Source organism: Nocardioides panzhihuensis, assembly GCF_013408335.1.
In the GTDB taxonomy this organism is placed as follows: domain Bacteria; phylum Actinomycetota; class Actinomycetes; order Propionibacteriales; family Nocardioidaceae; genus Nocardioides; species Nocardioides panzhihuensis.
Genome location: NZ_JACBZR010000001.1, coordinates 457,238 through 514,232, shown reverse-complemented (window position 1 = coordinate 514,232; position 56,995 = coordinate 457,238). Strand labels below are relative to the sequence as shown.

Below are 56,995 nucleotides of genomic sequence, written 5' to 3'. Positions count from 1 at the left end.
ACATCGATACCGTCCTGGTCTCGCACAGCCATCCCGATCACTGCGCCGACCTGTTGCCCCTGCTCCGGGCGCGGGCGCTCTCCGCGCCTGCCGCCGATCCACTTCCGGTCTACGCGCCCGCTGGGGCCCTCGACAACCTACTGGCGAGTGATGCCGTTGGGGCTGTGCAGCGTGCCGCGGAGCTGATGGACGTCGTCGACGGCTCGTCGATGCGGATCGGTGCCGTCGATGTGACCTTCGCCGAGCTCCCGCATCACGTGACGAATCTGGGCATGCGGCTCAGCGATGGCGCAACGACGGTCTCCTACACCGGCGACGGCGGCCCCGACGCAGCCGTCGCCGAGCTCGCCGCGGCTGCCGACCTGCACATCGCCGAGGCGACGTACCCGGACCCGATCACCGACGAGGACGCCGGACTGCTGACCGACGTCGCGAGCGCCATCGAGCAGGGAACCGCTGCCGGCGCGCGCCACATCCTGCTGACCCATCTGTGGCCGGGCCTTTCCTACGACCACCTCATTCATGACCGCCGCCGAGAGACCCTGCCAACCCTCAGTGTGGCAAGCCCTGGATTCACCTGGGAGCCGTTCGCGTGAGTGGTGCCGCCGATCCGTCGCCCCGGCCGGTCACCCGTCCTGCCGCAGGTCGCCCTCGGCCCGCGGCGGCAGGTGGGAGAGGGCGGTCTGGACCAGCGTGACCCGGGTCTTGACCACGACGGCGCGGCGGAGCCGGCCGATGTCTTCACCGAGCTTGCGCTCGACCGATTCCCGGATCTCCTGCTCGGTGAAGGTCGGGCGACCGCCGACCGGCACCTCGACGTCAGGTAGATCGGTGAGCACCGGGAAGATCTGGGTGCCGATCCCGTCCAGCAGCTTGAAGCGCTTGAAGCGGTCCATCTCGTCCCAGGTCTGGTCGATGTCCGCCCCGCGCTTGCGTCCGCGCCTGCTGGACGCCAGCACCGTCTTCGCCACCCCCGTCAGGGCCACGGTGAGCTCGTGCTCGGTAAGTCGCATGAGGCATAGCATGCCTCGAACCGCTCCGGACTTCGCTGCTGGGCAGATCACCGATCGATAACATCGACGACGCCCACGGCCGGAAGTCAGGCGGCGTCGAACGTCGCCGGGTCCGGGCCGGTACTTCCTTCTCGCTGAGACAGGGGTGCGGTTCAGGCAGGAACAGGAACGGACGTACGCCGCTCGCCCCCGGGCGCACGGACGGCGACCAGCAGCACGAGCAGACCGAGCGCGGTGACCCCGGCGCCCGCCCACAGCGGCGAGGTGTAGCCGAACCCGGCCGCAAGGGTCACGCCGCCGATCCAGGCGCCCAGTGCGTTGCCGAGGTTGAAGGCGCCGATGTTCGCGCCGGAGGCGAGGGTGGGGGCTCGGTCGGCGTACCCCATCACCCGCATCTGCAGGGCCGGCACGGTGCCGAAGCCGACCGCGCCCATCAGGACCAGGGCGACGACGGTCAGCACCTGGCTGGTGGCGACGAGGGCGAAGGCGGCGAGGATGACGGTCAGCGCGCTCAGGAGCACACCGAGGGTCTTGACCACGTTTCGGTCGGCGGCCCGGGCGCCCACGATGTTGCCGAAGAAGAGGCCGACACCGAAGAGGACGAGCAGCCACGGGACCGCGCCCGACGAGAAGCCGCTGACCTCGGTGAGGGTGAAGGCGATGTACGTGAACCCACCGAACATGCCGCCGAAGCCGAGCACGGTCAGGGCGATCGAGAACCAGACCTGTGGGTTGGCGAACGCGGCCAGCTCGGTGCGTACGGCCGGGGTGCCCGCCTCGCTGCGTCCGGTGTTGGCCGGGACCAGGAGAGCGATGCCGATGAAGGCGACGATGCCGATGACGGTGATCGCCCAGAAGGTCGAGCGCCACCCGGCGGCCTGGCCGAGCAGGGTGCCCAGCGGCACGCCGAGGACGTTGGCGAGAGTGAGACCGCCGAACATGAAGGCGATCGCGCTGGCCTTGCGGGCCGGGGCGACCAGCTGGGCGGCGACGACGGAGCCGATGCCGAAGAAGGCGCCGTGGCACAGCGCCGCGACGATCCGGCCGGCCATCATCGTGGCGTAGTCGGGCGAGAGCGCGGAGATCAGGTTACCGAGGATGAACAGCACCATCAGACCGAGCAGCGCGAGCTTGCGGGGCACCCGGGTGAGCAGGAGGGTCAGGCCGACGGCACCGACGGCGACGCTGAGGGCATAGCCGGAGATGAGGTAGCCGGCGGTGGTCTCGCTGACCCCGAAGTCGGTGGAGACCTCGGGCAGCAGGCCCATGATGACGAACTCGGTGAGGCCGATGCCGAACCCTCCGATCGCGAGGGCTAGCAGTGCGACGGGCATGGATGACTCCTGAACGTATGGCGGGTTGCGTCTGTCGATAGGAAGCGTGTGCATTAGTTGCACACGCTTCCTATCGATAGTTGCACACGCGCACTATCCGCGCAATTCGGGTATGCTGGAGTCGTCCACGAAGGAGGACCCATGGGAATCGCTGACGACGCCGTCGAGATCCGTGCACAGGGCTGGCGAACGCTGGCGGCGGTGCACGGGCTGATCGAGGCCGCGCTCGAGAAGGCGCTGCAGCGCGAGCACGGACTGTCGGTCGTCGAGTTCACCGTCCTCGACGCGCTCAGCCGCCAGGACGGCTGGCACATGCGCATGCAGCAGCTGGCCCGTGCGGCGGCCCTCTCCTCGTCGGCCACGACCCGCCTGGTCACCCGCCTGGAGAACCGCGATCTCCTCACCCGGATCCTGTGCGCCGACGACCGGCGCGGGATCTACACCGAGCTCACGCCAGCCGGGCGGGCGCTCCTGAAGAAGGCCCGACCGCTGCACGACGAGGTGCTGCGCACGGCACTCGACGAGGCCGCCGAGATCCCAGAGCTCGCGCCGCTCGTGCACGCGCTCGGGTCGCTGTCACCGGCTCCGGCCTGATCGCACACCGTCAGGCCAGCCAGCCGTTGCGCCGGGCGGCGAGAGCCGCCTCGGTCTTGTTGCGGGTGCCGGTCTTGCCGATGGCGGCGGAGAGATAGTTGCGCACCGTGCTCGGGGAGAGGAAGAGCAGGCCGGCGATGTCGGCGATGCTCGACCCGTCCTCGGAGGCTTCGAGCACGTCGCGCTCGCGGGAGGTCAGCGGGTTCGCGACGGCGCGGAGCGTCGCGGCGGCCAGGTCCGGGTCGAGGACCGTCTCGCCACGCAGCACCCGGCGGATCGCGTCGGCCAGCTCCTCGACCGGCCCGTCCTTGACCAGGAAGCCGACCGCGCCCGCAGCCATCGCCTCGCGCACGTAGCCGGGCCGGGAGAACGTCGTCAGGATCATCACCCGGCACTCCGGGATCCGCTCGGCCACCTCACGCGCGGCCTCGAGCCCACTGATGCCGGGCAGCTCGATGTCGAGCAGGGCCACGTCGGGGCGTACCTCGAGCGCCGTCGGCACGATCTCGGTGCCGGTGCCGACCTGGGCGACCACCTCGATGTCGTCCTCGAGCCCGAGCAGGACGGCGAGCGCGCCGCGCATCATTGCCTGGTCCTCGGCGAGCAGGATGCGGATCACGATGCCGGCACCCGTGCCTCGAGGCGGAAACCGTCCTCCCCAGGACGTACGTCGAGGCGACCGTCGACCAAGCGCAGCCGCTGTCTCAGACCCTCGAGCCCGCCGGACCTCTCCCCCGGGCCGGCCGTGCCCGTCAGGCCACCGACCCCGTCGTCGACCACCGCGAGACGGAACCCGCCAGCATCCTCGGTGAGCTCGAAGCGGCAGCTGGACGCCCCGGAGTGACGGAGTACGTTCGTGGCGCCCTCACGCACGACCCAGGCGAGCGCCTGACCGGTGATGTCGGGCATGTCGGGCGGGGCGGGGATCACCGATGTGCGGATCCCGGCGGCGTCGAGCGCACGACGCGCGCCGTCGAGCTCCTCGGTCAAGGAGAGCGTCTTCATCTGGTCGACGGCGGCCCGCACGTCTGCCAGGGCGGCACGCCCGACGTCCTCGATGTCGGCGGCGTGCACGGCGGCGGCCTCCGGGTCTCGAGCCGCCAGGCGGCGTACGGCCTCGGCCTTGACGACCATCACGCTCAGCGTGTGGCCGAGCAGGTCATGGAGATCTCGTGACATCCGGGCACGCTCCTCTGCCACGGCGGCCCGGGCCAGCTCCTCCCGGGTGCGGCGGAGCTGCTCGACGGCCTCGAGAAGACGTAGGAACGCGGTGGTCGTCATCCCGCTGAGGAGGGTGCCGCCGACGGTGAGCAGGTAGGTGTCACCGATGCCCTCGATGAGCGCGATCGACACCGCGACCCCGACGGTGGCGAGGCCGATGGCCAGGGCAAGGCGCCAGCCGCGCAGGACCGCCGGAGTGACGATGGCCAGCACGCCCCAGACGGTCTGCCAGCCCTCACCCTGCATCGCGGCCAACACGATCAGAGCGACGAGAGCGACCATGTGGACGACCATCGATCGCGTCGGCCGGGGCGCCGGACCGGTGAGGCCGGTCGCCAGAACGGTGGCCAGGACGGTGGCGACCGCCACCGCGGCGATGCCCACCACGAGGGCCACCTGACCGACAGCCGCCAACGTGTCCCCGGAGAGGTTGAGCAACGGGAAGAGCAGCAGCACCGGGAACCACACCAGCACGACGCCGTAGCGCGCCGCGCTTCGCGCGGTCACTCCCTCGCTCGGTGCGACCGGACGAGCAAGCTCGCCGGTCGACCTCGCTCCGGTCGTCTGGAGGTTGCACCTCAGGCCGGACACGCTCGCGAGCCTACCCGCGTCGCAGTCCGACGATGACCACAACGGCCACGACGACGTGCAGGCTCACGAGCCCCAGCCCGGCAGCCACCGTGAGCGCGCCGGTCGGCGTGATCAGGGAGATCACCGCGATCCCCACCGCGAGCATCGTCCACCGCCTGGTCGCCCGCTCGGAGCGGCGCTGCCACCACCACAACAGCGCCCCGCCGAGCATCGCGACCACCAGGCTGCTGACGATCACCGGCCCGATCCCGATCTGCTGCGTGCCGGTCCCCGACTTCGCCTCCAGGTCCACCCCACCGACCTGGGTGAACAGCAGCCAGACGGCTGTCGCCGCCGAGGCCGCGACCGCTGCCACCGTCACGATCCGCCCCCAGCTGACCTGGCTTCGCTGGGCCGTCTCGTTCGTCATGGTCGTCATGTCAGTTCTCCGTCTCCACCACCCACCATGGGTGATGTCTCCAGACTCTCGCCGCGAGGCCCTCCCGCGTCAGATCTGATTGTCCGGACCCGACGGTGACAATTGTCAGTTGTGGATGTGCCTAGTCTGGGAGCATGCGTATCGCCATCGTCGGCGGCCACGGCAAGGTCGCCCTTCACCTTCATCCGATCCTCGTCTCCGCGGACCACACCCCGGTCGCGCTCGTACGCACCGAGGACTACCGAGCCGAGCTCGAGGCGCTCGGGGCCGAGGTCGGCCTGCTCGACATCGAGAACCAGGACGCCGATGGGTTCGCTGCCGCGTTCGCCGGCTGCGACGCCGTGGTCTTCGCCGCTGGCGGCGGCCCCGACGGCAACATCGAGCGCAAGCGCACCGTCGACCTGGAAGGCTCGACCAAGTCGATCGCGGGCGCGAAGGCGGCCGGCATCCGGCGCTTCGTGCAGGTCTCGGCGATCAGCGTCGACGAACCGGTGCCGGCCGATGCCGGAGAGGTGTGGAAGGCCTACGTCGAGGCCAAGCGCGACGCCGACGTCGCCCTGCGCGACAGCGACCTCGACTGGACGATCCTGCGGCCCGGCGGCCTCACCGACGAGCCGGCGACCGGGAGGGTGAAGCTGGCCGAGAAGCTCGACCGCGGCACCATCCCGCGTGCCGACGTGGCCGCCGTCATCGCGGCCGTGATCGACGACGAGGCCACCGTCGGCAAGCAGTGGGAGCTGGTCTCCGGCGAAGGCGCGGTCGACGAGGCCATCGCCGCCGTGCTCTGACCCTGGTTCTGACTCAGCGCAGACCCAGCAAACCCTTGACGTACGCCGCCTGGCCGATGTGCTGGGCGGCGTCGTCGACGATGCTGACCAGCCTCACCGCCACGGTCACCGGCGGATCCCAGCTCTCGTCGACGACGCGGGCGAGGTCGTCCTCGCTCAGGCTGTCGACCAGCTCGATCGTGGCCGTGTGGACGGCCTGGTAGTAGCCGGTCAGCAGCGTCGGGTCCTCCAGCCGGAAGGCCGCGACCTCCTCGGCGCTCTGTCCGTATCCCATCGCGCCGGGCGCATAGGGCAGCCCGAACCGCTCCACCCAGCCCTCGCGCTGCCACACCTCGTCGGTGCCGGCGATCGGCGCGATCTGGGCGTCCTCCATCCGGGCGGTGTGCCACAGGGTCCAGGCGATCGAGTTCGCCCCGGCGTACGGACGCCACAGCAGGTCGTCGACTGGGAGCCCGTCGACGATCGCGGGCAGGGCCTCCGCGGTCCGGCCGAAGCCGTCCGCGAGCAGTCGCTGGAACCAGGGTGCGCTCATGCTCTCCGTTCTACACCGCCGCCCTAGACGACGTCCGGGAGATGCGTACGGGCCTCGCTCCACATCCGGGTCACGACGTCCGCCGCCGGCTCCGCGACGGCACGCGCGGCGGCCTGGCCGGCCCAGTGGTTGACGCGGTCCAGAGGCACCTCGGCGCCGGGGTCGAGCGTCCCCTTCCGCCATCTGGCGAGCAGGGCACGCTGGTGCGGATAGAGCGCGGGCGACGGTGCGTCCGGGGCCTCCCAGGAGCGTACGTAGGGAGTCGGGGCGGCGCGACCGAGGCGGCCGGAGTAGGCCCGGGTGGCGACCGTGTCCTCCGGCTCGAGCCCGTCCAGCGAGGCCGCCCAAGCGTCAGCGATCCCGGTCTCCGGCGAGCGCAGCAGCGCAGTCCCGACCTGCACGGCGCTCGCGCCGAGCGTAAGCGCCGCGGCGACGGCACGCCCGTCGGCGATCCCGCCGGTGGCGACGACGGGCACGTCCACCCCGTCGACGATGTGCGGCAGCAGCGCGAACAGTCCGACCGCCGTACACTCGGCCGTCTCCGCCTCGAAGACCCCTCGGTGCCCGCCGGCCTCGAGCCCCTGGGCCACGATGGCGTCGGCACCGGCCGCCTCGGCGGCACTCGCCTCGGCCAGGGTGGTGGCGCACGCGAACCAGGCGATCCCGGCCGCGCGCAGGCGCTCGACGTAGTCCGGCGAGAAGAGCCCCATGATCGAGGAGACGACGCGCGGACGGGCGGCGAGCATCGCCTCGCACTGCTCCTCGAAAGAGGGCGCGGGAGGCTGCTCGGGCGAGGGCGTACCGAACCCGCCCAGGAACTCCTCCGCGGCCGAGATCCCGGCCGGATCGTCGACCACAGGGTCGGGGATCCAGATGTTCAGCTGGAACGGCCCCGCCGACATCGACCGGAACTCTGCTGCCCACCGCGAGATCCGCTCCGGCACGTCGAGCACCACGCCCGCAGCGCCCATGCCACCCGCGTCGGCGACTGCAGCGGCCGCCCCGGGCGGGCAGGCGCCCGCCATCGGCGCCTGAAGGATGGGCATCGAGAGGCCGTACGCCTCGCAGAACTCCTGAGCACGTCGTCGAGCCGTCATGGCGTTCACGGTAGTCCCCGAAACCGCTGGCGTGCTGCGGACCCGGCACGGGAGGATCAGAGCATGCGCACACTCATCTACTCCGCGTTCGTGTCCCTCGACGGCGTCATCGACTCCCCCGGCGGCGGCTCCGGCTCCGAACAGCACCGCAGCGGCGGCTGGACCTTCCAGGACCTCGAGTTCCTGCCCGAGGCCTACGAGATCAAGGGCACCGAGATGGAGGAGGCCGGCGCGATGATGTTCGGCCGGCGCAGCTACGAGGCCTTCGGGCCGATCTGGCCCGACATCGAGGACTTCACGGTCATCAAGAAGATCCCGAAGTACGTCGTCTCGACATCGCTCGGCGACGACGGCCTGGTCGACGACTGGGGCCCGCAGGTCATCCTGAGGTCGCTGGACGAGGTCGAGCAGCTCAAGCAGGGCGAAGGCGGCCCGATCCTGATCGCGGGCAGCGCCGAGCTCGCCCGCAATCTCTCCGACGCCGGCCTGATCGACCGCTACCACCTGCTCGTCTTCCCGGTCGTCCTCGGCGCCGGCAAGCGGATGTGGAGCGAGACCGACAAGGACAAGCAGATGCTGAAGCTGCTCCAGTCGGAGACCTACGCGAACGGCATCACCAAGCTCGTCTACGACGTCATCCACTGATCTCCGTCAGGGGCAGCGCGCGTAGAGGCCCCGCGAGCCCGTCCCGTACGCGGCGGAGTCGGTGAACGCACACCCGTAGTCGGGTGCGGCGACGGCGGCCCGGTCGAGGACGTCGTCGCCGGCCGGGCGGTCGCCGTTCTCGACCCAGTCGACCAGGTCGCCCCAGGCGGCGGCAGCCTCCGCCGGGCTGAACTCGCAGTGCCCGGCAGAGCGGATCGCCCGCTGCACGACCAGACCGCTGCGGTGGTGGCGGGCCACCTCACGCGCGTAGATCTGCTCGAGAGAGAACGGCACGAACATGTCGCCGAGGTTGTGCAGGCTCACCACCGGCGCGGTCGGACGGCCGGAGATGACGGCCGGGGCGTTGAGCCGGTGGCTCTTGCGTCCGGCGCGGTCGATGGGGTCGATCCGCTCGATCTCGGTGTTGAGGTCGACCGGCGAGCTCGGCGTGTAGACGGTGTTCCGGTTGGTCGCGACCCGGCCGATGTTGAAGCCCAGCGTGCCGCCGTCGTCGACCGACGGCAGGCTGAAGAGGTAGTCCTTCCACTGCCGGAAGGCCGCCTCCGCGCCCGGCCGCGGGCCGCCGGTGCGCTCGATCGTCATCGCGCGCAGCTGCTCGCCCTCCGCCGTCAGCGTGCCGCCGAGCCCGAGCCGCTCCTTGATGATCGGGACGTCGACGCTCTGGTAGTCCTTGGTGTAGGGGTAGGCGTCGTGCCCGGCCAGCGCCTGCGCTCCCAGGTTGTAGTCGACGAAGAAGTCGAACAGCTCCACGTCACCCAGCTGCCCGCACATCGGTAGGGCGCCGTCGTAGAAGCCCGGGTACTGCTCCAGCGAGCGCCCGACCACGTGCCCACCCATCGACACCCCGGTCACATAGGTGCGGCTCGCCCGGCGCGACAGAAGGTCGGAAGAGGCGTACGCCGCCAGGTCCTGCGTCGAGCGCACCCCCGACCCCGCGTCGTAGCCGTTGGTCGAGTAGCTCGACGCCGCCCAGGCGTAGCCCTGCTCGAGGAACGTACGCCGCAGCCCGAACCCGGGGGTCTCGGGCGTCAAGGTGTAGCCGAGCCCGCGGTAGCCGTGGGCCCACATCACCAGCTCGCCGTTCCAGTTCTTCGGCACCTCCAAGACGTACGCCGCGTGCGCGTGCACCCCTTGGCGCACCGTCGTCGGCTGCCCGCCGACCGCGATCGGCGCCACCGGCGGGTTGCTGATCGTGTAGCCGGGCAGCGGCTGGTCACCGGGTGGTTTCCGGTCGGCGAGCGCCGGCCCGGTCGAGGCGACCAGAGCGGAGGCGGTCAGGAGCAGGGCGAGGAGAGCGGCTGACGCACGGGGCATGTCCCCGAGAGTAGGGCTCGTTGTGACTGGCGTCACAAGAACAGCGCACGATGTGTCTCGTGCGTTGCGCACAAGGTCAGCGGCCGACGGCCTTCCGGATCGCCCCGAACGCCGCCCTGCCGACGCCCTTGACGCCCGCAGCGATGAAGGTCGTCCAGTCGAAGTAGTCGCGCCAGAGCACGATCTGCCCGTCGCGCACCTCGAAGGTGCCGCACACCCAGAACTCCGCGGAGACCGATCCGCGACTGAGCACGTCGATGCGCTCGGTGAGCACCACCGGACCGTTGGCCGCGATGTTGATCATCCTGACCTCGAAGTCGGTCGTGTACTTCCCCATGATCCGAAGCTGGCGCCCAACCTCCGAGAGGCCACGCGCCGGCGGAAGCGGCACGTTCTGATAGGTGACGTCGTCAGCGCACAACATCAATGCCGCGTCGACGTTCCCGGTCTCGAGGGCGGCAAGGAACTGCTCGACGATCTGGATCTCGGTCATGCCGCCCACGCTATCCCTGATCAGGAGCCAGAGCGGGGCGCCATGCAACATGCTTAGGCCGCGCGCGGATAGTCGAGGAGTACGCCGCGCAGCATGAACTCTGCCCGGGACAAGGGTGGTGGGTCTGGTCGCCAGGTGTCGGGTGGCGGGCTGGTGTAGATGTGCCCGGTGGGTGTGACGGTGATGATGCTGCCGTCAGGCCCTGGTCTGGCTTGCCAGCCGAGGGCTTCTTTCGCCTGATTGCAGCGCTCGCACAAGCCCTGAAGATTTTCGGCGCTGGTCTTGCCGCCGTCTGCGTGACGCTGGGCGTGGTCGACGTTGCGGATCGGGGCGTCGCAGCCGTTGGTGCGGCAGATCCCGCCGTCGCGGGTGGTGATGAACTCGGTCAGGCCGTCGGGTGCTTTGCGGGAGCGGGACTCCATCGCGACCAGGTTCCCGGCCGGGTCGGTGAACAACCTGCGGACGAAGACCTCGGCGTCGGCGAGCGCTTCACGCGCCCAGGTCGCGGGGACGGGACCGTAGCCCTCGACCATGGCCGGCTGGTCGCTGTCGTTGGTGAGGGCGTCGGCGGTCATCACGATTTTGACCTCGACCCGAGGCTTGGCGCTGCCGTCGGTGGTGCGGCCGGTGACGCGGTCGACCAGGGTGTCGGCCATGACCTGACCCGTCGTCCGCTCATCACCGGCCGCCTGCGCGGCCTTGACTGCCTGGTCCAGTGCCGCGTAGACGGCGACGCCGTCCTTGACCGGCAGCAGCGCGCCGAGCCAGGTCATCGTGTCCGGAGCCGGCCGGACGCTGACTCGACGGTCCTTCTCTGCGTTCGCGGCTCGAGCGACGACGGATTCTTGGTCGAGGGTGATGGCAAGTTTCTTGGCGGCGTTCTCCAGTTGCCGCAGTCCCATCGTCACGGCTGCAGGCAGTTCGCCGTCTGGGTCGAGGGCGCAGAGCCGGTAGTCGACGACCCGCCGATTCTCCATCGAGAGGCAGGCGGTCTCGCGGGCGAGGATGGTGGCCTGCCACTGCGAGAACAGCCCGGCCTTCATCAGAGCGAAGGTGTGCGGCATCTCCGCAACGAGGATCTTCGCCAGTCCCAGTAGCTTGGCACCCTTGGCGGGTGAGACCCGCCGCGCCAAGGCGACTTGGGAGGCGACGCCTTCGCCAAGCTTGCGGAAAGGGACCCCGGCCTCGGCCTGCCGTGCCCGGGTGGCTTCCTCGAGGCGTACCGCTGCTTCTGCCTGAACGGCTTCGGCGATGCACTTCACTTCTTCGAGACGACTGATCCAGTCGACCAGCTCACCCTCGGACGCACCCGCAGGCGGCCCGGCAAGGAGCTGGTCGACGGTCTCGTTCATACGCCTCATTATATGTGAAAGATCCGTTCGTGGCTACCTGTTTTTGCTGGTCAGACCCGATTTACACAGTCAACGAACAAGCAACCTGAACCCCGCGCCACACCCTCGCCGCCGCCCCGATAATGGCGAAATCTTTCTCGATCAGGTGCCGAGTCAAGGACCGCGAAGCGGCCGGCGAAGCCGGCGCCCGAAGGGCGTCCTTGACGCGGCGCATGATCGAGAAACACTCGAGGAAGGGTCGGCGGCGAACCCTGAAACGAAGAAACAGTCGCCTAGCGAGGTTTCCCCGACGCGAACCGTGTTGGTCTCGACACGCCTCCGCCTAGCGGTTCCGGCGGCTCGACCAGCGGGGCTGGGTTCTCGACGGGCTCGACCAGCGGCAAACAGGCCCTCGACAAGCTCGACCGCCGGAGGCTCAGGAGACCTTCTCGATCAGCGCGTCAGCGTACTCCTGAACGGTGTTGCCCTCCTGGAACTGCTTGCCATCGAGCAGAACGGTCGGAGTCCCCTGGACCCCGCCTTCAGCAGCAGCCTTGGTGGCAGCCTCGGCCCAGTCCTTGCCCGCGAGGTCCTCGATACCGTCCTTGACGGCCGACTCCTCAGCACCGGCCTCGACGGCCAGATCGACGAGATCAGCAGCCTCGGGGAACGGGCCGGACTCGCTGGGCTGGTTCTCGAAGAGCAGGTCGTGGAACTCCTTGGCGACCTCGTCGCCGGCCTCCTGCTGGACGACCGCGAAGGCGGAGGTGGCGAGCTCGGAGTAGGGGCCGATCTGGTCGAGGAGCACGAACGGGCGGTAGTCGACCTGGACCTTGCCGTCGGCGGCAAGCTCGGCGAGATCCTCGCGGGTCGCAGCCTCGAACTCACCGCAGTAGGGGCACAGGAAGTCCTCGTAGATGACGACCTTGTGGGGCGCGTCGTCGGGACCGATGACCAGGCCGTGCTCGCTGCTGCCGGCTTCCACTGCGGTGACCTTGCCGTCCTCGGACCGGTTCAGGCTGAACCAGACCAGGCCACCGATGATCACCGCTATCGCGGCGACGACCCCCGCGACGGTGAGGATCGACTTGCGGGCCTGCTTCTTGCGCAGAGCCTCCAGCTCCGCGGCGGCCTTGGCAGCGCGTGCCTCACGCTTATCTTTGCGTGAGGGGCTGCTGGCGGAATCCGTGCTCATGGAGCCAACATATGTCCGTCTCCTGAACGCAGGCTGAAACCACGCCATGGGAACCGTTATCACATCGTCTCCTACCCTCTCTATAAGCCGTTGACCAGCGGCGTTATGGTGCTCCGGTGGCTTCACTGAACGAACGTCTGGTCTGGATCGACTGCGAGATGACCGGGCTGTCCCTCGAGAACGACGCACTCATCGAGGTGGCGGCCCTCGTCACCGACTTCGATCTCAACGTGCTCGGCGACGGGGTCGACATCATCATCAAGCCCCCGGCCGAGGCGCTGGAGCAGATGGACGACTTCGTACGCGACATGCACACCAAGTCCGGCCTGCTGGTCGAGCTGGAGAACGGCGTCCCGATGCGCGAGGCCGAGGAGCAGGTCCTGGCGTACATCTGGGAACATTGCGGCAAGGACTCCCGTCCGCCCTTGGGCGGCAACACGGTGGCAACCGACCGCAACTTCCTGGCCCGGGACATGCCCGAGCTGGAGGGGTTCCTGCACTACCGCAACGTCGATGTCTCCTCGATCAAGGAGCTGTCGCGACGGTGGTTCCCGCGAGCCTACTTCTCCGCTCCCCCCAAGCGCGGCAACCACCGCGCCCTGGCCGACATCCAGGAGTCGATCGAGGAGCTTCGCTACTACCGCGAGGCAGTCTTCGTGCCGATGCCCGGGCCCGACTCGGAAACTGCCAAGGCGATCGCCGCCCGGCACGGCGCCTCGATCACCGGGATCGTCGATCCCAAGGCGACCCCCGATTCCACAGATCCTGCCTGATCCTCTATGATTCTTGCTGGCTCGGACATGCGCTGTCCGGGTCGATGGTGGGTATAGCTCAGCTGGTAGAGCGCCGCCTTGTGGTGGCGGATGTCGCGGGTTCAAGTCCCGTTACTCACCCCAAAACGAACGGCCCGTCCGAGAGGATGGGCCGTTCGCCATTTGTGTAGGTGATCCATTCTTGGATTCTCGGAAGTATCTGACTAAAGTCAGGTATATGACAGTGGACACCTCGGTGATGCGCAAGTTCAACATGAGCTACGTCCGTCGGGTGGGAGCCCTCGAGGACTCGTTCCTCGGCAGCGGTCTCCCCTATGGCACCGCCCGCATCCTCTACGAGATCGGTCTCGGCGCTCCGCCAACCGCCTCGGGCTCCGCTTCGGCCATGACCGTTCAGGACCTCCGGACCAGGCTCGGCGGCCTCGACTCCGGCTACGTCAGCCGGATGCTGCGAACGCTGGAGAGCAAGGGGTACGTCGCGATGGACCGCGACCCGGCCGACGGCCGGCGCAGGCTCGTAGCGCTCACCGAGGACGGCCTCAAGCAGTGGGACGACCTCGAGCGCCGCTCCGAGGAGCGTGCCCATCTGCTGCTCGATCCGCTGACGCAGCGGCAGCGCGACCGCCTCAACGATGCTCTGGCGACAGCCGACCTGTTGGTGCGCGCCGCCACGATCACCATCGAGCAGGTCGATCCCCGCGACCCGATCGCCCAGATGGCCATGGGCCACTACTTCGCCGAGATCGGCGACCGCTTCGGGTTCACCGTCGGCGACGAGGGCTTCGGCGACGACCCGTCCCTACGGGCTCCGCACGGCGCGTTCTTCATCGCCGCCAGCGACGGTGCACCGGTCGCCTCGGGCGGAGTGCGGGAGTTCGACGGCACCGGCGAGATCAAGCGGATGTGGGTCGATCCGGCCTGGCGCGGCGCCGGCCTCGGCTCACGCCTGCTGCGCCACCTCGAGGCCGAGGCGCTCAGGCTCGGCCACCGAGTCGTACGCCTCGACACCCGCGACGTCCTCAGCGAAGCGATCGGGATGTACGAGCGGGCCGGCTACGAGCGCATCGATCGCTACAACGACAACCCCCACGCCACCCACTTCTTCCGCAAGCAGCTCGGCTAGCGAGTGCCCCGGTACATCTCCAACCGATCCAACGGCGGCTGGGCACCGGGATGTGCGACGACCGCCGCGCCGACCGCGCATGCCGTACGCAGCGCCTCGTCGTCCGGCATGCCGGCCAGGATCGCGAGGGTGAGCGCGGCGGAGAACGCGTCGCCGGCACCGACGGTGCTGATCGCCTCCGTGGACACGGCCGGCACCCGGGCGGCCTCGGCACCTTCGGCGATCATGGCCGCACCCGAGGCTCCGTAGGTCACCGCGACCCGCTTGGCCTCGCCCAGCTCGGGCATCGCGGCGTACTCGGTCTCGTTGACGATGAACAGGTCCGCCCGCTCGACGAGATCCGCCGGCAGCGGCCGCGCGGGCGCCGCGTTGACCACGACGAACCCGGGCGCCCGCGCGGCCACGGCCCGGACGACGTCCAGGGGGAGCTCGAGCTGCATGAGCACGGCATCGCCCGCCGCCACCACGAAACCTTCCGGCTCGACCAGCGCGTTGGCTCCGCTACACACCACGATCTGGTTCTCCCCCGCCGCGTCGACGGCGATCAGCGCCGTGCCGGTCGGGGCGTCGACGGTGCGTACGCCTTCCACATCGACCCCGGCGGACCGGGCCGTCTCGACCGCCCAGGCACCGTCGGCGTCGGAGCCGACGGCGCCGACCATCCGCACCCGCGCGCCCAGCCGGCTCGCCGCGACCGCCTGGTTGGCGCCCTTCCCGCCGACGTCACGGCGCAGCCGGCCGCCGCCGACGGTCTCCCCGGCTCCCGGCAGTCGCTCGACGTCCGCGGTCAGGTCGACGTTGATGCTCCCGACGACGACCAGGTCCTGTGGCGGGCGCACCGGCATCAGGGACGTCGGAGGCCGATGCAGGCATAGGGCAAGTCGGTGACCCGCTCCAGCGGCACCTCACGCGCCTCGGCGAGCTTCTTGACGGCACCCAGGTCGGCGTCGCGCGCCGGGTCGACCAGGATCGTCGCCGGCTCGCCGTGCAGCAGCAACCGGACGGTGTCGTCGACGCCGGCCTCCACCAGGCTGACATCACCGTCGCCGAACTTCTCGGCGGCGTCCTCGACCGCGTCCCAGCCCACCCAGGTGGGCTTGTGGTCACCGCCGAGGTGGGCCCCGAGGTCGAGCATCACCTTGGTGCGCACGATCGGGAACCGGGCCGCGACCGTGTCGACGAACCTCTTCGACACATCGGCCGGAGCCAGGTCGGCACGGAACGCAGCGCCGTGGAAGTCGTTGGGACCGACCCGATCGTCGTCGATGACGGCACGCGAGACGAGGCCAGTGACGGTCGAGCCGAGGCACGCCGATGGGATCAGGTAGTCCTCCCGAGTGCCGTAGACCGCCACGCTCCGGCCCGGGTCGGCGAGCACAGCGAGCTCCGGGGAGAACGGCGAGGCCAGATGGGCGTCGAGCGTCGCGTTGGACTTCTCGACCGAGCCCGCCAGCTCCCGGGCGATCGCACCCGTGCCGGTCCACCCGCCCACGAACATCACCCGAGCGGGGTCGTGGTGCGCAGCCAGATAGGCGAGCGCGGTCTGGTCGATGCCACGCCCGCGGATCATCGAGACCGCGTAGTGGGGCAGGTCGAGCCCGTGCACGCGCTGCGCCCAGCGCCGCATCAGCACCCCGATCGGGGTGCCGGCACGCATCAGGGAGACCAGCACCGCGTCCTGCCCACGTCGGGCCAGCACCTGCTCGGTGACCAGGCCGATCGCGTACGCCACCCGCTGGGCCGACGCCGTCAGGGCTTCGTCGAAGAGCTCCCGGTGTGCCTGTGCCTCTTCGTCCTCCGGAGTCTCGGCGGATGTCTCCGCCGGAAGATCCTTGACCAGCCAGGCGACGTCGTCGCGCTCGTAGGAGCCGAACGCAGGGCCGTGGAGCGGCGCGGGCAGCTGGCGGGCCGGCTGGTCGTGTCGTGGCTCCGGGGTGAACGCCGGGACGGTCACGACCACGACCCGCGGCGCGAGCCGGGCGAGCTGGTCGACCAGGCCGCCCTCCTCGTGGAGCGCAGTGGTGTCGGCCGGCTCGTCGACGACCAGGACGATCGCCTCGTACGCGCCCTCACGCAGGTTGTAGGCGAAGCGCGGGCCGTCGCCGTCAGCGGGCGCGTCGTGAGACGGAAAGGTGATCGCGGTGCGGATCGCGTAGCCCGGGTCTTCGACGGCGAGCACCGGCGAGCGCGTCGTCGTCGAGTAGGTGATCTCGTGGCGCCGGCCCTCGGCCGCGCGCCGGTCAGCCAGCGCGGAGGCGATCCGCAGAGGTGCGTACATCAGCTCCTCGGTGCCGAGGATGTGCACCGGACCGTCCGGGATCCGACCGGCGATCGCGGCGGCGGTCACCGTGACGGCCGACTCGTAGGAGCCCGCAGCGCCGGGCACGAAGCCGTGGCGGCCGCCCTCCGGGACGGCTCGCGGCCAGGTGGCGACGACCTGAACCACCTCGCCGCGCTGACCGCGGATCGGCTCGACACCGGCCAGCTGGCGGAGGTTCTCGACGGTGTCGATGAGCCGGTTGCCGTTGTCGGCGAGGTCCTCGGGCAGCTCGATCTCACCGCTCGCGAGGGAGACGACGTCCAGAGTCGCGCGCAGCCGCTTGACCGAGCGCTCCATCCGGCCCCGGTCGGCCTCCGAGCGCAGGTCGACGAGAGCGGCCACGACGTAGTGCTTGTGCGGGAACTTCTTGTGCAGCGCCCGGATCGTGTTGACGATCGTCTTGCCGGTGATTACCTCGTCGTCGACCAGCACGAGAGTCTCCCCGCGGGCGAGGAAGGCGGGGTCTGTGGGAAGCAGCCGGTGGGCGGTCGCGTGCGAGTGCTCCTCGTAGAAGTCGGCCGCGGACTCGAGGCCGTCGACGACCCGGCGGGTGGAGTGCAGGTAGGGCGCACCGAGCGCGTCGGCGACGAGGTGTCCGAGCGCGGTCGCCGTCTCGGCATAGCCGAGGACCACCGCATCGCCCGTGACCGCCGCGCGGGCCTTGGCCCCCAAGCGCAGCGCGGCGTCGGTCACCACCCGTGGGTCGGTCGGGAGATGCTTGCCGAGGACGGAGGAGACGAGGAGCTGTGCGCGACGCGGGTTGCGCCGCACCGCCAGACCGACCAGATCCGTGAGCATCATCCCGCTCGGCGCGTCAGTCGTCCGTAGACGCACACCCAGGCGTTCGGCCACCCAGGTGCCCGACCAGCCGCTCACTTCGTCTCTCACAGGTGACATTCTCCCCCAAAGTTCCGGTTCTGACTCAACCGCAGGTAGGCCATCCCTGTCCACTGCCCCTCGGGTCCAGGCGGCCTCGACGTCCAGAATAGGAACACGTTCTTGTCGGCGTCGGGATGGGAGGACTAGGTTCCGCACATGCCTCGTCGCTCGGGAAGCCTCGGAATCCTTGCCGCCGCGGCGGCTGTGCTCGCGTTCGGGGCCACGCTCCTGGCTCCGGTCGGACCGGCGGGTGCCGGCCCGGCGAAGGAGACGCCACAGCTGTCCCGCGAGGGTCGCTGGTTGGTCGATCAGCACGGCCGGATCGTGCTCGTGCACGGGCAGAACCTGGTCTGGAAGCATGATCCGTACGTCCCGCCCGACTCGGCCGAGGGCTTCACCGCGGCCGACGCGGAATGGCTGGCCGAGCACGGGTTCAACGGTGCCCGGATCGGCACCCTGTGGGCGGGCGTGACTCCGGACGCCCCCGGCGAGGTCGACGAGGACTACCTCGACGACTGGCAGCGGGTGATCGACCTGCTCGCCGACAAGGGCATCTGGATGCAGTACGACTTCCACCAGGACATGTGGCACGAGACCTACGGCGGCGAGGGCGTGCCCGACTGGGCGGCCGAGCGGCCGGCGCCCTACAACCTGCACCCGCCGATCAAGCTGTCCTTCCCCGCGACCTACATCACGCCCGAGCTGGCGACCGTCTACGACAACTTCTGGGCCAACAAGTCTGGGGTCCAGGACGGCTGGGCAGCGGCTTGGGCCGCGGTCGCGGAGCGGTGGGGCGACCAGCCGTACTCGATGGGCTACGACCTCATCAACGAGCCCTGGGCGGGCCGGGAGTGGCTCTCCTGCCCGATCACCGGGTGCGCGAAGTCATATCGCGACGAGTTCCAGCCCGCGTACGAGAAGGCCACTGCGGCGATCCGCCGGGCCGATCCCGACGGAATCGTCTGGTACGAGTCGCAGCTGCTCGCCAACCAGGTCCCCAACTCGCGCTTCGGCCCGGCCAACGACGACCAGGTCGGCTACTCCTGGCACAGCTACTGCCCGTTCGGCTACCTCGACTCCCAGGGCATCCCGATCGGGGTCGGTGGCTGCAAGGCCTACGACGACACCCACCACCGCAAGGCGCTCGAGCAGGCCGAGACGATGGGCGCGACCAGCCTGATGTCGGAGTTCGGCGCGACAGACAACACCGAGCTGCTCGCCATCGACACCGCCTCGGCCGACGACCACTTCGCCTCCTGGATGCACTGGGCGTACAAGCACTGGGACGACCCGACCACCGCCGACGGGCGCCAGGGGATGTTCGCCGACGACGCGGATCTGTCGACGGTGAAGACCGAGAAGCTGCGTACGCTGGTCCGCACCTACCCGCAGGCCACGGCCGGCACCCCCGTCGACCTCTCCTTCGACCCCGAGACCGGCGAGTTCAGCTACACCTACGAGCCGTCCGCGGACATCGACGAGCCGACCGAGATCTTCGTCAGCCCGATCCACTATCCCTCCGGTCCGGACATCGCCGTCGAGGGTGGCCGGGTCGTCGGCGAGGCCGACCACAACCGGATCCTCGTCGAGGCGAGCGGAACCGGGCCGGTGACCGTCACGATTGACTAGGGTGGTCGGTGTCGGTGTCCCGCCCGCTCCCGGCCCATGTCGGTCCAGCCCTCGGAGGATCAGTTGTCCGTCTCGCTCGCCAAGGGACAGTCGGTCTCGCTCAGCACGGCTGACGGCCGCACCATGACGCCGGTGCGGATCGCGCTGGGATGGGACGCGGTCCGGCAGGGCCTCTTCGGTGGGTTCCGCGGCGCTCACGTCGACATGGACGCCTCCGCGATCCTCTACGACGCCTCTGGTTCCCACGTCGACCAAGCCTGGTTCCGGCAGCTCAAGTCGAGGGAGGGTGCCGTGATCCACTCAGGCGACAACCGCACCGGCACCGGGGACGGCGACAACGAGTCGATCATCGTCCACCTCGATCGGGTGCCGCCCACGGTCGCGCAGATCGTGTTCACGATCAACTCCTTCACCGGGCAGAGCTTCGCCCAGATCCAGAACGCGTTCTGTCGCGTCGTGGAGGTGGACACTCGCACCGAGATCGCCCGCTTCGACCTGAGCACGACCGGGCCGCACACTGCCGAGATCATGGCCAAGCTCAGCCGCTCCGAGGGCGGCTGGACGATGACCGCGCTGGGCGAGATCGGCAACGGACGTACGTTCCAGGACCTGCTGCCGTCGATCGCGCCGACACTCTAGGACGCCGCTAGCGCTTCAGCTTCTTGACCTCGTCCTTGGCTTCCTGCTGGGCGATGGCCTCCGCCTGGTCCTCCTCGCCGAAGACACCCTCGACCCTGGCCTTCTCGACCTTCTTGAACTGTCGCAGCATGCTCCACGCGATCACCGCGACAGCGACGCACAGCGCGATGAAGACGCCGAAGGCCGTCCAGCCGGCCACCACGTCCTCGTCCTGCGGCGGAGTGGGCTCGGGGACGGGCTGGGAGGTGTGCAGGGTCTGCGTCATCGGGAGGCCGGACATACCTACATTGTCTCACTTCACCCTGAGAATGACTCAGACGGTGACGACCTTGCCGAAGCTGATCTCACGGCCGACAGCGGCCTTGCCCTCGTCGTCGGCGGTGGCCAGCTCGAGGCCGGCGAACAGGTCGGTCTCCTCGCGCTTGGAGGCCTCGGGCACCGGTACGTAGGAGGTCACCAGCTCGAAGTCCTCGGTCGGCCAGGCCTCCTTCTCGATCTCCCGGGGCACCGCGAACCAGGGGCCGTCGGGGTCGATCTGAGTGGCGTGCGCGAGCAGTGCCTGGTCGCGGACACCGAAGTACTCACCACATTCGACCTTCGTCGTCACCCGCTCGTCCCAGCTGGGGTCACGCTTCCAGGTCTCGAGGCGCTCCTCGTACGGAGAGGTGAGGCCGTGACGCTTGATCGCCTCGTGCAGCGCGATCATGCGCGGGTAGTTGAAGGTGTGGCTGTAGTAGAGCTTCAGCGGCTGCCACGGCTCCCCCGCGTCCGGGAACCGGTCGGGGTCCCCGGCGGCCGCGAACGCCGCCACGGAGACCCGGTGGCACTGGATGTGGTCGGGGTGCGGGTAGCCGCCGTTCTCGTCGTACGTCGTCACCACGTGCGGCCGGAAGGCGCGAATGAGCTCCACGAGCCGGCGCGTGCTCACCTCGAGCGGCACCCGGCCGAAGCAGCCCTCGGGGAGCAGCGACCAGTCCTTCGCGTCCATCTCTTCGACCAGCATGAACTCCTCGACCCAACCCGAGTCGACGAAGCCGAGCCAGTCCTGCTTGATGCCGAGGATGTCGCGGGCGCGGTGCATCTCCTCACGGCGGATCTCGTGGATGTTCTCCAGGATGCCGGGGCGCTCCATCTTCGGGTTGAGGATGTCGCCTCGCTCTCCACCCGTACACGTCGCGACGTGTACGTCGACGCCCTCGGCGACATACTTCGCGGTGATCCCCGCGCCCTTGCTCGACTCGTCGTCGGGGTGCGCGTGCACGTGCATCAGGCGGAACGCCTGCTGGAGCAGATCTGGCATGGGTTCAATCCTAACCACGCTCCGTCTCACGGTTCGGTTACCCGCTCCCACTCCGCGGACAACTTTGGTGGTAGGCAGTCGGGGACGGATGTGCGGTAGTCACCAGGTGGATGGGACCATGAACCCCGTGAGCACGCCGTCATCTGCTGAAGCGGAGCCCGAACCCGTGAGTTCAGAAGAGTCCCGCATCGCGGCCCGCTACGGCCGGGGCCCGAGCCGTCGCCCGGGCGTACTCATCGTCACGCTTGCCATCGCCGTGGTCGCGATCGTCGGCTGGTTCGGCTGGGCGCTGTGGGCGGCCCTCCACCCCGAGGTCTCCTCCGGGCTGGAGAAGTGGGAAGCGATCAGCGAGAACGAGGTCGAGGTCACCTTCGTCGTACGCCTCCACGACAAGGACGCGACCCCGGTCTGCTCCGTCGAGGCCGAGGACGACCAGGAGGAGAAGGTCGGCCGCCTCGAGTTCACCGCCGGCGAAGGACGCCAGACGATCACCATCCCGACCGAGCGTCGCGCGCTCCGGGTCGAGTGGGGCGACTGCAGGGTCGAGTGACCGTACTTCTCAGGTGTTTCCTGCACTTCTCTGGCAGTGCAACGCCAGAGAAGTGCAGTGATACCCGGTTAACCGGGTATCACTGCACGAGCATCACTGCCCGGTGAAGACCTCGGTCTTCAGGATCTCGACCTTGAGCGGCCCGCGGGGACCCTCGTAGGTGACCGTGTCGCCGACGCTCGCGCCGATGAGAGCGGCGCCGATCGGCGAGGCGGCCGAAGAGATCTCGAGGCCGCCTGCGTAGTCCTTCATCTCGATCGAGGCGATGAGGCGGGTCTCGGCCTCGTCGTCGTCATCGCCCTCGAACTTGAAGGTGACCAGCTTGCCGACCGAGACGACGCCGTCGTCCTCGGGAACCGTGGTGTCCGCCTTGCGCAGCAGCGCTTCGAGCTGCTGGATCAGGCCCTCGAGCTTGCCCTGCTCCTCGCGGGCGGCGTGGTAGCCGCCGTTCTCCTTGAGGTCACCCTCGTCACGGGCAGAGCTGATCTCGGCGAGGATCTCCTGGCGCCGGGGACCCTTCAGGTATTCCAACTCCGCGGTCAGCTTCTCGAACGCGCCCTTGCTCAGCCAGATCGTGGCAGAGGTGGTCTCGGTCGACTGCGTCATGGGTTGCTCCTGATGGGTAGTGAATATAAGTAAGGGGCGCCGGTCATCTCGATCACCGGCGCCTTGTCTCCCTGCTGTGGGCATACTTCACCCAGCCGAACGTCCTGCGGGAGATGGTCAGAACTTTCAGTTTAACAAGGCAACCACACCTCGGAACAGTCCGCGACCGAAACGGTGCTCATTCCAGGACCGTTCCCCGGCACATCACGGACTCGTCGCCGGATAACCCTTCTTCCTCAGTTGCTCGAGCACCCGCTCGGCATGGGTCTGGCCCCGGCTCTCGAGCTGGAGCTGCACTCCCACCTCGGCGAGTCGCAGCCCGGGCGTGGTGCGCGAGTGCACGACCTCCATGACGTTGGCGCCGGTGTCGCCGATCACCGAGAGCAACGTGGCCAGGGCTCCCGGCTGGTCGGGGATCTTCACCGCGACCGGCAGGTAACGACCGGCCAGCGTCATGCCGTGCTGGATCACCTTGCCGAGCAGCAGCGGGTCGATGTTGCCTCCGGAGAGCACCACCACGACAGGACCCTCGAAGGTCTCGGGCGCATCCATCAAGGCGGCCACACCGACCGCGCCGGCGGGCTCGACCACCTGCTTGGCACGCTCCACGAGCGACAGCAGCGCGCCGGAGATCGACTCCTCCGAGACCGTGCGGATCTCGTCGACGTAGGACTGGATCATCGGGAAGTTGGTCTCCCCGGGAAGGCCGACCGCGATGCCGTCTGCCATCGTCGGCATCTTGTCGAGCCGGATCGGACGGCCCTCGCGCAGCGAGACCGGATAGGCGGCGGCCGTCTCCGCCTGCACGCCGATCACCTTCACGTCGGGGTGCTTCGTCTTGATCGCGAGCGCAGCCCCGGCGAGCAGACCGCCACCGCCGAGCGGGATCACGACCGTCTTCACATCGGGCGTCTGCTCGAGGATCTCGAGGCCGATCGTGCCTTGGCCGGCGACGACGTCGGGGTGATCGAAGGGATGGATCATGACGGCACCGGTGCGCTCGGCGAAGGCGATCGCGGCCTCGAGGCACTGGTCGACGTACTGCCCCTCGAAGATCACCTCCGCGCCGTACGCGCGCGTGGCCTTCTCCTTCGGGATCGGCGCGCCCTCGGGCATGAAGACGGTGGACGGGATCCCGAGGGTCGTCGCCGCCAGCGCGACGCCCTGGGCGTGGTTGCCCGCGCTGGCGGCGACCACCCCGTTCTTCCGCTGCTCCTCGGAGAGCCGGGCGATGCGTACGAACGCTCCACGGGCCTTGAAGGAGCCGGTACGTTGCAGGTTCTCGCACTTGAGGATGACGGTGTCACCGACCAGGTCGGTGAGCCAGCGGGCTCCCTGGACAGGGGTCTCGGTGATGTGGTCACGCAGCAGCTCGCGAGCCTCGACGATGTCGTCGTAGGACGGCTGACCATGCATCTCAGACACTGCCTGCTCCTGGGCTGGAAGGGGGTGGGGAGGTCGGGCCGTTGACCGGCGGCGGAGGCGGTTGTGGCCCTGTCGTCGCCGCGGCCGCGGCCGGCGCGGCTGTCAGATGGTTGACCACGGCGTTGAGGGCGGCCACCAGCGGCACGGCCACGAGCGCACCGGCCACCCCACCGAGCACGATGCCGGTGGCGACGGCGAGGATGACGCCCAGCGGGTGGACCCGGACCCAGCGACCGAGCAGGAACGGCTGCAGGCCGTGGGCCTCGAGCTGCTGGACGAGCAGTACGCCTCCGAGCATCAGCAGCGCGGTCACCGGGCCCTGAGACACGAGCGCGACGAGGACGGCAACCGCGCCGGCGACGGTGGCGCCGATCAGCGGAACGAACGAGCTCAGGAAGACCAGCACACCGATCGCCGCCACGAACGGCACCTGCAGCGCTGCGGCGATGATCATGATGCCGACGGCGTCGACCGCGGCCACGATGACCGTGGCCCGGGTGAACTGGGTCAGCGATGCCCATGCGACCCGGCCGGAGCTGTCCATCCGGCTGCGCGCGGCGCGCGGGGCGAGCCGGACCAGCCAGCCCCAGATCCGCTCGCCCTCGGCACAGAAGAAGTAGGTGGAGAAGAGCACGATGAAGAGACCGGCGAAGACGTCGAGGGCGACCCCGCCGACCTCGCTGACGCGGGAGAACGGGTTGGCGGCGTACGCCGCCGCCCAGTCCTCAAGGGTGGTCTGCACCGTGTTGAGCCAGGTGTCGATCTGGGTCTCGCTCGCGTGGAACGGACCGTTGATCAGCCAGTCGCGGATCTCGTCGAGCGCCTTGACGGTCTGCCCGGCCAGATCGCTGAACCCGTTGGCGACCTGGGTGCCGGCGAAGCTGAGCATGGCGACGACCCCTGCGAGCACGCCGATGACGACGAAGAGCGCCGAGATGCTCCGTTTCATGCCTATCCGGGCCAGGCCGATGACCACCGGGGAGACGAGCGCGGCGATCAGCAGCGCGATGACCAACGGGACGACGACGATGCTGAGGAAGCCGAGAGCCCGGACGATGAGATAGCCGGCAGCGACGATGACCAGGAACCGCCAGGCCCACTGCGCGGAGAGCTCGACACCGTAGGGGACGTCGGTGCGGCTGACCGCCTTGGGCGGCGTCACCGGCTCGGGCGCGGCCAGCTGCTCCTGGCGTTCCTCGCGCAGGCGCTCGAACTGGTTGACCAGGCGCAGCGCGAAGTTCTCGGCCGACTCACGAGCCTCTGCGGCGGCCTCTTTGGCCACCTCGGCCGACTCGCGCGCGTCGGCCTCGTCCTGAGCCATCCGCCGCGCCTTGCGGTGGGCGTCGCGCGTTTCACGGTTGCGCTTGAACGCGCCGGTCATCCGCCCGAAGCTGTCCTTCGCGGTCGACTTCTCGTCGCCGGGTGCATCCCCCTGATCTGTCACCTGACAGAGGCTACCGGGAGGGTGTGAGATGGGTCGCAAGGCGCCGTGCAGCTGCGGGGTGCGACCTGGCGAGCAGGCCCACCGCGGCGAGCACGTAGTCGCTGTCGACCGCCCGCAGCGGTGCGTCCGCGCTTCGCGCGGGTACTCCCTCGCTCGGCGCAAGCGGACGAGCAAGCTCGCCGCTCGGCCTCGCTCCGGTCATCTCCGGAAGTTGCCACCCGCCCCGCGCTGACCAGCGCATCACCCGCTCCTCGATGCGCGGACGCCCATGCCGGAGTACGCCGCCGGAGCCGATCACCACACCGACCCGACGCAGGTCCGTGCCGGTGCGCTCGATGACCTTGCCGCTCGGCGACAGGACGACGCGGGAGCGGCCCGCGTGCCGCTGCAGGGCCGTGGTGATCGCGATCCTGGCCAGGAGCTCGTCGATGTCCTTGTCCTGCTCGGTGCGCGGCAGCCAGCCGGGGTGGTTGCGACGATGCTCGACCTCGCCGGTGAGATCCGACTCGGCGAGACTCGGATCCGAGTGGTCCGCCGCCTCGAGGGTCGTGATGGCCGACCAGCGCATGCCCAGGTCGCCCTCGACCGTCCGGGTCACCGGAGTGACCGCGACGACCTCCTCGCGCACGTGCTCTGCCTCGGGGTCCGGGCGGACCACGCTGTGCACGTCGGTGGTGGCGCCGCCGACGTCCACGACGACGACGTCCTCGCCGAGCACCTCGGCCAGCGTCTCGACACCCTGGAGCACGACATCGGGGGTCGCGCCCTGGACGATCCGCCGGAAGTCGCCACGGCCGCTGAGGTTCTTGCCGCCGATCACGTGCTCGAGAAACATCTCGCGGACTGCGGCACGGGCGCTCTCGGGTGCCAGCACGCCGATCTTGGGAACGACGTTGTCGCAGTTCACGTGTGGGATCTCGGCCAGGATCTCGTCGATCTCCTGGGTCGCGTCGCGGTTGCCTGCGACGACCACCGGACCACGCCAACCGGAGGCGGCCAGCTCGCGTGCGGCGAAGACGATCGCGTCCCGGTTGCCTCCGTCGGTGCCTCCGGTCAGCAGCACCAGGTCGGGAGTCGTGAGGTCGAGCGTGGCCCCCAGGTCACTGCCGCTTTCACGACCTGCGGTCGCGATCACCGCGACGACCTTGCCGCCGCTGGACAGCGCGACGCGCCGCCCGGCCTCGGCGGTCACCAGCTCCTCGTTGCCGACGACGGCGATCCGCAGCCCGCCGCCCGCGGACGAACAGGCCAGGATCTCGGCGTCGACCGCCCGGGAGTCTGTCTCGGTGAGTGCAGCCAGGCAGGCGTCGTACGCCTCCATCACCTCGTGCAGCGACGTCGGTGCGCTCGCGCTGCCGAGGACCTCGCCGGAGGAGAGGTCGACATGAAGGGCCTTGGTCCAGGTGGAGCCGAAGTCGACGCAGACCGCTGTCTGGGGCGCGTCAGCCCTGGTCAAGGGCCTGCTCGAGGTCGGCGACCAGGTCCTCGGCGTACTCGATCCCGACGGAGAGCCGCACCAGGTCGGCCGGCACCTCCAGGTCGGTGCCGGCGACCGACGCGTGGGTCATTCGGCCCGGGTGCTCGATGAGGCTCTCGACACCGCCGAGCGACTCGCCCAACGTGAAGATCTTGGTGCGCTCGCACACCGCCAGTGCGGCCGCCTCGCCGTCGGTCACACGGAAGGAGACCATGCCACCGAACCGCTTCATCTGCTTCTGAGCGGTCGTGTGGCCGGGGTGAGTCTCCAGGCCCGGGTAGATGACCTCGCCGACCTTCGGGTGCGAGGTCAGGAAGTCGGCGACCCGCTCGGCGTTGTCGCAATGCCGCTCCATGCGTACGGCCAGGGTCTTGAGGCCGCGCAGCGTCAGCCACGCGCCGAAGGGGTCGGCGATCGCGCCGGCGGCGTTCTGGAGGTAGCCGACCTTCTCGGCGATCCCGTGGTCACGGACCACCACGGCCCCGCCGACCACGTCGGAGTGGCCACCGACGTACTTCGTCGTGGAGTGCACCACCGCGTCGGCGCCGAGCGTGAGCGGCTGCTGCAGGTAGGGGCTGGCGAAGGTGTTGTCGACCACCAGCAGCGCGCCTGCCTCGTGGGCGACGCCGGCCAGCGCGGAGATGTCGGCGATGTTGAGCAGCGGGTTGGTCGGCGTCTCGACCCAGACCAGCTTGGTCTTGCCCGGCTGGATCGCGGCCGCGACCGCGTCGACGTCGGCGACCTGCGCGGACGTGTGCGCGATCCCCCACTGGCTCTCGACCTTGTCGATCAGCCGGTGGGTGCCGCCATAGGCGTCGTCGGGGATGACCATGTGGTCACCGGGTCGCATCAGGCTGCGGATCAGGGTGTCCTCCGCGGCCAGACCGGAGGCGAAGGCGAAGCCCTTCTCCCCCTCCTCGACCGCGGCGAGAGCGCCTTCCAGCGCGGTGCGGGTCGGGTTGGCAGAGCGGCTGTACTCATAGCCGTTGCGCAGGCCGCCGACGCCGTCCTGCTTGTAGGTCGTGGTGGCGTAGATCGGCGGGATCACCGCACCCGTCGTCGGGTCGGGCTCATAGCCCGCGTGGATCGCCTTGGTCTCGAAACCGGCCTTGCCGAGATGCTGCTGCTCGCTCACACAGCGAGCCTACGTCCGATGCTGTGTTCCATACCACCGGGCCCTCGGGCCATCCGGGAACGTTCGCGCATCGAACTGTGTTGGAGACTGATAGCAACCCTGACTTCTGGAGGTCACTCATGTTCGGTCGCCCAACTCAGCTCCTCTCCGAGGACCGTACGCTCACCGGGCGCGACCAGGCGCTCTTCGACCTGCCCGCGAAGCACCGGGTCCTGGGGACTCCGCTGCTCGCCTCCCCCGAGGACGGGACCGCACCCGAGGGGACCGAGGTGGCGTACTTCGGGCTCGGCTGTTTCTGGGGCGCCGAGGAGATCTTCTGGCAGACGCCGGGGGTCTACACGACCGCGGTCGGCTATCAGGGCGGCACCACGGCCAACCCGACGTACGACGAGGTCTGCAGCGGGCAGACCAACCACACCGAGGCGGTCCGGGTCGTCTTCGACCCCGCGGTGGTGTCCTATGGGGAGCTCGTCAAGAAGTTCTTCGAGGTGCACGACCCGACGCAGGGGATGCGGCAGGGCAACGACGTCGGTACGCAGTACCGCTCGGCGCTCTACCACGTCTCCGACTCGCAGCGGGAGACCGCCGAGGAGCTGACAAAGGTCTACGGCGACGAGATCGCGAAGCGTGGCTACGGCGAGATCACCACCGAGATCCGTGAGGTCCCGACCTTCTACGCCGCCGAGCCCGAGCACCAGCAGTATCTGGACCGCGTGCCCAACGGCTACCGCTGCCACGCGAACACGGGCATCCCCTTCCCGGCCTGATCCCGGTCCGCCGGCCTCAGGTCAGCGGCAGATACATCACGTGCAGCCCGACCCGGCCGTGCGACTTCGAGTCGAACGCGTCCGGGACGGTGCCGATGATCTGGAACCCGAGCGACTGCCACAGGCGTACGGCGGTGGTGTTCGTCTCCACGACGGCGTTGAACTGGATGCCGTGGAAGCCCTGCTCGCGGTGCCAGCTCACGCAGTAGTCACCGAGGGCGCGGCCGATGCCCTTGCCGCGAGCCGCCGAGGAGACCATGAACGAGGCGGTGCCGATGTGGCGGCCGCGGCCAGGGCGGTTGGGGCCCATCTTGGCGCTGCCCAGGATGCGCTCGTTCTCGGCCTCACCCTCGACCGCGACGACCACGTGGTCATACATCCACATCTCGCTGGACTCCTCGGACGTGAGGTCCCCGGGGTAGGCGTAGGTCTCCCCTGCCTCGACGATCTCTGACCAGAACGGGTAGATCTGCGGCCAGTCCTCGGCCGTCGCCTCACGGATCTGGATCACAGGTCGGTAGCCCCGTCGATGGCCTCGCGCATGAGGTCGGCGTGACCGCAGTGCCGGGCGTACTCCTCGATCATGTGGACCAGGATCCAGCGCATGCTGATCGACTGGCCGTCACGGGTGCGGCCGACCGCGATCTGGTCGAGAGACCCGGCAGCGTCGGTGAGCTCGTTGGAGCGAGCGATCGCCTCGCGCAGCAGCGCGCGGAGCGCCTCGGGGGCGTCGGCCTTGGCGCTGCTGAAGTCCCAGTCCGCATCCTCGTCCCACGGCGCGGTGTCGAACGGAGGGGCCTGGTCGGCACCGGCCAGACGTACGCCGAACCAGACGTCCTCGACGTGTGCCATGTGCTTCAGGATCCCCGCCAGCGTCATGGTGCTGGGCGGGAGGGAGCGGTTGAGCTGCTCGTGGTCGAGGCCTGCCACCTGCCGGAGCAGGGTCGCCCGGTGGAAGTCGAGGAACGTACGCAGGGTCGTGGTCTCGTCCGCGACGTAAGGGGCACCGGTCGGATGTCGGGTGTCCTCGAAGAGTGGCTCGGTCATGGGCGCCAACGTAGCGGTGGCGAGTTTCCTCGGCGAATCACTTTCGCGAAACTGAAACGCGTTCTAGATTTGGCCTCATGCCCCACACACCTGGAAGTCCGCGGAGTCCCGAGAAACCGCTCAAAGTCGTCGTCTGGTCCACCGGGACGGTGGGACGTCATGCCATCGCGGGAGTCGATGCGCATCCGGACCTGGAGCTGGTCGGCGTCTGGACGTCGACCCCGGAGAAGGCCGGAAAGGACGCCGGGGAGCTCGCCGGGCTCGGGCGTACGCTCGGGGTGGCGGCGACCACGTCGCGCGATGAGCTGCTGGCCCTCGAGCCGGACTGTGTGGTCCACGCGGCGATGACCGACGACCGGGTGTTCGAGGCGATCGAGGATCTGACCGGGCTGATCCGGGACGGGGTCAACGTCGTCTCCTCCGGGCCGGTGCTCCTGGTCCACCCACAGGGGACGCTGCCGGACGAGATGATCGAGGGCATCCATGCCGCCGGTCGGGAGGGTAATGCGTCGCTGCACGTCAACGGCATCGACCCGGGCTTCGCGAACGACGTCCTGCCGCTGGCGGTGACGTCGCTGTCGCAGCGGATCGACCACGTTCGCGTCAGCGAGATCGCCGACTACTCGACGTACTTCCAGCCAGTCGTGATGAAGGACCTCTTCGGTTTCGGGGGCTCGCTCGAGGACAAGCCGTTCCTGTGGGAGCCCGGGGTGCTGAGCACCGCGTGGGGCCCCGTCGTCCGAGTGCTCGCCGCCGGTCTCGGGGTGACACTCGACGAGCCGCTCGTCGAGCACGTCGAGCGGAGGCCGGCAACCAAGGACACCAAGACCGTGTCGGTGGACATCGCGGCGGGCACCCAGGGCTCGGTACGTTTCACCGTCACCGGCACCGTCGACGGCACCCCTCGCATCACCCTCGAGCACGTCACCCGGACCGACGCGACCTCCGACCCCGACTGGCCGGTCCCGGCGACGGGCGACGGCTGCTACCGCATCGAGGTCACCGGCGAGCCGTCGATGACCGTCGAGTTCAGCCACCACGGCGAGCACGGCGACCACAACGTCTCCGGGATGATCGTCACCGCCCAGCGCCTGGTCAACGCGATCCCCGCCGTCGTGGCCGCCTCCCCCGGCCTCGTCTCCCCTCTCGACCTCCCGCTGATCACCGGCCGCGGCCTGGTCACCGGAACCAACTGAAGCCGAGGCGTCACCTACGTCGGCCGAAGCGTCACCGCGGTGCCCACTCGGCCGACGCGAGTGACTTCTCGGCCGACGCGAGTGACTTCTCGGCCGACGCTAGTGACTTCTCGGCATGAAAGGACATCAGATGAGTATTCTTGATCGATTCAGGCTGACGGGCCATGTGGCCGTCGTGACCGGGGCGGGGCGCGGGATCGGGGCAGCGACGGCCGTCGCGCTGGCCGAGGCCGGGGCGGATGTGGTGATCGCGTCGCGGACCGAGAAGCAGCTGCGGGAGGTCGCGGAGAAGGTCGAGGCGGTGGGACGGCGGGCGCTGGTGGTGCCGGCAGACCTGGCGGACACAGCCGCGACAGCGGGGCTGGCCGCGGCGGCGTACGAGGAGTTCGGGCGCCTCGACATCGTGGTCAACAACGTCGGCGGGACGATCCCGAACACGTTCCTCGACACCGACGAGGGCTACCTCGAGGAGGCTTTCCACTTCAACGTGACCACGGCGCACGCGCTGACCCGGGCCGCGGTGCCCTACATGGTGAAGAGCCCGGACGGGCAGCAGTCGGTGGTGTCGATCAGCTCGATGATGGGACGTACGTCGGGGCGGGGCTATCTCGCCTATGGCACCGCGAAGGCGGCGCTGGCGCACTGGACCAGGCTGGCCGCCACCGACCTCGCGCCACGGATCCGGGTCAACGGGATCTTCGTCGGGTCGGTGCGGACCAGCGCTCTCGAGTTCGTGGCCGGCGACGACAGCATGCGCGGCGAGATCGAGTCGAAGACCCCGCTCGGACGCATCGGCGAGGCCGAGGACATCGCCGCCGGGGTGGTCTACCTGACCTCCCGAGCCGGCCAGTTCGTCACCGGGAAGCTGCTCGAGGTCGACGGCGGCACCGAGACGCCGACGCTCGACCTCAAGCTCCCCGATGTCGGCCCCTGATCGTCAGCCGGCTAGACCGTGACGTCCTTGTGCCAGGACTCGGTGACGTAGTCGGTCACCCAGCCCATCGACTTGTAGAGCCCGTCGGCGCCGGTGGGGCTGTCGGCGTCGACCTCGAGCGAGACCCGGTCGCGCCCACGCTCGATCGCGTCGCCGATGACGGTGTAGAGCAGGCCCTTGGCCACCCCGCGGCCGCGGGCGAGGCGGTTGACGCCGATGTACTCGACATAGGTCCCCTCGACCCCCGCCGCGTTGGCGGGGAGGACCGAGGCGACCAGCGACCCGGCCGGCAGCCAGGCACCATCCTCCGTCCCGGCCTCGGGGTCGGCGACGTACGCCAGCCACCAGTGGTCCCAGCGATGACCCGGGTCCTCGCGCAGCCGCTGCACGAACTCCGGAAAGCTCTCCCGGTAGGAGTTGAAGTGGTCCTGGAAGGACTCCTCGAGGGTCTGGTGGACGGTCTGCAGATCGGCCGCCACCGGCATGCCGTTCTCGTGGGTCTCCACCGGACGGATGGCGACCCCCTCACGCAGATCGGGCACCTTCTCGTCGGGAAGCACCGGCCGGCTCATGTGCAACCAGGTGCGGCGGTTGGTGAATCCCGCGGCCGCCAGCCACTCCCGCTGCACGGTGTCGTCGGCGAACGGGCTCGCGTCGAGGTGGGACTCGGCGATGCCGCGCAGCACGGCCATCGACCGGGCCTGCTCGGCGAGCCAGGCATAGAGCCCGGCCGCCACCTCCGCGGCCTGGGCGATGGTGCGGTCGACGTAGAGGTAGACGAGCGTGCGCCCCGCGGCGCGGTCGTGGGCGATGGCCCAGGCACGTACGTGACCGTCCGGATCGATCGCCACGCTCTGCTGGCGGGTCCAAGAGGCAGGTCCGGCGATCTCGCCGGCGATGGCGTCGGCGTCGACCTTTCCGGAACCCTCGAACGGTGTCTTGTCGACCGCTCGAAGCCTCAGGAGTGCGGGGAGATCATCGAGGTCAGGGACCTTGGCCGTCCATCCGGTAGGGAGTTCCACGGGCGTCTCGCTATGGTCGCTCACCCGGCCATTCTCCCAAACGTCAGCGGACGTCGGCCCACTGGTCCTCGCCCGGGACCAGCACAGACGCGCCGGCAGTGACCTCGGCGAGGAGCGTCTCGATGCGTTTCTCCTCCGCAGGAGGGGCTCCGATCCGCAGCGTCACGGCCGCGTCATAGGAGGTCTCGAGGACCGACACCCCCGCCGATCGCAGGTCTGTCTCGAGACGGCCGGCGGCGTCGTACGCGACCTCGATCCGATACTCCCGGACCAGCTCTCGCCTCAGCGTGCCGACCTCGTCGAGCGCGGTGCGGACGGCGTCTGAGTAGGCCCGGACGAGGCCGCCCGCGCCGAGCAGTGTCCCGCCGAACCAGCGGGTGACCACAGCGACCGTGTCCGAGACGCCCGCACCGCGGAGCACCTCGAGCATCGGCGCCCCCGCGGTGCCGGCCGGCTCGCCGTCGTCGTTGGACCGCTCGACCGGCTGTGGCGGTGGGCCGATCCTGACGGCCGAGCAGGTGTGGCGGGCATCCCAGTGCTGCTTGCGCAGCCGCTCGACAACTACCCGCGCCTCCGCCTCGTCCTCGACCCGGGCGAGCGTGCACAGGAAGCGGGATCGCTTCTCCTCGATCTCGGCGGCGCCGTCGCGGCCGATGGTCAGGTAGTGCATCTCACGCTCAGAGCCCATGTCACCACAGTCCCAGCACGCTGCCGCCGATGCGGATGATGAACCCGGCGACCACGACGATGAAGAAGACTCGGACGAACCCGGCCCCCTTCGCCACCGCGGTCCGCGCCCCGAGGTAGCCGCCGATCAGGTTGCACACCCCCATCACCAGGCCGGTCTTCCAAAGCACCGCACCCTGCGGGATGAAGACCATCAGCGCCGCGAGGTTGGTGGCGACGTTGGCCATCTTCGCCTTCGCGCTCGCCTCGAGGAAGGAGTAGCCGAGGAGGCCGACGAGCCCGATCACCAGGAAGCTCCCGGTCCCCGGACCTAACGCGCCGTCGTAGAAGCCGACCGCGAACCCGACCAGCATCGCGCCGATCACGTGCCGGTGGTCGTCGTACTTCAAGGCCGTCATCTCGCCCAGGGACGGCTTGAAGAGCACCCAGGCGCCGACCAGGATCAGCGCGATCAGGACGATGGGCTCGAAGACCGTCTCGGGAAGGTACGAGGCCACCCCTGCCCCCAGAGCGGAGCCGACGAAAGCGAGGATCATGAGCGGGATGAAGGTCTTCGGGTCCGGCCCCACCCGCCGGTAGTAGGTCGCCGCGCTGATCGAGGTGCCGAAGATCGAGGCCAGCTTGTTGGTCGCCAGGATCTGCACCGGCGCGGCGCCGGGGAGGAACAGCAGCAGCGCCGGGAGCTGGATCAGCCCACCCCCGCCGACCACCGCGTCCACGTACCCGGCGGCCAGCGCCGCGAGAGCGAGAAGGGCGAGTACGTTCAGGGTCTCCTCTGGCACGAACGCAGGCTACGCGGCCCGCTGCTCACCGAGCCAACCGGTTCAGCCGGCCCACCAGCCGCGGCCGCCGAAGGCACCACCGGTAGGACCGCCGTATGAGTTCGACGTACGCCGCGCCGTCCGGTCGCCGAGATAGGAGCCGACCACTGCGGCGCCGAGGTCGTCCAGCTCGGGCGCGACGACGCGCCCCTCGACGCGCCGGGCCATGGAGTCGATGAACCGAGCCAGGCCGGGGTCGTCGCCGAGGCGGAAGAAGGTCGTCTGGGCGCCGAGGCGGCGCGAGTTCTCCAGCTCCTCGACGGACCTCGCGATCGTGACCGGGTGGGGCGGGTAGGAGAACCAGACCTCGCCGCCCGGCTCCAGGTGAGCGGTGGGTTCTCCGTCGGTCACGATCAGGAGGACCGGCTGGGCGCCCGGATGCTTGCGGAAGTGGCGGTTGGCCAGCAGCAGCGCGTGGTGCAGGTTGGTGCCCTTGTCCCAGATGGCGTCGAGGGCGGTCAGCTTCTCGATCTCCATCGTCTGGGCATAGCGACCGAACGAGATCAGCTGCAGGTCGTCGTTGCGGAAACGGCTCTTGATCAGGGTGTGCAGCGCCAGCGCGGTGCGCTTCATCGGCACCCAACGGCCATCCATGGCCATCGAGAAGCTGGTGTCGACCAGGAGGGCGACCGCTGCCTGCGTACGGGCCTCTGTCTCCTGGACCTCGATGTCGTCGACGGTCAGCCGCACTCCGGGGCCGCGGCGGCCCTCGCCGACCTGCTGCCTGCCGGCAGCTGACTCCCTCGCTCGGCCCGGAGGCACGAGCAAGCTCGACCTCCGACCTCGCTCAGTCGTCTCCCGGATGACGGCGTTCGTGATGGTGCGGGGCACGTCCCAGGGCTCGGTGTCGCCGAAGGCCCAGGGACGCGACGAGCCGGAGAGGTCGCCCGCGGCGCCGGCGCGCTGCAGGTCGCGTTCGCCCTGGCGTCCGGAGAGCCGCTGGGCGACGTCGCGGAGCAGGGCCTTGCCGAGCTGGCGCATCGCCTTCGGCGTGAGCCGGAGGTCGCCGTCGGAGCCGCGTTCGAGCTGGCCGGAGTCGCGCAGCGCCTGCTCGAGCTCCTGCAGAGTGCGGGCGTCGACCGCGGCCTGGTCACCGAGCTGTCGGGAGAGGGCGTCGAGGTCGATGTCGTCGAGCCGCGAGCCGGCGTAGGACTGCTGGAGCTGCTCGGAGAGCTGGTCGAGCTCGGCGATGTCCTGAAGGACTCCGGTGCCGTCGCCGAGGCCGAGCCCTTCGCCGCCGCCGAACTCCTCGGAGCCTCCCCAGTCCTCCCCGGGGCGCGCGGCCTGCAGATTGGCGTCGAGCTGTGCCATCTGCTCCATCAGCGCGGGCGATCCGAAGGCCTGCTGGGAGAGCTCCATGAGCTCGCGTCGCTGCTCGGCCGACATCGAGTTGAGCATCCGCTGAGCGGCCGCCGAGCGCTGCGCGAGGGTGTCGAGCAGCTCGTCGATGTTCTGCGGGTTCTCGGGGAAGTGCTGGCCGTGCTTGGCCATGAACTCTGCGAAGTCTTCAGGGGTGTCGTCGTCGCGATTGTGCTTGTCGAGCAGCTCGTTGAGATCGCGCAGCATCTCCGCGATCGCCTCGCGGTCCTCGTCGGTGGCTCCCTCGAGGGCCTGCTTCATGCCCTTGAACCGCTGGTCGAGGAGCTCGCGGCCGAGCAGGTCCTTGATCTCCTCGTAGGCCTCGCGGGCCTCGCGTGAGGTCCAGTCGTAGGAGGAGAGCTCGCTGACCGCGGCGGCGGTGTTCGGCGAGAGGTTGTCGATCTGCATCTCCCGAAACGCGCGGTCGCCGTCGTCCATCGTGACGTCGCGGGCCAGCTGCTTGCGCTCCTCGAGGACCGCCTTGTCCAGCAGCTCGCGCACCTGCTCGAGCGTGCCGTCCAGGTTGTGGCGCTGCAGCAGCTCACGACGACGCTCGGCGACCTGCCGAGCGAGATCGTCGAGGCCGCGCTTGTCCTCTCCCCCGCGCCGCAGGAACTCCCGCATCGCCCGCTCGGGCGAGTAGCCGGACATCACGTCCTCGCCGATCGCGTCGAGCGCCTCGGCGATGTCGACCGGCGGAGCGAGCGGGTCACCCCCGGCGTACTTCTTGTAGCGGCTCATCTTCGTGCTCCTCAACGCATGTAACACGCTGTTCGTAGGTCTATCCGGTCGTTCTAAAAGGCGAGTAGTCCTACGAACGACGTGTTACCCCCGGCCGACGCCTCCTGGCTCAGCCGTAGATCGTCTCCCCACCCTCGGTGTCCTTGCCGATCTTTCTGGCCAGGAACAGGCCTTCCAGGGCCAGCTCCACTGCGCTGGCGAGCTGGCCGTCGTTCTTGGGACCGCCGGTGGACTCGTAGACGCGGGCGCCGATCTGGTCGTAGAGGTCGGACTCGCCCAGGACCGGGAGACCGTCCAAGAAGGAGCGGGCGGTGATCTTGGTGCCGGTGGTGACCATGCGGCCGTCCTCGATGGCGTCGATGAGCAGCGCGAAGTCGATGCCGCGGAAGCGCTTGCGGACGGTCTCGGCGATGGCCGTACGCAGCAGGTGGGTGAGGATCTCCGCCTCGCGGCCCTCCTCGCCGGACTCGAACTCGATCTTGCCGGAGAGCACCTCGACGGCGGTCTCCAGATCGACGAGACGAGCGACGGCATCGGGCTCCCCCGCCACGGTGGCCCGGTGGAGCGCGGCGGCGGCGACGGTCTCCGCCCCCGCGATCGAGAAGCGCGCGGAGACCCCGGAGCGCTGGTCGATCGCGGAGGAGCCACGCAGATGACGGGTGAAGACGGCCAGGATCTCGAGGAGATGGTCCGGCACGTCGGCGACCAAGGCGGCCTCCTGCCGGATCACCGCCATCTCCGCCTCGAGCTCGCGCGGATAGTGGGTGCGGATCTCGGCGCCGAAGCGGTCCTTGAGCGGCGTGATGATCCGGCCGCGGTTGGTGTAGTCCTCCGGGTTCGCGGAGGCGACGACGAGCAGGTCGAGCGGCAGCCGCAGCACGTAGCCGCGGATCTGGATGTCGCGCTCCTCCATCACGTTGAGCATCGCCACCTGGATCCGCTCGGCGAGGTCGGGCAGCTCGTTGATCGCGACGATGCCGCGGTGGGAGCGCGGGATCAGCCCGAAGTGGATCGTCTCCGGGTCACCCAGCGAGCGACCCTCGGCCACCTTCATCGGGTCGACGTCGCCGATCAGGTCGGCCACCGAGGTGTCGGGCGTGGCCAGCTTCTCCGAGTAGCGCTCGGAGCGGTGCTTCCACGCGATCGGCAGCGCGTCACCGGCCGTCGCCGCCAACCGCTGGGATCCGACGCTGACGGGCTCGTAGGGGTGCTCGCCGAGCTCGGATCCCTCGATGACCGGGGTCCACTCGTCGAGCAACCCCACCAACGTACGCAGCAGCCTGGTCTTTCCCTGGCCACGCTCGCCCAGCAGGACGACGTCGTGCCCGGCGATCAGGGCACGCTCGAGCTGCGGGATGACGGTGTCCTCCAGCCCGTGCAGGCCGGGCCAGGGGTCCTCTCCGGCGGCCAGCTTCGCCAGCAGGTTGTCGCGGATCTCCTGGCGGAGCGACTTGAACACATGGCCACTCGCGCGAAGCTGGCCGAGGGTGCTGATCGTGGGTGCGGCAGTCACGGACGCAACGCTACGCCGCCGCCCAACCCTTGGGTGGCCGAGGCGTCGACGTCCCGACCCGCGGATGCGGATGCGGATGCCTCGACGGTGGCGAGCAGCTCTTCGACCCGCTCCTTGGTCAGCGCGGTGCGGTCCAGCTCCCCCACCTCGTCCAGGATGACGACGACCTCCTGGAGCGTCGCGCGCGCCTGGGCGGCGCGATCGGTCTCGCGCTCGATCACGGCGCGGCGTACGAGGACGTTGGCCTCAGCCCACCGGTTGCGCTCCTCGAGGCGGTGGGCCAGCTCCAGCCGCAGGTGGGTCTCGGCCTCGGCATGGCGCCGCAGGCCGATCAGAGCGTCGACCAGGGTCATCCGCGGCGAGGCGGAGGAGTCGACGTCGACCGGGCCGCGACCGATCTCGTCCTCGACCAGCCGCACGGCGTCCTCGTAGCGCTCCATCCGGACATAGACCTCGGCCAGCCCGATCCGGCTGGCCCGGGCACGGTCGTCCATCCCGGCCGCGTCCGCGACGGCGTACGCCTCCTCGAGGACCGCGACGGCCTCGTCGAGGGAGCCGATCATGCTCAGCGCCTGGCCGCAGTTGGAGAGCGCCATCTCCAGGCCGGCCGCGGTGCCGGCCTCGCGGAACACCTCGGCCGCGCCGCGGAACTCCGGGATCGCTCTCGTCAGGTCGCCGGCGCGTGCCCGGCTGATCCCGACCTGGTTGCGGAGGTAGGCCGCGTCGACGTGCTGACCCGCGCGGAGGGCGGCATCGAGACCGAGCTCCTGGAGGGGCACGGTCTCGGCAGGTGGGTGCCTCATCGAGAGGCTGAACATCTTGTTGACCAGCTGATAGGCGGGACACAGCAGCCCGGCTCGCACAGCGAGACGTACGGCACTCCCCATCGTCAGCCACTCCCGGTCGCCCCAGGCGCGGGCCTGCTGCGAGGTGGCGAAGCTCAGTGGCGTCACCCCGGCGACGACGGGGTCGAGGGTCATCAGCCGGAACGACCGGCCGTCGGCCTCGGAGGCCGCCACCAGGGAGTGGGTGTACCAGCTCACCAGCCGCAGCAACGCCTCGCCGGACTCCTCCGCCGAGCCCAGCTCCAGCGCGTAGTCGCGGATCAGGTCGTGGAGCACGAAGCGGCCCGGTCGGTGCTCACGGACGAGGTTGGCGTCGACCAGCTTGTCGACCAGGCGCCGTGCGGTCGCGATGTCGGCGGCGAAGAGCGCCGCCATCGCCGGCATCCCGATCTCGTGTCCGGGACGGAGGCCGAGGAGGCGGAAGGCACGCCGCGACTCCTCGTCGAGGGAGTCGTAGGACCACGAGAAGACCGCGCGCAGATCCGAGATGGGATCGAGCGGTGCCTCCAGCGCGGCCAGGCGGCTGGTCTCACCGTCGAGCTCGGCCAGCAGATCGGTCAACGAGAGGTCGGGATAGCGGCTGCAGCGCTCCGCCGCGACCGCGAGGGCCAACGGCAGGTGCCCGCACCGGTCCGCGAGCGCACGTATGTCCGCCTCGCTCGCGGGCCGGTCGACGAACCGCTGCTTCAGGAAGGCCGCCGACTCCGCCGGGGCGAGAGTGTCCAGCGCGATCCGCCGGGCGCCTTCACGGGTGGCCAGGCCACGCAGCTGGCTCCGGCTGGTCACCAGCGCCAGCGAGTCGCTGCCCGGAAGCAGGGGCCGTACGTGAGCGGAGTCGCGCGCGTTGTCGAGCACCAGGAGCATGCGCCGCTGGGCGAGGGTCGTACGCAGCAGGGCCGAGGCCGCATCCACCTCGGCCGGCACCGAGGCGACGTCGACACCCAGCCCGATCAGCAGGGTCGTGAGCGCCTGGGCGTGCGAGAGCGGATCACCCGGTCCGTAGCCACGTAGGTCGATGAAGAGCTGCCCGTCGGGGAAGTGCTCGGTCCGGCTCCGTGCCCAGTGCACGGCGAGAGCGGTCTTCCCCACCGCCCCGATGCCGTGCACGGCGACCACGCTCGGCCAGCCGGCGTCGTGGGAGATCGTGACCGCGTCCAGCAGCCGGAGCTCTGCCTCCCGCCCCGAGAAGCTGAGGATGTCGGCCGGAAGCTGCCGCGGCAGCATGTCCTCCTCCGAGACCCGCTGTGCGGGCACCGTCGCCTGCCCCTCGGGGTCCTCGACCTCCGGAGCCGTCGGCGACGCGCCGGACAGCAGTCGGGTGAACGTCGAGCGCAACTCCGCACCGGGGTCGGTGCCGAGCTCGTCGGCCAGCCGCGCCCGGACCTCCTCGTAGGCCTCCAGCGCCTCGGCCGTGCGTCCCGCGGTGTCCAGTGCGTCCAGGAGCACCGCCCACAGGGACTCGCGCAGCGGATGGTCACCCACCACCCGGCGCACGTCGGCAACCGCCTTCGCCGCACGGCCTGCGGCGATGTCGAGCTCCGCGCGATGCTCCAAGGCGGCGAGATAGCGGTCGACCAGCCATGGCCGGGTGCGCTCGGCGAGAGACTCCCCCGCGGAGTCGTCGAACGGGTCGGCGCGCCACAGCTCGATGGCTTCCTCCAGCCGCTCGTACGCCTCGGGCCCTTGGGCCGTGTCGAGCAGGTCGATGAAGGCGAGCGCGTCCACGGACGAGCGCGGCAGGTCGAGGATGTAGCCGCCGGCGGCGCGGCGTACGACCTCCTTGCCGAGCACGCGACGCAGCCGCCCGATGTAGGTGTGCAGGCTGCCACGCGGGTTGTCGGGGAGGTCCTCGCCCCAGATCCGGTCGGCGAGGAGGTCGGCGGAGAGCGGCGTGCCGGCCTCGAGAGCCAGCAGGGCCAACAGGGTGCGTGGGCGGCGTCCTGGGATCTCCACGGGCTCGCCTGCGAGCGTGACGACGAGCGGGCCCAGCAGACAGATGCTCACATCCGTCACCGAAGCACCCCCGTCGTCCCGAGCCGAATGCGCCTGAGAGCCACCCCCTAACAATAGACGGGCCGCTCCCGGCCTACGACGGAAATCGGTCCTTTCCGGTACACAATGAGCCCATGTCCGCCTTCGGCACCGCCTCCACCGGATCGTCCCTGTCCCAGGAGTGCCCGTGTGGCAGCGGGAAGCGCTATGCGATGTGCTGCCACCGGCTGCACCGTGGCGGTGCCCTGGCCGAGACTCCGGAGGAGCTGATGCGCAGCCGCTATGCGGCGTACGCCCTCGGGGACTGGGACTACATCTTCCGCACCTGGCACCCGGGGACCCGCCCGGACGATCTGGGCGTGGCCGCACCCGACCCGCGACTGACGTGGACAGGCCTCGAGATCGAGGGCTCCGGCCTCGACGACGACACCCACGGCTGGGTGGCCTTCCGGGCCTCCTACCGGGCCCCGTCAGGCGACGGCGTGCTCGCCGAGCACAGCCGGTTCGAGGTGCGTGCCGGACGGTGGCTCTATGTCGACGGTGAGATAGCGGACGATTGATCCGAACGCACGCATTCGCGTCGGTTTGAGGCAGACAGTGGAGAAACTGTTGCCGATATGTGGACGCGGGCGGGTCCGGCACGACAGACTCTGACGAGTGACCACCGACGCGACCGATGACCTGTCCGGTCTCGAACCATCGGCGCGCTCGCTCTTGGACGCGGTCATCGCGATGTCGAGCGAGCTCGACCTGAGCGCAATGCTGGAGCGGATCACCCGGTCTGCCTGCGAGCTGACCGGAGCGAGCTACGGCGCGCTCGGGGTCCTCGACGTCGACGGCGATCTGCAGGACCTGATCACCTACGGTCACCAGCAGGAGCCGAATCTGCAGGTCGTGGGCAAGAGCAGCGGCCGCCGAGCCCGCCTCGACGACGACGCCGAGCCAGCATCGACGACCCGACCCAGGGGTGTCACCGCTCCCGAGCCTCTTCTGCTGGTCACACCCCGCACCTCTGATGACGGCGGCAGCCACGCGCTGCGTACGGGCGACCCCGGCAAGCGCAAGTTCATCGAGGTGCCGCTGCGGATCAAGGACCACGACTTCGGACACCTGCTCCTGGCCGAGAAGGCCGGCGGCGCCGACTTCACCAGCCACGACGAGCAGCTCGTCGTCGCCCTGGCCCGCGCCGCGGGCGCCCAGATCGACAAGGTACGCGAGCTCGAGCTCAGCGAGCAGCGCCGCAGGTGGCTCGAGGCGAGCGCCGAGCTCAGCCGGGCCCTCACCCCTCCGCTGGAGCACACGGTCGCGCTGGAGCGGATGTGTGAGACCGCGCTGCCGCTGATGCGAGCGATCGGGGTCGGTGCCGGCACCCGCATCGAGCACGGTCTCGTCTCCGGGGTCGCGGCTGTGCCCGGCCAGGAGGAGCGGGTCCGAGCGGTGACCGAGAAGGTCCCGTTCCTGATCGACCGGCGCATCGTCGAGCCGCTTGACCTCGAGGCGGACGGGCTCTACGTCGTGGTCGCCCCGGTGCGCTCCTCGCTCGCCGGACGCGGTGCGCTGCTGGCGATCTACGACAAGGCCTCCGCCGCCCACGACGAGCACGAGCGCGAGCTCTTCTTCGGCTTCGCCGGACAGGCCGCCCTCGCGCTCGACCGGCTCCGTGCGGTCGAGGACCGCGCCGACCTCGCTGTCATCACCGACCGCGACCGGATCGCCCGCGACCTGCACGACGTGGTCATCCAGCGTCTCTTCGCGATCGGCCTCCAGCTCGAGACCCTGGGCCGCAACCCGCAGCGCGTCGAGGACCTGCCCAAGCGACTCTCGGAGCAGGTCGACGCGTTGGACCAGACCATCAAGGACGTACGCGGCTCCATCTTCGACCTCAGCAACCACGACGCCTCCTCGCTGCGTGCGCAGGTGCGCGAGGTCGTCCGGGAGTACGCGGGCGTCATGGACTTCACCCCGGAGATCAAGATCACCGGGCCGGTCGACACCGCCGTTCCCGACTCGGTCCGCAACCACCTGCTTCCGGTGCTGCGCGAAGCGGTCTCCAACCTCGCCCGGCACGCCCAGGCCCACAGCGCCCAGATCGAGCTCAGCCTCCAGGACGGCGAGGTCAAGCTGGTCGTACGCGACGACGGCGGCGGCGTCCCGGAGGAGGCCGAGGAGAGCGGGCTGAAGAACGCCCGCTGCCGCGCGGTCCAGCTCGGCGGTCAGCTCGAGATCGGCCCGCGTCTGCCCAGCGGCACCGAGCTCGTCTGGCAGGTGCCGATCACCGCTGGGGTCTGACTCGGTTGCTCGGGGTCAGTTCCCTCGGCGGGGGCGGAGGAGCTCCTTGGCCATCAGCGCCGCCTGGGTGCGCCGCTGCACACCGAGCTTGGCCAGGATGCTGGAGACGTAGTTCTTGACCGTCTTCTCGGCCAGGAACATCCGGCCGGCGATCTCGCGGTTGGTCAGGCCCTCGCCGATGAGCGCGAGCAGGCGCTTCTCCTGGGGCGTCAACGCCTGCATCTGCGGCGACTCGCCATCAGGGTTGCGCATCTTCTCCATGACCTTCGCGGTCATCAGCGGGTCGAGCAGCGAGCCGCCGCCGGAGACGGTGCGGATCGCCTCGACGAGGTCGTTGCCGCGGATGTCCTTGAGGACGTAGCCCTTCGCTCCGGCCATGATCGCCGAGAAGAGCGCCTCGTCGTCGTCATAGGAGGTCAGGATGAGCGCGAGCATGTCGGGGTAGGCCGCTCGGACCTCACGGCAGACCTCGATCCCCGAGCCGTCGGGGAGGCGGGCGTCGAGCACGCACACATCCGGCCGGAGGCGGTCGATGTCCTCACGCGCTTGCGCGGTGGTGCCGCCCTGGCCCACGACCGCGATGTCGTCATGGCTGTCGAGCAGCGTCGTCAGCCCCTGGCGCACGACCTCATGGTCGTCGAGCAGGTAGACCCGGATCGTCCTCGTCTCGGTCAACACCGTCTCACTTCCCCCATTCGTTGAAGGGAGACCACGGTATCGGTCAGCCCCAGTCCGGTCGATGTGTGAGTGATCCACAGTACGGTTTTCGTGCCGCCTCGCGGACCGACTTCCGTCTCACCTGTCGATTCATCCTCCCGCGCGAGCACCTCACGCGCCAGCGACTCGGCGGTCGAGGTGTCCAGATGGGCCAAAGGTTCATCCAGAACCAGGACCTTGTGCCCGGCCAGCAGCGACCTCGCCACCGCAAGTCGGGCGCGCTCGCCTCCCGAGACCTGGTCGGCGCCGTCACCGAGCCTGGTCTGCAGGCCTGCGGGCAGGGCGTCGAGCCAGTCGCCGAGATGGGCACGCCGGATCGCCTGCTCGACCTCGTCCTCGGTGGCTTCGGGCCGAGCCAGGCGGACGTTCTCGACGAGGTTTGAGGCGAAGACGTGCGGATCGTCGTCGACCAGACCGACGATCTTGCGTACGTCCTGGGGGTCCAGGTCGCGCGTCGGCCGACGGCCGAGCGCGATCGTGCCGGTCTCCGGGTCGAGGAAGCGCAGCAGCAGCGCGGCCAGCGTGCTCTTGCCGGAGCCGGAGGGGCCGACGATGCCGATCCTCGCGCCGGGCGCGGCGTGCAGGTCGGGGATCTCTACCTTCTGGCCGCCGCTCTGGCCACCGGGGTGGGCGGTGACGCCGGTGATCGTGATCGTGGTGTCATCGGCCGGGCGCGCCGGGTTCTCCGGGGCGGCGACGGCCGGGCGGCGGCCGGTGAGGTCGTCCAGGCGTCTCTGCGCGGCGCGGGTGCGGGCCCTGGCCGCACCCGCATCGGCGAGGGTCGCCGCGGGCTCGGCCAGCGCCAGCGGGACCAGGGTGAGGAGAGCGAGCATCGGGCCGTCGCCGACCGTGGTGTACGCCGCTGTCGCGGCGACCGCCGCACCGGCAGTGATCAGGACGAGGGCCTTGGCGATCGAGGCGGCGGAAACTGCGGTGACCGTCGCCCTGGTGGCGGTGCGGGCCAGGTCGTCGAGGGTGTGCAGCACCGGCTCGCTCGCTTGCCACATCCGGCGCTCGGTCACCGTCTGGGTGGCCTCGACCACCTGCTCGGACACCCTCGCCCGCACCGTGACCGAGATCTGCTCGGCGCGTGCTGCCCCTGCGTACGCGATCCCGAAGGCGGCACCCGCCACCAGCACCGTGGCTGTGGTGAAGACCGCGGCGACCGGATCGATGAGCGCGGTCGCCAGGACCGCGAGCGCTGCCACGACGGCGTACTCCCGGACCGGCAGCCGCACCCGCAGTTCCTCGTCGAGCACCGCGTCGACGTCGTCGACGACGCTGGCCAGCACGTCTCCCCGGCGGCCCGGGAGAGCGCCGGGAACCAGCGGCACCAGCGCCTCGTAGATCTCCACCCGGCGCCTCGCCAGCAACCTCAGCGCGCTGTCGTGGGACCACAACCGCTCCAGGTAGCGCAGCACCGGCCGCGCGATCCCGAACGTACGCACCCCCACCATCGCAGCCACCAGCGTCAGGATCACCGGATGGTAGGAGGCCTTGATGATCAGCCAACCGGCCAGCGCCGTCAGCGCCACCCCCGATGCCCAGCTGAGCCCGCCCACCACCGCAGACCCCCACAGCGCACCCCGGGCCGAGGCGTCACGTACGTCGCCCGAAGCGTCACTCGCGTCGGCCGAAGCGTCACGTACGCCGGCCGAAGCGTCACGTACGCCGGCCGAAGCGTCACGTACGCCGGCCGAAGCGTCACGTACGTCGGCCGAAGCGTCACTAGCGTCGGCCGAAGCGTCACGTACGTCGGCCGAAGTGTCACCGGTTGCCATCTCAGACGACGCCAGTGACGCCTCGGGCGACGGGAGCGACGCCTCGGGCGACGGGAGCGACGCCTCGGGCGACGGGAGTGACGTCTCGGCAGAAAGGGTGATGACGTGGTCGGCGAGGTCGATGAGGGTCTGGCGGTGGGCGACGAGGACGACGGCGCGCTCGCGGGCCAGGTCGGTGACCGTGTCGGCGATGATCCGCTCGGCGTCGGGGTCGAGGTGGGCGGTGGGCTCGTCGAGGAGGACCCAGGGACGCTCGGAGAGTACGACGCGGGCCAGGGCGAGCCGCGCCCGCTCTCCGCCGGAGAGCGAGCGGCCGTCTTCGGCCAGGTCGGCGTCGAGTCCACCGGAGAGCTCGACGATCCGCTCGGCGAGCGCGACCCGCTTCAGTACGCGCCACAGGTCGCTCTCGGTCGCCTCCGGCGAGCCCAGACGCAGGTTGTCGGCGATCGTGCCGCTGACGAACACCGGCCGCTGGGGAAGGTAGGCGAAGCGCTCTCGCCACTCGTCGCCCGCAGCCGGGGTCTGTCCGTCGAGCTCGACGGTGCCTGCGTACATCTCGTGCAGGCCCGCGATCGTCGCGAGCAGCGTCGACTTGCCGCAACCGCTCGGGCCGACGATCGCGGTGATCCCTCTGTCCGGGACCGTCGCCGAGACCGGCATCAGCGCGGGCCGCTCCCGACCCGGGTAGGTCAGCCCCACCCCGTCAAGTTCCATGCCGAGACGTCGCTCCGGTCGGCCGAGATGGCAATCGGTGACGTCTCGGCCGACGCGAGTGACGTCTCGGGAGAGATCTGCTGTCGCCTCGAGGGTGGCGGTGCCTTCGGCGGCGGCGTGGAACTCGGCACCCATACGACGAAGGGGCCAGTAGGCCTCGGGAGCCAGCAGCAGGACCACGAGTGCGGTCTGCAGGTCGACCGATCCGGCGGCGAGCCGGACCCCGATGGTGACGGCGACCAGGGCGACCGCGATGGTGGCGACGAGCTCGAGCACCGCCGAGGAGGCGAAGGCGATCTTCAGCGTCTCGAGAGTGCGCCGGCGGTAGCGGTCGGTGATCGTGGCGATGACCCGCGACTGCGCGTTGGCCCGGCCGAAGGCGACCAGGGTCGGCAGGCCCTTCATCACGTCGAGGAAGTGACCGGCCAACGCCGACATCGTCCGCCACTGGCTGGCCGCCTGGTCACGCGTGGCGAGCCCGACCAGCACCCCGAAGATCGGGATCAGCGGCAGCGTCAGCCCAACGATGAGACCGCTGAGCGGGTCGGTCCAGACGATCACCGCGAGCACCATCACGGGCAGTACGCAGGCGAGCACCACCGCTGGCACGTAGCGCGTCAGATAGGGCTCGGCGGCCGAGACCCCGCGCGTGGCCAGCGCTGACAGCGATCCCGAGCGACCCGACTGCCCGCGCAGGATCGCGCCGACCACCCGGCGCCGCAGGTCCGCGCCGACGATCCCGGCCGCGCGGGCACCGGCGACGTCGGAGATCACTCCGATGACTGCCCGGCCGACGAAGACCGCCACGACAGCCAGGGCCCAGCCGCCCACCGATCCCGACCCCGAGTCACGGATCGCACTGATGAGCAGTCCGGTGATCGCGTACGTCTGGGTGATCAGCAGCACCGCACCCAGCACCCCGGCGGCCACGACGACGGCCAGCGGCCGCCGGGCCACCGTCAGCTGGGCTCGCAGCCGGGGATCGTTCGGGCGCATCAGTGTGCGGCGGGGATGTGGTGGATCGAGATCCGCTTGCGGAAGATCCAGTACGTCCAGGCCTGGTAGCCCACGACGATCGGCGCGAACACCGCCGCGACGATGGTCATCAGCTTCAGCGTGTAGGGCGACGCCGCGGCGTTGGTCGTCGTCAGCGAGTTGGCCAGGTCGGTGCTCGAGGGCATCACGTCGGGGAAGAGCCCCACGAAGATCCCGGCCACGACGAGCCCGATCGCGAGGAAGGTGCCCGTGAAGGCGACCCCCTCCCGACCGACGTACGCCGCCCCGAGCCCGCCCACGAGCGCCGGCGCCGCCACGACGAAGAGAACGGCAGTGCCGAGGTTGCCGGTCAGCGCCTGCGTCCAGAACATGAACACGACGCCGAGCACGGCCGCGACGACACCGAGCCGGAGCGCCAGAGCACGGGCCCGGCCGCGGATCTCACCGTCGGTCTTGAGCGCGATGAAGAGCGCTCCGTGGGTCACGAAGAGCGACAGCGTGACGAGGCCGCCGAGGAGACCGTACGGGTTGAGCAGCGTCAGCACCGTCCCGGTGAACTCGAAGTCGGCGTCGATCGGCACCCCGCGCACGATGTTGGCGAAGGCCACACCCCACAGGAACGCCGGGACGTAGGACCCGAAGATCACCGCGCGGTCCCACCAGCCGGCCCAGGTGACCGAGGGGCGCTGGTGGCGATACTCGAAGGCGACGCCACGCACGATCAGCGCGATCAGGATGAGGAAGACCGGCACGTAGAAGCCGGAGATCAGGGTGGCGTACCACTCCGGGAAGGCGGCGAAGGTGGCACCGATCGCGGTCAGCAGCCAGACCTCGTTGCCGTCCCAGACCGGGCCGATCGTGTTGATCATGACCCGCCGCTCGCGGTCGTCGCGGGCCAGCATCGGGAGCAGCATCCCGACACCGAAGTCGAAGCCCTCCAAGACGAAGTAGCCGATCCACAGCACCGCGATGAGGCAGAACCAGACAGTTGTGAGTTCCATGTTGTCTCCGGTGATCGAGCTTGTCGAGATTCAGTACGCGAAGTTCATCGGCTCGTCGGCATCCGAGTCGGAGCCGCGCAGGGTCGGGGAAGGCGGCTCGACGAACGGGTCCGGCCCCTTCTTCACATATTTCATGAGCAGCCCGACCTCGATCACCGCCAGCACGGCGTAGAGCAGCGTGAAGCCGATCAGCGACATCCACACCTCCCAGGGCTCGACGCCTGGCGAGACGCCCTGGGCCGTGGTCAGGACACCGAAGACCACCCACGGTTGGCGCCCCATCTCGGTGAAGATCCAGCCCATCGAGTTGCCCAGCAGCACCATCACCGGTGCGGAGATCGCCAGCGCCGGCAGGAAGCGCCCGACCAGCCCGGTCGGCGTACGTCCCCGGCGGGTCAGCCACAGGACCGCCAGCCCGACGAGGGTGCCGACCACACCGAGGCCCATCATCCAGCGGAAGGTCCAGTAGGTGACCGGGATGTTCGGGGTGTAGTCACCGGACGAGTAGTAGGTCTCCCCCGGCGTCGACCCGTAGGTCTCCCGGTACTGCTCCTGCAGGTCGTAGATGCCCTCGACCTTGCCGTCGAAGGTGCCGGTGCCGAGGAAGGAGAGCACGCAGGGCACCTCGAGGGCCCACTTCTCGTGCTTCCCGTCGCGGGTGCCGATGGTCAGCACCGAGAACGGCGCGCACGACTCCGAGGTCTCCCACAGCGCCTCCGCAGCCGCCATCTTCATCGGCTGCACCTCGGTCATGATCTTGCCCTGGATGTCGCCCGAGACCGCCACACCGACGCCGGAGAAGACCATGATCCAGGCCGCCAGCACCATCCCGCGCCGGTACATCGGGCGCTCTGCGTTGTTCTCCCCCGGCCGGCGCAGGTAGAGCCAGCCGAGGATGCCGATCATGAAGGCCGCCGAGGTCAGGTACGCCGCGAGGATGACGTGCGGGAACGTGCCCAGCTGCACCTTGTTGAACATCACCGCCCAGAAGTCGGTGAGCTCGGCGCGGCCGGTGATCTCGTTGAACCGGTAGCCGACCGGGTGCTGCATCCAGGAGTTGGCCGCGAGGATGAACCACGACGACGCCAGCGTGCCGAGGTGGACGATCCACATGCACGCGTTGTGCAGCGCCCGCGGCAGCTTGTCCCAGCCGAAGATCCAGAGACCGAGGAAGGTCGACTCCAGGAAGAAGGCGAGGAGCGCCTCGATCGCCAGCGGTGCCCCGAAGACGTCCCCCACGAAGCGGGAGTAGTCCGACCAGGTCATCCCGAACTGGAACTCCTGCACGATCCCGGTGACCACACCGAGCGCGAAGTTGATCAGGAAGAGCTTCGCGAAGAACTTCGTCAGCCGAAGCCACTCAGGATTCTTCGTACGCAGCCAGATCGTCTCCAGCACGGCGACGAGCATGGTGAGTCCCACCGTGAGTGGGACGAACAGAAAGTGGTAGACGGTCACGATGCCGAACTGCCACCTGGCTAACTCCAGGACGCTGTCCACGCCAGTGACTATGACACCGCCGCTCGGGGCGCCTCAGCACCCCCTCTGTTTGGGGTACGCGTCTTGTGAGCCACCCCACCCGGACCCAGAAATCCGGGCCCAGGAAAACCGAAACCCGGCCGCCCTGGGCTCGAGGTCACGACCGCGGGGGGATGATCGCGACCTCGAGTCCGGGACGGCCGGGCTCTCAGGTCTTCGTGTCACCAGGACCGCAATCAGATGGGGGAGCTGTTGCGGCGACCTGGTGTCACTCAGTTTCGCAGGCTGAGGCGTGCCTCAACCCGTGAGATCACTATCTCATCATTTGCGGCCATACGTTGCGGTCTCGGACGGACTGTTTACGTACTGTAAACAGTTAGCCTGCGTATCAGTGGACCTAATACGCGGGCGATACAGCGTCCCCACAGGAAATCCGGTAGACATTTGGATGTACCTTGAGGTCGGGGGGTGGCCATGTCGGATGAAGAAGGCGTCCTCGCGCGAGTGGTCCATGAGATCACGGACTACGTCGGCGCGGGCCTGAGCGTCCACCTGGTCGGCCCCCGGGGATCGGGGCGCAGCGAGCTCTGCGCGCTGGTAGCAGACCGACTCGAGGACGATGGCCTGCCTGTGCTCCATGTCGGCGGTCATCGCGCGTGGCAGATCGAGCCGTTCGCAGCGCTGACCGCCGCCGGCATCGGTGGCGCGACCCCCGCCGGCGCCCGCCGCACCATCGGCGAGATGACGGCGGCGCTGAACAAGCAGGTCGAGAACGGCACCGTTCTGGTCATCGACGACGCCGATGTGCTCGACACCTACTCGGTCGGCGCGCTGCGCAACATCCACCGCCAGCGCCGGCTCCTGGCCGTGACCAGCAGCCGTCACCAGCACCCCGTCGCCGAGAACACCCTGATGCTCGGGATCGCACCCTCGGTGCAGGTCCGCACCCCGACGCTCGAGGTCGACGAGGTGCACGAGGAGTGCCGATCGATCCTCGGCGGCCCGGTCGAGGCCGGGTCCCTGGCACGCATCACGATGGTGACCGGCGGCCTGCTCGGCCTGGTCAGGGCGATCGCCACCATCGGCCCCCGGGCAGGGGTGCTGGAGCAGCTCGACGGGCTGTGGCGGCTGCCGCGGCGTACAGGTTGGGCGCCTGAGCTGGCCTCGGCCGTCGAGCCTCTCGTCGCCGGGCTCGACCAGGAGGCGTGGGATGCCGCGACCGCACTCGCGGTGACCGGGCCGGTGCCGCTGGACGAGGCCGAGAAGATCATCGAGCGCCGCGTGCTCGACGCACTCTTCGCCCACGGGCTCGCCAGGCACAGCGAGGACGGCCCCGGGAGCGGGGTCGTCGGCCTCTATCCGCCGATCATCGGCGACTACCTGATCGCTGAGGGGTCTGCGTTCGGACTGGTGATCGCGCGCAACCACCTCGCCACCGAGCAGCGGCTCCTCGACTACGCCACCCACCGGCCGCGCGGCGCCGACGCGGCCCTGCTCCACCAGCGCTCGCTGCGCCAGATGGCCGACACGGTCACCCGCGCGCGCAGCCGCTGGACCGAGATGCCCTCTGCCGAGACGGCGCTGCCGCTGCTCATGGCGCTCCGAAATACGGCCGCGCCGCGTGATCAGATCGAGGAGCTCGAGCGGCGTACGCCGTTGGCCGACCGGCAGGAGTCAGCCTGGCTGCTGGCCTGGTTCGCCAGCTGGAAGGCGATCGAGCTCGGTGACCTGGACGCGGCGAAGGAGGTGCTCGACCGCGGCCTCGAACGTCTGCCCGGTTTCGCGGCGACGCTGGAGGGCGCGCGGGCACATTTACAGTTCCAGACCGAGTACGTCCCCGAGCTGCCGACCGTCGAGCCCAGCCCGCGAGACGAGGTCGGCACCGAGGTGCTCGGCGTCGTCGCTGCCGAGCGCCTCCTCGCCGCCGGTGCGGTCGAACAGGCCCGCAACCTGCTGGAGGGCCAGCAACCCCAGAAGCCCTACCCGGCCGGCGTACACGCCTTCCTCACCGGTCTGGCCGACGTGCTCGGCGGTGACGTGGACCGCGGCATCGACTCCGCCCGCGACCACCTCGAGGCGGCCAACCAGGGCGATAGCGCCGAGCTGATCCTGATCCACTCCTACCTCAGCGTGCTCGGCCTGAGCATCGCCGGACGGCTGACCGAGGCGAGCCAGGTCGCGTTCCGCACCCTCTCCTCCTCCAGCGTCGCCGCCCACCGCGACCTCGCTCACACCGGCATCCTGACCCTGGGCGCCGAGATCGCCATGGCACAGGGCCGGCCGGAGTATGCGCGCAGCCTCGCCTCTCAGATCGGCGGTGCGAAGGTCCCGCTGGGCCCGTGGCCCGGCATGGTGGCCGGCATCATGGCACCCTCGAGCGGCCAGATGCCGAGCCTCAAGGAGCTGTGCGAGCTCGTCGGCCAGCGACTCGACGCCGGCTACATCACCGGCGGGGTCTTCCTCGCCGTCGAGGCGGTCGAGCGCGGCGCCAACGAGAACAAGCACATCGCCCGCGCGGCCGCCCTCGCCGCAGAGACCGAGAGCCCGCTGCTGCAGGGCATGGGAGCGTACGCAGCGACCACCGCCTCCGGCGACACCGACGGCCTCCGCGAGGCGATCGTGACCCTCGCCGACGCTGGCGCTCTCGTCTTCGTGACCAGAGCCGCCATCTCCCTGGCCATCCTCCAGCGCGAGGCCGGTGACCTCGCCGCGGCCGCGGAGACCCTCGACATGGCGTGGGAGCGCTCGGAGATCTCCGGGAGCCGAGCCGGCATGTTCGGCCGCGCGGTGACCCACATCGGGCTCTCCGGGCGAGAGAGCGAGGTGCTCCGGCTGCTGCCGGACGGTCCGACCACCGCCTCGCTGGCCGCCGACCTGGAGATGAGCACCCGCACGGTCGAGACCCACCTGCACAACATCAGCCGCAAGACCGGGGTCTCCGGCCGCGAGGACCTCACCCGGGTGGCGAGCACCTGGCTCCGGCCGATCCCGAACGGCGACTACTCAGCCGGCGTCAGGCACTTCACCAGCGGGTCGTAGAGCTCCTTGCTGGCCAGCTGGTCGGCCTTCGAGAGATCCTCGGGGCTGATCTTGGCGACATCCTCGGCCTCGACCAGGAGCCGCACCGCCTCGTCGGAGAGGTCCGACTCGTAGTAGGTCTTCGCCAGGCACTCGGACTGGTCCTCGGTCACCTGGTCACCGCTGCTCTTGGCGATCTGGCTCTCGATGTCCTCGACGCTCGGTCGGTCGCCGCCGCTGCCGCCCTCGTCACCGCCACCGCCGCACGCGGTCGCTGAGAACAGGGCCGTCACGGACACCGCAGCAACCGCGACCAGGCGGTGAATGCTTCGGCGGTGGGGGTTCGCCATCATGACGATGAATCATGGCGTACGCGCTCCCCCACCGCTACTCGACTCAGGAGCTGGTCAGGAAGAAGAGCAGGTCCTGACGGGTGAGGACACCGACGGGCTTGCCGTCCTCGTGCACCAGCAGCGCGTCGGAGGAGCCGAGCGTGTGGGCCGCCTCCTGGGCGCCGGCGCCGGAGCCGATCGTGGGCAGCGGCGGGGACATGTGCTCCTCGACGGGGTCGGTGAGCTTGGCCTTGCCGGTGAACAGTGCGTCCAGCAGGGTCCGCTCCGAGACCGATCCGGCGACCTCCGCGGCCACGATCGGCGGCTCGGCGCGCACGACGGGCATCTGCGAGACGCTGTACTCCTGCAGGATGTGCACCGCCTCGGCGATCGTCTCGCCGGGGTGGGTGTGGACCAGGTCGGGAAGCCGGCCGGACTTGCCGCGCAGCACGTCGCCGACGGTCTGCTTGGCCGCCTCACCGGTCGCGAAGCCGTACTGCGCCAGCCACTCGTCGTTGAACACCTTGGTCAGGTAGCCACGGCCCGAGTCGGGCAGCAGCACGACGATCACGGCGTTCTCGCCCTCCGGCGTGCCGGCCAGCTCGGTGGCCAGCTGCTTCGCGGCGTACGCAGCCATGCCGGCGCTGCCGCCGACGAGCAGCTGCTCCTCGCGGGCGAGCCGGCGGGTGTAGGCGAAGGAGTCGGCGTCGGAGACCTCGATGATCCGGTCGGCGATCCCGCGGTCGTACGTCTCCGGCCAGAAGTCCTCGCCGACGCCCTCGACGAGGTAGGGCCGCCCGGTGCCGCCGGAGTAGACGCTCCCGGCGGGGTCGGCGCCGATCACCTGGACGGACCCCCCGTCTTTCGCAGCCTGCTCCTTGAGGTAGCGGCCGATCCCGGAGATCGTGCCGCCGGTGCCGACGCCGGCCACGAAGTGGGTGATCCTGCCTTCGGTCTGGCGCCAGATCTCGGGGCCGGTCTCCTCGTAGTGGGAGCGCGGGTTGTTGGAGTTGGCGTACTGGTTGGGCTTCCAGGCGCCGGGCTGCGAGGCGAGCCGGTCGCTGACGTTGTAGTAGGAGTCGGGGTGCTCGGGCGGCACTGCGGTGGGCGCTACGACGACCTCGGCACCGTAGGCCCTCAGCACGTTGCGCTTGTCCTCGCTGACCTTGTCGGGGCAGACGAAGACGCACTTGTAGCCGCGCTGCTGGGCGACCATCGCCAGGCCGACACCGGTGTTGCCGGAGGTGGGCTCGACGATCGTCCCGCCGGGCTTGAGCTCACCGGAGGCCTCGGCCGCATCGATCATCCGGATGGCGATGCGGTCCTTCACCGAACCGCCCGGGTTGAGGTATTCCACCTTGGCCAGAACGAGCGGTCCCGCGCCGGGTTCAGAGGCCCCGGCGCCGTCCAACGCACGCTGCAGCCGCACGAGCGGTGTGTTGCCGATCAGGTCGAGAAGCGAGTCCACGTACTCCATACGGACAGCGTATGTCCACTAGGTGAGATCCCCTATATCCCGATACTGAGTGCCCGGTAATGGGTCGAAGACTTTAGAGTGGTGCCCGTGGCGAAGAAGAGTCTGGCTCGCAAGACCGCGTACGCCGGCGGTGGTGTCCTGGCCGCGACGGCTGCGTTCGCCGGGATCCTCGTCGCAGAAGCGGCGCTTGCCGTCCGGGCGACCCACCAGGTCAAGATGCCGGTGGCTCCCTCGCCGACAGGCTGGTACGGCGCGCGTCAGGCGGGCCGCCCGATCAACATCGCGCTGCTCGGTGACTCGAGCGCCGCGGGCTACGGGATGACCGAGGTCGAGGACACGCCTGGTGCCGTGCTCGCCTCCGGGGTGTCGGAGAAGGCACACCGACCGGTGCGGCTGCACGACCTGTCCGAGATCGGCGCCAAGTCCTCCGACCTGCACCCGCAGGTCGAGAAGGCGATCGCCGCCGACGCCGACATCGCGGTCATCCTGGTCGGCTCCAACGACGTGATCCGCCGGGTGCGCCCGCGGGTCGCGGTCAGCCACCTCGCCCAGGCTGTCATCCGGCTGCAAGAGGCGGGGGTGAGGGTGCTCGTCGGCACCGTCCCCGACCTCAGCACGGCCACCCCGATCCTGCCGCCGCTGCGCTCGATCATGCGCGCCTGGTCGATCCGCATCGCCGCCGGCCAGATGTTCCACGTCGTCCGCGCCGGTGGGCACACCGTGTCGCTGGGTGACGTCCTCGGGCCGGCCTTCAAGGCGACCCCGGCGTTCTGGTTCGGCGCCGACCTGTTCCACCCCTCCGCCGCCGGCTACCACGCCCTCGGCGAGGTGCTGGTCCCGCCGACGCTCTCGGTGCTGGGCCTCGTGGGCGACGAGAACGCGATCCTGGAGACCTACAACGGCAAGCAGGTGATGCCGCTCGCGGCCGCCTCGCTCCGCGCCGTCATCCGGCCAGGGACCGAGATCGACCCGGCGCCGCGTCCCCGTGGCCGCGTCGGCCGCAACTGGGCCCGTGCCCGCTCCTTCGAGAACGAGCAGCGCCCGCCCCACCGTGGCGAGCGTCCTTCCGAGACTCCCCCACCCGCCGTGCGGCAACCCGCTCGCTAGCACCGCTCGCTGGTCGAGCCGAGACCAGCACAGTCACGTACGAACGAACCGCCTGCTCCTTGTTGGAGCAGGCGGTTTCGTTGATGTGTTGGTCTCGACTCGCCAGCGCCGCTTCGCAAGCTCAGCGGCGCGCTCGCTCGACCTGATCGACCGACGCGGTCTTCACTCCTTCGTCGTGAAGGCCGCTGGTCAATCCTGCTGGAAGATCGCCAGGAGGCGGAGCAGGTTGGTGTAGATCCAGACGAGGCTGACGGTCAGGCCGAAGACGGCGCGCCACGACTCACGCTCAGGAAGCTGGGCGGCGATGCCCTGCTCGATCATGTCGAAGTCGAGGATCAGCATGAACACACCGAGCGCGAGGCCGGCGATGGCGGTGATCATGCCGAGAGTGCCGAAGCCGAAGAGGCCGAAGCTGGCGCCGAACATGCCGAGCACCACCTCCATCAGGCTCAGCCCCACCATGCCGAACATGGCGGCGATCACGAAGGTGCGGAACTTGTTGCCGACCTTGATGTTGAAGAACTTGTAGGCGGCCAGCGTGCCGGCGAATGCGGCGAAGGTGCCGATCACGGCCTGGACGACGATGCCGCCGCCGATCATGGCGTCGAACACCTTGCTCAGCGCACCCAGGGCGATGCCCTCGGCCACGGCGAAGGCCAGAACCAGGGCCGGGCTGATCACTCGCTTGAACGAGTTGACCAGGGACAGGATGAACGCAGCGCCGGCACCGAGGGTCGCGGCCATGTAGAGGGGCGCGAGGCTGGCGGTGGAGTTGATGTCCGGGGTCAGCACCCAGGTCGCGATGGCGGTGAGGACGACGACGCCGAGCGTGATCGCACCCTTCTGCACCACCGAGTCGATCGTCATGGGGGCACCGGTGACGGGGGCCTGGGGGCCGCCCGTCGACCACTGGCTCGGGTCCTGCCCATAGCCGGCGTACGGAGCGCCGTTGCCGCCGTAGGTCGCGTTGCCGTAGGCGTTGTGCGACGGCTGCCCGAAGCCCTCCGACCGACGGAACACCGGGTTGTTGCTCTGCATCTGGTGGTCACTCCTCGAAAGCGACTGGAAAGATCCCGCCACGGTGGCGGCTCCTGTGGCCAGCGTACCGGCCCTGTGTCTCACTCAACGTCCGGGACAACCCCGATGTTCCAGGAACGCGAAGAGTGCCCCGGGTGGGACTCGAACCCACATCTGGACGAGTTTAAGTCGTCATCCTCTGCCAGTTGGGACACCGGGGCGAACAGCCAGACCCTAGCGTCACAAGTATGTCTGA

Annotated in this window: 52 protein-coding genes and 2 tRNA genes (2 of these 54 cut by a window edge); 17 read left to right on the top strand and 37 right to left on the bottom strand. The window is 69.7% G+C overall.

All coding sequences use genetic code 11. The annotated features are described in order from the left end of the window. On the top strand, positions 1-596 hold the 3' portion of the coding sequence (locus BJ988_RS02255) for an MBL fold metallo-hydrolase (RefSeq protein ID WP_179656488.1). It extends 151 nt beyond the left edge of the window; the window shows 596 of its 747 coding nt (coding positions 152-747); its start codon lies off the left edge, out of view; the stop codon is at positions 594-596. A gap of 30 nt (positions 597-626) precedes the next feature. On the opposite strand, the gene BJ988_RS02250 is transcribed toward BJ988_RS02255, so the two are convergent. Beyond that, positions 627-1,013, bottom strand: coding sequence for a hypothetical protein (locus BJ988_RS02250; protein WP_179656487.1), 387 nt, complete (start codon positions 1,011-1,013; stop codon positions 627-629). 152 nt (positions 1,014-1,165) lie between these two features. After that, positions 1,166-2,347, bottom strand: coding sequence for an MFS transporter (locus tag BJ988_RS02245; protein WP_179656486.1), 1,182 nt, complete (start codon positions 2,345-2,347; stop codon positions 1,166-1,168). Between the two features lie 141 nt (positions 2,348-2,488). Here BJ988_RS02245 and BJ988_RS02240 point away from each other — a divergent pair, with 141 nt between their 5' ends. After that, complete coding sequence (locus BJ988_RS02240) at positions 2,489-2,941, top strand: MarR family winged helix-turn-helix transcriptional regulator (protein WP_160024973.1); 453 nt, start codon at positions 2,489-2,491, stop codon at positions 2,939-2,941. 10 nt (positions 2,942-2,951) lie between these two features. Here BJ988_RS02240 and BJ988_RS02235 read toward each other — a convergent pair whose 3' ends face one another. The 3 genes from BJ988_RS02235 to BJ988_RS02225 are packed head-to-tail and all read right to left on the bottom strand — an operon-like array spanning position 2,952 to position 5,171. Next, positions 2,952-3,560: a response regulator gene (locus BJ988_RS02235; RefSeq protein ID WP_179656485.1), complete on the bottom strand. Its 609-nt coding sequence runs from the start codon at positions 3,558-3,560 to the stop codon at positions 2,952-2,954. Then, positions 3,557-4,753 (bottom strand): histidine kinase, encoded by a 1,197-nt coding sequence (locus BJ988_RS02230; RefSeq protein WP_179656484.1) that lies wholly within the window; start codon positions 4,751-4,753, stop codon positions 3,557-3,559. Before BJ988_RS02230 ends, BJ988_RS02235 begins: the two co-directional genes overlap by 4 nt. A 10-nt stretch (positions 4,754-4,763) precedes the next feature. Further along, positions 4,764-5,171, bottom strand: coding sequence for a DUF6069 family protein (locus BJ988_RS02225; RefSeq protein ID WP_179656483.1), 408 nt, complete (start codon positions 5,169-5,171; stop codon positions 4,764-4,766). Between the two features lie 134 nt (positions 5,172-5,305). Here BJ988_RS02225 and BJ988_RS02220 point away from each other — a divergent pair, with 134 nt between their 5' ends. Next, positions 5,306-5,959, top strand: coding sequence for an SDR family oxidoreductase (locus BJ988_RS02220; protein WP_179656482.1), 654 nt, complete (start codon positions 5,306-5,308; stop codon positions 5,957-5,959). A 13-nt stretch (positions 5,960-5,972) separates the two neighbouring features. Here the strand turns inward: BJ988_RS02220 and BJ988_RS02215 are convergent, their stop codons facing one another. Together BJ988_RS02215 and BJ988_RS02210 are read right to left on the bottom strand one after the other, a co-directional pair. Continuing rightward, positions 5,973-6,491, bottom strand: coding sequence for a mycothiol transferase (locus BJ988_RS02215; RefSeq protein ID WP_179656481.1), 519 nt, complete (start codon positions 6,489-6,491; stop codon positions 5,973-5,975). Between the two features lie 23 nt (positions 6,492-6,514). Next, complete coding sequence (locus tag BJ988_RS02210) at positions 6,515-7,588, bottom strand: NAD(P)H-dependent flavin oxidoreductase (RefSeq protein WP_179656480.1); 1,074 nt, start codon at positions 7,586-7,588, stop codon at positions 6,515-6,517. Between the two features lie 63 nt (positions 7,589-7,651). Here BJ988_RS02210 and BJ988_RS02205 point away from each other — a divergent pair, with 63 nt between their 5' ends. Then, on the top strand, positions 7,652-8,233 hold the full coding sequence (locus BJ988_RS02205; RefSeq protein ID WP_179656479.1) for a dihydrofolate reductase family protein: 582 nt from the start codon (positions 7,652-7,654) through the stop codon (positions 8,231-8,233). A gap of 6 nt (positions 8,234-8,239) precedes the next feature. On the opposite strand, the gene BJ988_RS02200 is transcribed toward BJ988_RS02205, so the two are convergent. The 4 genes from BJ988_RS02200 to BJ988_RS02185 form a co-directional block, all read right to left on the bottom strand. Continuing rightward, positions 8,240-9,568, bottom strand: coding sequence for a hypothetical protein (locus tag BJ988_RS02200; protein ID WP_218860526.1), 1,329 nt, complete (start codon positions 9,566-9,568; stop codon positions 8,240-8,242). A 76-nt stretch (positions 9,569-9,644) separates the two neighbouring features. Then, positions 9,645-10,061, bottom strand: coding sequence for a limonene-1,2-epoxide hydrolase family protein (locus BJ988_RS02195; protein ID WP_179656477.1), 417 nt, complete (start codon positions 10,059-10,061; stop codon positions 9,645-9,647). A gap of 53 nt (positions 10,062-10,114) precedes the next feature. After that, on the bottom strand, positions 10,115-11,413 hold the full coding sequence (locus BJ988_RS02190) for an HNH endonuclease (RefSeq protein ID WP_179656476.1): 1,299 nt from the start codon (positions 11,411-11,413) through the stop codon (positions 10,115-10,117). Between the two features lie 415 nt (positions 11,414-11,828). Continuing rightward, the gene (locus BJ988_RS02185; protein ID WP_246321387.1) at positions 11,829-12,587 is read right to left on the bottom strand and encodes a DsbA family protein; all 759 of its coding nucleotides are present in this window, start codon (positions 12,585-12,587) and stop codon (positions 11,829-11,831) included. A 125-nt stretch (positions 12,588-12,712) separates the two neighbouring features. Between BJ988_RS02185 and orn the strand changes: the two genes are divergently transcribed. The 3 genes from orn (at position 12,713) to BJ988_RS02170 (ending at position 14,483) form a co-directional block, all read left to right on the top strand. Next, entirely contained in the window at positions 12,713-13,360 is a 648-nt protein-coding gene (gene orn, locus BJ988_RS02180; protein ID WP_179661291.1) for an oligoribonuclease, read from the top strand. 47 nt (positions 13,361-13,407) lie between these two features. Beyond that, positions 13,408-13,483: transfer RNA gene (locus BJ988_RS02175), tRNA-His, on the top strand. 94 nt (positions 13,484-13,577) lie between these two features. Further along, positions 13,578-14,483: a bifunctional helix-turn-helix transcriptional regulator/GNAT family N-acetyltransferase gene (locus BJ988_RS02170; protein WP_179656474.1), complete on the top strand. Its 906-nt coding sequence runs from the start codon at positions 13,578-13,580 to the stop codon at positions 14,481-14,483. Here the strand turns inward: BJ988_RS02170 and BJ988_RS02165 are convergent. Both BJ988_RS02165 and BJ988_RS02160 read right to left on the bottom strand, forming a co-directional pair. Further along, positions 14,480-15,322: a PfkB family carbohydrate kinase gene (locus BJ988_RS02165; RefSeq protein WP_179656473.1), complete on the bottom strand. Its 843-nt coding sequence runs from the start codon at positions 15,320-15,322 to the stop codon at positions 14,480-14,482. The two genes, BJ988_RS02170 and BJ988_RS02165, sit on opposite strands and share 4 nt — an antisense overlap. A gap of 5 nt (positions 15,323-15,327) precedes the next feature. Beyond that, positions 15,328-17,700 (bottom strand): phosphoribosyltransferase domain-containing protein, encoded by a 2,373-nt coding sequence (locus BJ988_RS02160; RefSeq protein ID WP_218860522.1) that lies wholly within the window; start codon positions 17,698-17,700, stop codon positions 15,328-15,330. Between the two features lie 138 nt (positions 17,701-17,838). On the opposite strand from BJ988_RS02160, the gene BJ988_RS02155 reads away from it, so the two are divergent. Beyond that, positions 17,839-19,311: a glycoside hydrolase family 5 protein gene (locus tag BJ988_RS02155; protein ID WP_179656471.1), complete on the top strand. Its 1,473-nt coding sequence runs from the start codon at positions 17,839-17,841 to the stop codon at positions 19,309-19,311. Positions 19,312-19,374: 63 nt separating this feature from the next. Further along, positions 19,375-19,950, top strand: coding sequence for a TerD family protein (locus BJ988_RS02150; protein WP_179656470.1), 576 nt, complete (start codon positions 19,375-19,377; stop codon positions 19,948-19,950). Positions 19,951-19,957: 7 nt separating this feature from the next. On the opposite strand, the gene BJ988_RS02145 is transcribed toward BJ988_RS02150, so the two are convergent. Together BJ988_RS02145 and mca are read right to left on the bottom strand one after the other, a co-directional pair. Further along, entirely contained in the window at positions 19,958-20,230 is a 273-nt protein-coding gene (locus BJ988_RS02145) for a hypothetical protein (protein WP_179656469.1), read from the bottom strand. A gap of 33 nt (positions 20,231-20,263) precedes the next feature. Beyond that, on the bottom strand, positions 20,264-21,250 hold the full coding sequence (mca, locus tag BJ988_RS02140) for a mycothiol conjugate amidase Mca (protein WP_179656468.1): 987 nt from the start codon (positions 21,248-21,250) through the stop codon (positions 20,264-20,266). A 166-nt stretch (positions 21,251-21,416) separates the two neighbouring features. Here mca and BJ988_RS02135 point away from each other — a divergent pair, with 166 nt between their 5' ends. After that, the gene (locus BJ988_RS02135) at positions 21,417-21,800 is read left to right on the top strand and encodes a DUF4307 domain-containing protein (protein ID WP_179656467.1); all 384 of its coding nucleotides are present in this window, start codon (positions 21,417-21,419) and stop codon (positions 21,798-21,800) included. Positions 21,801-21,893: 93 nt separating this feature from the next. Here BJ988_RS02135 and greA read toward each other — a convergent pair whose 3' ends face one another. The 5 genes from greA to BJ988_RS02110 form a co-directional block, all read right to left on the bottom strand. Further along, positions 21,894-22,406 carry a transcription elongation factor GreA gene (gene greA, locus BJ988_RS02130; protein WP_179656466.1) on the bottom strand — a complete coding sequence of 171 codons (513 nt, stop codon included), beginning with the start codon at positions 22,404-22,406 and terminating at the stop codon, positions 21,894-21,896. Between the two features lie 204 nt (positions 22,407-22,610). Beyond that, complete coding sequence (gene ilvA, locus BJ988_RS02125) at positions 22,611-23,822, bottom strand: threonine ammonia-lyase (RefSeq protein WP_179661289.1); 1,212 nt, start codon at positions 23,820-23,822, stop codon at positions 22,611-22,613. A gap of 1 nt (position 23,823) precedes the next feature. Then, complete coding sequence (locus BJ988_RS02120) at positions 23,824-25,275, bottom strand: AI-2E family transporter (RefSeq protein ID WP_343051415.1); 1,452 nt, start codon at positions 25,273-25,275, stop codon at positions 23,824-23,826. Positions 25,276-25,285: 10 nt separating this feature from the next. Continuing rightward, positions 25,286-26,731, bottom strand: a complete 1,446-nt coding sequence (locus BJ988_RS02115) for a glutamate mutase L (RefSeq protein WP_179656465.1) — start codon at positions 26,729-26,731, stop codon at positions 25,286-25,288. After that, positions 26,718-27,887 (bottom strand): cystathionine gamma-synthase, encoded by a 1,170-nt coding sequence (locus BJ988_RS02110; protein WP_179656464.1) that lies wholly within the window; start codon positions 27,885-27,887, stop codon positions 26,718-26,720. Before BJ988_RS02110 ends, BJ988_RS02115 begins: the two co-directional genes overlap by 14 nt. A 119-nt stretch (positions 27,888-28,006) precedes the next feature. Here BJ988_RS02110 and msrA point away from each other — a divergent pair, with 119 nt between their 5' ends. Next, positions 28,007-28,654: a peptide-methionine (S)-S-oxide reductase MsrA gene (gene msrA / locus BJ988_RS02105; RefSeq protein WP_179656463.1), complete on the top strand. Its 648-nt coding sequence runs from the start codon at positions 28,007-28,009 to the stop codon at positions 28,652-28,654. A 16-nt stretch (positions 28,655-28,670) separates the two neighbouring features. Here the strand turns inward: msrA and BJ988_RS02100 are convergent, their stop codons facing one another. Together BJ988_RS02100 and BJ988_RS02095 are read right to left on the bottom strand one after the other, a co-directional pair. Continuing rightward, positions 28,671-29,165 carry a GNAT family N-acetyltransferase gene (locus BJ988_RS02100; protein ID WP_343051413.1) on the bottom strand — a complete coding sequence of 165 codons (495 nt, stop codon included), beginning with the start codon at positions 29,163-29,165 and terminating at the stop codon, positions 28,671-28,673. Further along, positions 29,162-29,701, bottom strand: a complete 540-nt coding sequence (locus BJ988_RS02095) for a DinB family protein (RefSeq protein ID WP_179656462.1) — start codon at positions 29,699-29,701, stop codon at positions 29,162-29,164. Before BJ988_RS02095 ends, BJ988_RS02100 begins: the two co-directional genes overlap by 4 nt. 77 nt (positions 29,702-29,778) lie before the next feature. On the opposite strand from BJ988_RS02095, the gene BJ988_RS02090 reads away from it, so the two are divergent. Both BJ988_RS02090 and BJ988_RS02085 read left to right on the top strand, forming a co-directional pair. Next, positions 29,779-30,897, top strand: coding sequence for an NAD(P)H-dependent amine dehydrogenase family protein (locus tag BJ988_RS02090; RefSeq protein ID WP_179656461.1), 1,119 nt, complete (start codon positions 29,779-29,781; stop codon positions 30,895-30,897). Between the two features lie 130 nt (positions 30,898-31,027). Beyond that, entirely contained in the window at positions 31,028-31,831 is an 804-nt protein-coding gene (locus BJ988_RS02085) for an SDR family oxidoreductase (protein ID WP_179656460.1), read from the top strand. A gap of 11 nt (positions 31,832-31,842) precedes the next feature. Here BJ988_RS02085 and BJ988_RS02080 read toward each other — a convergent pair whose 3' ends face one another. The 6 genes from BJ988_RS02080 to BJ988_RS02055 form a co-directional block, all read right to left on the bottom strand. Continuing rightward, complete coding sequence (locus BJ988_RS02080) at positions 31,843-32,853, bottom strand: GNAT family N-acetyltransferase (RefSeq protein ID WP_343051412.1); 1,011 nt, start codon at positions 32,851-32,853, stop codon at positions 31,843-31,845. Positions 32,854-32,896: 43 nt separating this feature from the next. After that, the gene (locus tag BJ988_RS02075; RefSeq protein ID WP_246321385.1) at positions 32,897-33,541 is read right to left on the bottom strand and encodes a YigZ family protein; all 645 of its coding nucleotides are present in this window, start codon (positions 33,539-33,541) and stop codon (positions 32,897-32,899) included. A gap of 1 nt (position 33,542) precedes the next feature. After that, entirely contained in the window at positions 33,543-34,322 is a 780-nt protein-coding gene (locus BJ988_RS02070) for a TSUP family transporter (protein WP_179656458.1), read from the bottom strand. Between the two features lie 42 nt (positions 34,323-34,364). Beyond that, positions 34,365-36,461, bottom strand: coding sequence for a vWA domain-containing protein (locus BJ988_RS02065; protein WP_179656457.1), 2,097 nt, complete (start codon positions 36,459-36,461; stop codon positions 34,365-34,367). 109 nt (positions 36,462-36,570) lie between these two features. Beyond that, on the bottom strand, positions 36,571-37,974 hold the full coding sequence (locus BJ988_RS02060; RefSeq protein WP_179656456.1) for a magnesium chelatase ATPase subunit I: 1,404 nt from the start codon (positions 37,972-37,974) through the stop codon (positions 36,571-36,573). Further along, a complete protein-coding gene (locus tag BJ988_RS02055) occupies positions 37,971-40,832 on the bottom strand; it encodes a BTAD domain-containing putative transcriptional regulator (protein WP_179656455.1) in 2,862 nt (953 codons plus the stop codon). The genes BJ988_RS02060 and BJ988_RS02055 overlap by 4 nt, the downstream gene beginning before the upstream one ends. A gap of 113 nt (positions 40,833-40,945) precedes the next feature. Between BJ988_RS02055 and BJ988_RS02050 the strand changes: the two genes are divergently transcribed. Together BJ988_RS02050 and BJ988_RS02045 are read left to right on the top strand one after the other, a co-directional pair. After that, the gene (locus BJ988_RS02050; protein ID WP_179656454.1) at positions 40,946-41,371 is read left to right on the top strand and encodes a YchJ family protein; all 426 of its coding nucleotides are present in this window, start codon (positions 40,946-40,948) and stop codon (positions 41,369-41,371) included. 97 nt (positions 41,372-41,468) lie between these two features. Continuing rightward, entirely contained in the window at positions 41,469-43,100 is a 1,632-nt protein-coding gene (locus tag BJ988_RS02045; RefSeq protein WP_179656453.1) for a histidine kinase, read from the top strand. Between the two features lie 15 nt (positions 43,101-43,115). Here BJ988_RS02045 and BJ988_RS02040 read toward each other — a convergent pair whose 3' ends face one another. From BJ988_RS02040 to BJ988_RS02025, 4 genes are read right to left on the bottom strand one after another with little or no spacing between them, the layout of a single operon-like run. Next, the gene (locus tag BJ988_RS02040) at positions 43,116-43,778 is read right to left on the bottom strand and encodes a response regulator (protein WP_179656452.1); all 663 of its coding nucleotides are present in this window, start codon (positions 43,776-43,778) and stop codon (positions 43,116-43,118) included. Continuing rightward, positions 43,772-47,308, bottom strand: a complete 3,537-nt coding sequence (gene cydD / locus BJ988_RS02035; protein WP_179656451.1) for a thiol reductant ABC exporter subunit CydD — start codon at positions 47,306-47,308, stop codon at positions 43,772-43,774. Before cydD ends, BJ988_RS02040 begins: the two co-directional genes overlap by 7 nt. Then, positions 47,308-48,309, bottom strand: a complete 1,002-nt coding sequence (cydB, locus tag BJ988_RS02030; RefSeq protein ID WP_179656450.1) for a cytochrome d ubiquinol oxidase subunit II — start codon at positions 48,307-48,309, stop codon at positions 47,308-47,310. Before cydB ends, cydD begins: the two co-directional genes overlap by 1 nt. 30 nt (positions 48,310-48,339) lie before the next feature. Beyond that, positions 48,340-49,809 (bottom strand): cytochrome ubiquinol oxidase subunit I, encoded by a 1,470-nt coding sequence (locus tag BJ988_RS02025; RefSeq protein ID WP_179656449.1) that lies wholly within the window; start codon positions 49,807-49,809, stop codon positions 48,340-48,342. Positions 49,810-50,262: 453 nt separating this feature from the next. Between BJ988_RS02025 and BJ988_RS02020 the strand changes: the two genes are divergently transcribed. After that, positions 50,263-52,827 (top strand): LuxR family transcriptional regulator, encoded by a 2,565-nt coding sequence (locus BJ988_RS02020; protein WP_179656448.1) that lies wholly within the window; start codon positions 50,263-50,265, stop codon positions 52,825-52,827. On the opposite strand, the gene BJ988_RS02015 is transcribed toward BJ988_RS02020, so the two are convergent. Both BJ988_RS02015 and BJ988_RS02010 read right to left on the bottom strand, forming a co-directional pair. Beyond that, the gene (locus BJ988_RS02015) at positions 52,788-53,105 is read right to left on the bottom strand and encodes a hypothetical protein (protein ID WP_179656447.1); all 318 of its coding nucleotides are present in this window, start codon (positions 53,103-53,105) and stop codon (positions 52,788-52,790) included. The two genes, BJ988_RS02020 and BJ988_RS02015, sit on opposite strands and share 40 nt — an antisense overlap. Before the next feature lie 97 nt (positions 53,106-53,202). Next, complete coding sequence (locus BJ988_RS02010; RefSeq protein ID WP_179656446.1) at positions 53,203-54,615, bottom strand: cystathionine beta-synthase; 1,413 nt, start codon at positions 54,613-54,615, stop codon at positions 53,203-53,205. 87 nt (positions 54,616-54,702) lie between these two features. Here BJ988_RS02010 and BJ988_RS02005 point away from each other — a divergent pair, with 87 nt between their 5' ends. Beyond that, a complete protein-coding gene (locus BJ988_RS02005; protein ID WP_343051411.1) occupies positions 54,703-55,722 on the top strand; it encodes an SGNH/GDSL hydrolase family protein in 1,020 nt (339 codons plus the stop codon). Positions 55,723-55,911: 189 nt separating this feature from the next. Here BJ988_RS02005 and BJ988_RS02000 read toward each other — a convergent pair whose 3' ends face one another. The 3 genes from BJ988_RS02000 to def form a co-directional block, all read right to left on the bottom strand. Next, entirely contained in the window at positions 55,912-56,760 is an 849-nt protein-coding gene (locus tag BJ988_RS02000; protein ID WP_179656444.1) for a Bax inhibitor-1/YccA family protein, read from the bottom strand. Positions 56,761-56,886: 126 nt separating this feature from the next. Further along, positions 56,887-56,960, bottom strand: a tRNA-Leu gene (locus BJ988_RS01995). A 19-nt stretch (positions 56,961-56,979) separates the two neighbouring features. Beyond that, positions 56,980-56,995, bottom strand: partial view of a peptide deformylase gene (gene def, locus BJ988_RS01990; RefSeq protein ID WP_179656443.1) — the 3' end only. The gene runs 542 nt beyond the window's last position; 16 of the gene's 558 nt are visible here — the last part of the coding sequence; its start codon lies off the right edge, out of view; its stop codon occupies positions 56,980-56,982.

Coding starts and splice junctions, on each gene's coding strand:
- BJ988_RS02250 (WP_179656487.1), bottom strand. CDS start 1,013: ATGCGACTTACCGAGCACGAGCTCACCGTGGCCCTGACGGGGGTGGCG.
- BJ988_RS02245 (WP_179656486.1), bottom strand. CDS start 2,347: ATGCCCGTCGCACTGCTAGCCCTCGCGATCGGAGGGTTCGGCATCGGC.
- BJ988_RS02240 (WP_160024973.1), top strand. CDS start 2,489: ATGGGAATCGCTGACGACGCCGTCGAGATCCGTGCACAGGGCTGGCGA.
- BJ988_RS02225 (WP_179656483.1), bottom strand. CDS start 5,171: ATGACGACCATGACGAACGAGACGGCCCAGCGAAGCCAGGTCAGCTGG.
- BJ988_RS02220 (WP_179656482.1), top strand. CDS start 5,306: ATGCGTATCGCCATCGTCGGCGGCCACGGCAAGGTCGCCCTTCACCTT.
- BJ988_RS02215 (WP_179656481.1), bottom strand. CDS start 6,491: ATGAGCGCACCCTGGTTCCAGCGACTGCTCGCGGACGGCTTCGGCCGG.
- BJ988_RS02210 (WP_179656480.1), bottom strand. CDS start 7,588: ATGACGGCTCGACGACGTGCTCAGGAGTTCTGCGAGGCGTACGGCCTC.
- BJ988_RS02205 (WP_179656479.1), top strand. CDS start 7,652: ATGCGCACACTCATCTACTCCGCGTTCGTGTCCCTCGACGGCGTCATC.
- BJ988_RS02200 (WP_218860526.1), bottom strand. CDS start 9,568: ATGCCCCGTGCGTCAGCCGCTCTCCTCGCCCTGCTCCTGACCGCCTCC.
- BJ988_RS02195 (WP_179656477.1), bottom strand. CDS start 10,061: ATGACCGAGATCCAGATCGTCGAGCAGTTCCTTGCCGCCCTCGAGACC.
- BJ988_RS02190 (WP_179656476.1), bottom strand. CDS start 11,413: ATGAACGAGACCGTCGACCAGCTCCTTGCCGGGCCGCCTGCGGGTGCG.
- BJ988_RS02185 (WP_246321387.1), bottom strand. CDS start 12,587: ATGAGCACGGATTCCGCCAGCAGCCCCTCACGCAAAGATAAGCGTGAG.
- BJ988_RS02170 (WP_179656474.1), top strand. CDS start 13,578: ATGACAGTGGACACCTCGGTGATGCGCAAGTTCAACATGAGCTACGTC.
- BJ988_RS02160 (WP_218860522.1), bottom strand. CDS start 17,700: ATGTCACCTGTGAGAGACGAAGTGAGCGGCTGGTCGGGCACCTGGGTG.
- BJ988_RS02155 (WP_179656471.1), top strand. CDS start 17,839: ATGCCTCGTCGCTCGGGAAGCCTCGGAATCCTTGCCGCCGCGGCGGCT.
- BJ988_RS02145 (WP_179656469.1), bottom strand. CDS start 20,230: ATGTCCGGCCTCCCGATGACGCAGACCCTGCACACCTCCCAGCCCGTC.
- mca (WP_179656468.1), bottom strand. CDS start 21,250: ATGCCAGATCTGCTCCAGCAGGCGTTCCGCCTGATGCACGTGCACGCG.
- greA (WP_179656466.1), bottom strand. CDS start 22,406: ATGACGCAGTCGACCGAGACCACCTCTGCCACGATCTGGCTGAGCAAG.
- ilvA (WP_179661289.1), bottom strand. CDS start 23,822: ATGCATGGTCAGCCGTCCTACGACGACATCGTCGAGGCTCGCGAGCTG.
- msrA (WP_179656463.1), top strand. CDS start 28,007: ATGTTCGGTCGCCCAACTCAGCTCCTCTCCGAGGACCGTACGCTCACC.
- BJ988_RS02095 (WP_179656462.1), bottom strand. CDS start 29,701: ATGACCGAGCCACTCTTCGAGGACACCCGACATCCGACCGGTGCCCCT.
- BJ988_RS02090 (WP_179656461.1), top strand. CDS start 29,779: ATGCCCCACACACCTGGAAGTCCGCGGAGTCCCGAGAAACCGCTCAAA.
- BJ988_RS02085 (WP_179656460.1), top strand. CDS start 31,028: ATGAGTATTCTTGATCGATTCAGGCTGACGGGCCATGTGGCCGTCGTG.
- BJ988_RS02075 (WP_246321385.1), bottom strand. CDS start 33,541: ATGGGCTCTGAGCGTGAGATGCACTACCTGACCATCGGCCGCGACGGC.
- BJ988_RS02065 (WP_179656457.1), bottom strand. CDS start 36,461: ATGAGCCGCTACAAGAAGTACGCCGGGGGTGACCCGCTCGCTCCGCCG.
- BJ988_RS02050 (WP_179656454.1), top strand. CDS start 40,946: ATGTCCGCCTTCGGCACCGCCTCCACCGGATCGTCCCTGTCCCAGGAG.
- cydD (WP_179656451.1), bottom strand. CDS start 47,308: ATGCGCCCGAACGATCCCCGGCTGCGAGCCCAGCTGACGGTGGCCCGG.
- cydB (WP_179656450.1), bottom strand. CDS start 48,309: ATGGAACTCACAACTGTCTGGTTCTGCCTCATCGCGGTGCTGTGGATC.
- BJ988_RS02020 (WP_179656448.1), top strand. CDS start 50,263: ATGTCGGATGAAGAAGGCGTCCTCGCGCGAGTGGTCCATGAGATCACG.
- BJ988_RS02010 (WP_179656446.1), bottom strand. CDS start 54,615: ATGGAGTACGTGGACTCGCTTCTCGACCTGATCGGCAACACACCGCTC.
- BJ988_RS02000 (WP_179656444.1), bottom strand. CDS start 56,760: ATGCAGAGCAACAACCCGGTGTTCCGTCGGTCGGAGGGCTTCGGGCAG.